58 protein-coding genes and 7 pseudogenes (1 of these 65 running past the window's edge) are annotated in these 57,671 nt (G+C 37.0%); 31 read left to right on the plus strand and 34 right to left on the minus strand.

Annotation, left to right across the window (positions count from 1 at the left end; genetic code table 11):
- A pseudogene (locus tag ACWQ4X_RS07080) lies at positions 1-101 on the minus strand (DUF7151 family protein); the annotation flags it as partial.
- A 615-nt stretch (positions 102-716) separates the two neighbouring features.
- Here ACWQ4X_RS07080 and ACWQ4X_RS07085 point away from each other — a divergent pair.
- Positions 717-1,544, plus strand: a pseudogene (locus ACWQ4X_RS07085) (TonB-dependent receptor domain-containing protein); the annotation flags it as partial.
- A gap of 268 nt (positions 1,545-1,812) precedes the next feature.
- Here the strand turns inward: ACWQ4X_RS07085 and ACWQ4X_RS07090 are convergent.
- Together ACWQ4X_RS07090 and ACWQ4X_RS07095 are read right to left on the minus strand one after the other, a co-directional pair.
- A pseudogene (locus ACWQ4X_RS07090) lies at positions 1,813-1,899 on the minus strand (HNH endonuclease signature motif containing protein); the annotation flags it as partial.
- A gap of 38 nt (positions 1,900-1,937) precedes the next feature.
- A complete protein-coding gene (locus tag ACWQ4X_RS07095) occupies positions 1,938-3,170 on the minus strand; it encodes an ATP-binding protein (protein ID WP_094069408.1) in 1,233 nt (410 codons plus the stop codon).
- A 335-nt stretch (positions 3,171-3,505) separates the two neighbouring features.
- Here ACWQ4X_RS07095 and ACWQ4X_RS07100 point away from each other — a divergent pair.
- Positions 3,506-3,808, plus strand: a pseudogene (locus ACWQ4X_RS07100) (transposase); the annotation flags it as partial.
- Here the strand turns inward: ACWQ4X_RS07100 and ACWQ4X_RS07105 are convergent.
- The gene (locus ACWQ4X_RS07105; RefSeq protein WP_094069407.1) at positions 3,793-4,053 is read right to left on the minus strand and encodes a hypothetical protein; all 261 of its coding nucleotides are present in this window, start codon (positions 4,051-4,053) and stop codon (positions 3,793-3,795) included. The pseudogene ACWQ4X_RS07100 and the gene ACWQ4X_RS07105 overlap by 16 nt on opposite strands.
- A gap of 199 nt (positions 4,054-4,252) precedes the next feature.
- A pseudogene (locus ACWQ4X_RS07110) lies at positions 4,253-4,402 on the minus strand (IS481 family transposase); the annotation flags it as partial.
- Positions 4,403-4,629: 227 nt separating this feature from the next.
- On the opposite strand from ACWQ4X_RS07110, the gene ACWQ4X_RS07115 reads away from it, so the two are divergent.
- Positions 4,630-5,862 (plus strand): tyrosine-type recombinase/integrase, encoded by a 1,233-nt coding sequence (locus ACWQ4X_RS07115; RefSeq protein ID WP_094069405.1) that lies wholly within the window; start codon positions 4,630-4,632, stop codon positions 5,860-5,862.
- Here the strand turns inward: ACWQ4X_RS07115 and ACWQ4X_RS07120 are convergent.
- Positions 5,859-6,185, minus strand: a pseudogene (locus ACWQ4X_RS07120) (integrase core domain-containing protein); the annotation flags it as partial. The gene ACWQ4X_RS07115 and the pseudogene ACWQ4X_RS07120 overlap by 4 nt on opposite strands.
- Positions 6,186-6,348: 163 nt before the next feature.
- On the minus strand, positions 6,349-6,522 hold the full coding sequence (locus ACWQ4X_RS07125) for a hypothetical protein (protein ID WP_171288141.1): 174 nt from the start codon (positions 6,520-6,522) through the stop codon (positions 6,349-6,351).
- A gap of 117 nt (positions 6,523-6,639) precedes the next feature.
- Here ACWQ4X_RS07125 and ACWQ4X_RS07130 point away from each other — a divergent pair.
- Positions 6,640-6,819, plus strand: a pseudogene (locus tag ACWQ4X_RS07130) (IS6 family transposase); the annotation flags it as partial.
- Positions 6,820-7,445: 626 nt separating this feature from the next.
- Complete coding sequence (locus ACWQ4X_RS07135; protein WP_000678311.1) at positions 7,446-8,012, plus strand: recombinase family protein; 567 nt, start codon at positions 7,446-7,448, stop codon at positions 8,010-8,012.
- 225 nt (positions 8,013-8,237) lie between these two features.
- Here the strand turns inward: ACWQ4X_RS07135 and ACWQ4X_RS07140 are convergent, their stop codons facing one another.
- Entirely contained in the window at positions 8,238-8,588 is a 351-nt protein-coding gene (locus tag ACWQ4X_RS07140; RefSeq protein ID WP_004644745.1) for a DUF3147 family protein, read from the minus strand.
- A gap of 190 nt (positions 8,589-8,778) precedes the next feature.
- Here ACWQ4X_RS07140 and ACWQ4X_RS07145 point away from each other — a divergent pair, with 190 nt between their 5' ends.
- The 5 genes from ACWQ4X_RS07145 to ACWQ4X_RS07165 all read left to right on the plus strand — a co-directional run bounded on the left by ACWQ4X_RS07145 (position 8,779) and on the right by ACWQ4X_RS07165 (position 13,907).
- Positions 8,779-9,705, plus strand: coding sequence for a chromate resistance protein ChrB domain-containing protein (locus tag ACWQ4X_RS07145; RefSeq protein ID WP_457903222.1), 927 nt, complete (start codon positions 8,779-8,781; stop codon positions 9,703-9,705).
- A complete protein-coding gene (chrA, locus tag ACWQ4X_RS07150; RefSeq protein WP_004644748.1) occupies positions 9,702-11,051 on the plus strand; it encodes a chromate efflux transporter in 1,350 nt (449 codons plus the stop codon). Before ACWQ4X_RS07145 ends, chrA begins: the two co-directional genes overlap by 4 nt.
- A 196-nt stretch (positions 11,052-11,247) precedes the next feature.
- Positions 11,248-11,493, plus strand: a complete 246-nt coding sequence (locus tag ACWQ4X_RS07155; protein WP_000246756.1) for a type II toxin-antitoxin system RelB/DinJ family antitoxin — start codon at positions 11,248-11,250, stop codon at positions 11,491-11,493.
- A complete protein-coding gene (locus ACWQ4X_RS07160) occupies positions 11,483-11,776 on the plus strand; it encodes a type II toxin-antitoxin system RelE family toxin (protein ID WP_125280690.1) in 294 nt (97 codons plus the stop codon). The genes ACWQ4X_RS07155 and ACWQ4X_RS07160 overlap by 11 nt, the downstream gene beginning before the upstream one ends.
- A 253-nt stretch (positions 11,777-12,029) precedes the next feature.
- Complete coding sequence (locus tag ACWQ4X_RS07165; RefSeq protein WP_151726438.1) at positions 12,030-13,907, plus strand: potassium transporter Kup; 1,878 nt, start codon at positions 12,030-12,032, stop codon at positions 13,905-13,907.
- A gap of 66 nt (positions 13,908-13,973) precedes the next feature.
- Here ACWQ4X_RS07165 and ACWQ4X_RS07170 read toward each other — a convergent pair whose 3' ends face one another.
- A complete protein-coding gene (locus ACWQ4X_RS07170) occupies positions 13,974-14,171 on the minus strand; it encodes a hypothetical protein (protein ID WP_004282105.1) in 198 nt (65 codons plus the stop codon).
- A 389-nt stretch (positions 14,172-14,560) separates the two neighbouring features.
- Here ACWQ4X_RS07170 and ACWQ4X_RS07175 point away from each other — a divergent pair, with 389 nt between their 5' ends.
- Together ACWQ4X_RS07175 and ACWQ4X_RS07180 are read left to right on the plus strand one after the other, a co-directional pair.
- On the plus strand, positions 14,561-14,848 hold the full coding sequence (locus ACWQ4X_RS07175; RefSeq protein WP_279969830.1) for a BrnT family toxin: 288 nt from the start codon (positions 14,561-14,563) through the stop codon (positions 14,846-14,848).
- Positions 14,835-15,149 carry a BrnA antitoxin family protein gene (locus ACWQ4X_RS07180; RefSeq protein ID WP_004282216.1) on the plus strand — a complete coding sequence of 105 codons (315 nt, stop codon included), beginning with the start codon at positions 14,835-14,837 and terminating at the stop codon, positions 15,147-15,149. The genes ACWQ4X_RS07175 and ACWQ4X_RS07180 overlap by 14 nt, the downstream gene beginning before the upstream one ends.
- 92 nt (positions 15,150-15,241) lie before the next feature.
- On the opposite strand, the gene ACWQ4X_RS07185 is transcribed toward ACWQ4X_RS07180, so the two are convergent.
- Entirely contained in the window at positions 15,242-15,577 is a 336-nt protein-coding gene (locus tag ACWQ4X_RS07185) for a hypothetical protein (protein ID WP_005006304.1), read from the minus strand.
- 134 nt (positions 15,578-15,711) lie between these two features.
- Here ACWQ4X_RS07185 and ACWQ4X_RS07190 point away from each other — a divergent pair.
- Positions 15,712-16,877 (plus strand): IS3-like element ISAba22 family transposase gene (locus tag ACWQ4X_RS07190; RefSeq protein WP_340475247.1). Its coding sequence is split into 2 segments (ribosomal slippage): positions 15,712-15,970 and positions 15,970-16,877, totalling 1,167 coding nucleotides; the frame shifts between segments, so codons are not numbered across the junction.
- 116 nt (positions 16,878-16,993) lie between these two features.
- Here the strand turns inward: ACWQ4X_RS07190 and ACWQ4X_RS07195 are convergent.
- Positions 16,994-17,287 carry a hypothetical protein gene (locus ACWQ4X_RS07195; protein ID WP_457903223.1) on the minus strand — a complete coding sequence of 98 codons (294 nt, stop codon included), beginning with the start codon at positions 17,285-17,287 and terminating at the stop codon, positions 16,994-16,996.
- A 220-nt stretch (positions 17,288-17,507) separates the two neighbouring features.
- Between ACWQ4X_RS07195 and ACWQ4X_RS07200 the strand changes: the two genes are divergently transcribed.
- From ACWQ4X_RS07200 to ACWQ4X_RS07220, 5 genes are all read left to right on the plus strand, one after another.
- Positions 17,508-17,915, plus strand: a complete 408-nt coding sequence (locus ACWQ4X_RS07200; protein ID WP_005005986.1) for a hypothetical protein — start codon at positions 17,508-17,510, stop codon at positions 17,913-17,915.
- Positions 17,916-17,980: 65 nt separating this feature from the next.
- Complete coding sequence (locus ACWQ4X_RS07205; protein ID WP_005005983.1) at positions 17,981-18,451, plus strand: hypothetical protein; 471 nt, start codon at positions 17,981-17,983, stop codon at positions 18,449-18,451.
- An 11-nt stretch (positions 18,452-18,462) separates the two neighbouring features.
- Entirely contained in the window at positions 18,463-19,413 is a 951-nt protein-coding gene (locus ACWQ4X_RS07210; RefSeq protein ID WP_457903224.1) for a hypothetical protein, read from the plus strand.
- Between the two features lie 531 nt (positions 19,414-19,944).
- A complete protein-coding gene (locus tag ACWQ4X_RS07215; RefSeq protein ID WP_024160774.1) occupies positions 19,945-20,259 on the plus strand; it encodes a hypothetical protein in 315 nt (104 codons plus the stop codon).
- Between the two features lie 13 nt (positions 20,260-20,272).
- Complete coding sequence (locus ACWQ4X_RS07220; RefSeq protein ID WP_024160775.1) at positions 20,273-20,650, plus strand: hypothetical protein; 378 nt, start codon at positions 20,273-20,275, stop codon at positions 20,648-20,650.
- Positions 20,651-20,705: 55 nt separating this feature from the next.
- Here the strand turns inward: ACWQ4X_RS07220 and ACWQ4X_RS07225 are convergent, their stop codons facing one another.
- The 9 genes from ACWQ4X_RS07225 to ACWQ4X_RS07265 all read right to left on the minus strand — a co-directional run bounded on the left by ACWQ4X_RS07225 (position 20,706) and on the right by ACWQ4X_RS07265 (position 26,274).
- Positions 20,706-21,692: a hypothetical protein gene (locus ACWQ4X_RS07225; RefSeq protein WP_024160941.1), complete on the minus strand. Its 987-nt coding sequence runs from the start codon at positions 21,690-21,692 to the stop codon at positions 20,706-20,708.
- A gap of 138 nt (positions 21,693-21,830) precedes the next feature.
- Complete coding sequence (locus ACWQ4X_RS07230; RefSeq protein WP_005005975.1) at positions 21,831-22,340, minus strand: hypothetical protein; 510 nt, start codon at positions 22,338-22,340, stop codon at positions 21,831-21,833.
- Between the two features lie 276 nt (positions 22,341-22,616).
- On the minus strand, positions 22,617-23,069 hold the full coding sequence (locus ACWQ4X_RS07235) for a hypothetical protein (protein ID WP_005005931.1): 453 nt from the start codon (positions 23,067-23,069) through the stop codon (positions 22,617-22,619).
- Between the two features lie 5 nt (positions 23,070-23,074).
- Positions 23,075-23,494 (minus strand): hypothetical protein, encoded by a 420-nt coding sequence (locus ACWQ4X_RS07240; RefSeq protein ID WP_000145713.1) that lies wholly within the window; start codon positions 23,492-23,494, stop codon positions 23,075-23,077.
- Positions 23,495-23,503: 9 nt separating this feature from the next.
- On the minus strand, positions 23,504-23,875 hold the full coding sequence (locus tag ACWQ4X_RS07245; protein ID WP_005005929.1) for a hypothetical protein: 372 nt from the start codon (positions 23,873-23,875) through the stop codon (positions 23,504-23,506).
- Positions 23,872-24,414, minus strand: coding sequence for a hypothetical protein (locus ACWQ4X_RS07250; protein ID WP_005005928.1), 543 nt, complete (start codon positions 24,412-24,414; stop codon positions 23,872-23,874). Before ACWQ4X_RS07250 ends, ACWQ4X_RS07245 begins: the two co-directional genes overlap by 4 nt.
- Positions 24,407-24,913 carry a hypothetical protein gene (locus tag ACWQ4X_RS07255; protein WP_005005926.1) on the minus strand — a complete coding sequence of 169 codons (507 nt, stop codon included), beginning with the start codon at positions 24,911-24,913 and terminating at the stop codon, positions 24,407-24,409. The genes ACWQ4X_RS07250 and ACWQ4X_RS07255 overlap by 8 nt, the downstream gene beginning before the upstream one ends.
- Before the next feature lie 12 nt (positions 24,914-24,925).
- Positions 24,926-26,014: a DUF6685 family protein gene (locus ACWQ4X_RS07260; protein ID WP_042892355.1), complete on the minus strand. Its 1,089-nt coding sequence runs from the start codon at positions 26,012-26,014 to the stop codon at positions 24,926-24,928.
- Between the two features lie 86 nt (positions 26,015-26,100).
- The gene (locus ACWQ4X_RS07265) at positions 26,101-26,274 is read right to left on the minus strand and encodes a hypothetical protein (protein WP_005005921.1); all 174 of its coding nucleotides are present in this window, start codon (positions 26,272-26,274) and stop codon (positions 26,101-26,103) included.
- Positions 26,275-26,683: 409 nt separating this feature from the next.
- On the opposite strand from ACWQ4X_RS07265, the gene ACWQ4X_RS07270 reads away from it, so the two are divergent.
- The gene (locus tag ACWQ4X_RS07270; protein WP_058952567.1) at positions 26,684-26,869 is read left to right on the plus strand and encodes a hypothetical protein; all 186 of its coding nucleotides are present in this window, start codon (positions 26,684-26,686) and stop codon (positions 26,867-26,869) included.
- A 40-nt stretch (positions 26,870-26,909) separates the two neighbouring features.
- On the opposite strand, the gene ACWQ4X_RS07275 is transcribed toward ACWQ4X_RS07270, so the two are convergent.
- The 12 genes from ACWQ4X_RS07275 to ACWQ4X_RS07330 form a co-directional block, all read right to left on the minus strand.
- Positions 26,910-29,702, minus strand: a complete 2,793-nt coding sequence (locus tag ACWQ4X_RS07275) for a type IV secretion protein DotL (RefSeq protein WP_042892356.1) — start codon at positions 29,700-29,702, stop codon at positions 26,910-26,912.
- A 122-nt stretch (positions 29,703-29,824) separates the two neighbouring features.
- Positions 29,825-33,007: a hypothetical protein gene (locus ACWQ4X_RS07280; RefSeq protein ID WP_457903225.1), complete on the minus strand. Its 3,183-nt coding sequence runs from the start codon at positions 33,005-33,007 to the stop codon at positions 29,825-29,827.
- 61 nt (positions 33,008-33,068) lie between these two features.
- Positions 33,069-34,271 carry a hypothetical protein gene (locus ACWQ4X_RS07285; RefSeq protein WP_125297403.1) on the minus strand — a complete coding sequence of 401 codons (1,203 nt, stop codon included), beginning with the start codon at positions 34,269-34,271 and terminating at the stop codon, positions 33,069-33,071.
- Between the two features lie 10 nt (positions 34,272-34,281).
- Positions 34,282-35,043 carry an HNH endonuclease signature motif containing protein gene (locus tag ACWQ4X_RS07290; RefSeq protein ID WP_228141528.1) on the minus strand — a complete coding sequence of 254 codons (762 nt, stop codon included), beginning with the start codon at positions 35,041-35,043 and terminating at the stop codon, positions 34,282-34,284.
- A gap of 236 nt (positions 35,044-35,279) precedes the next feature.
- Positions 35,280-35,693, minus strand: coding sequence for a hypothetical protein (locus ACWQ4X_RS07295; protein ID WP_024160796.1), 414 nt, complete (start codon positions 35,691-35,693; stop codon positions 35,280-35,282).
- Positions 35,694-35,860: 167 nt separating this feature from the next.
- Complete coding sequence (locus tag ACWQ4X_RS07300; RefSeq protein WP_005005910.1) at positions 35,861-36,436, minus strand: hypothetical protein; 576 nt, start codon at positions 36,434-36,436, stop codon at positions 35,861-35,863.
- A gap of 10 nt (positions 36,437-36,446) precedes the next feature.
- On the minus strand, positions 36,447-37,328 hold the full coding sequence (locus ACWQ4X_RS07305; RefSeq protein WP_044110982.1) for a hypothetical protein: 882 nt from the start codon (positions 37,326-37,328) through the stop codon (positions 36,447-36,449).
- A 5-nt stretch (positions 37,329-37,333) separates the two neighbouring features.
- Positions 37,334-38,845, minus strand: coding sequence for a DotG/IcmE/VirB10 family type IV secretion system protein (locus tag ACWQ4X_RS07310; RefSeq protein ID WP_044110984.1), 1,512 nt, complete (start codon positions 38,843-38,845; stop codon positions 37,334-37,336).
- Between the two features lie 21 nt (positions 38,846-38,866).
- On the minus strand, positions 38,867-39,814 hold the full coding sequence (locus ACWQ4X_RS07315) for a DotH/IcmK family type IV secretion protein (protein WP_005005900.1): 948 nt from the start codon (positions 39,812-39,814) through the stop codon (positions 38,867-38,869).
- A gap of 13 nt (positions 39,815-39,827) precedes the next feature.
- Positions 39,828-40,511, minus strand: coding sequence for a DotI/IcmL family type IV secretion protein (locus ACWQ4X_RS07320; RefSeq protein ID WP_005005897.1), 684 nt, complete (start codon positions 40,509-40,511; stop codon positions 39,828-39,830).
- A 10-nt stretch (positions 40,512-40,521) separates the two neighbouring features.
- Entirely contained in the window at positions 40,522-40,809 is a 288-nt protein-coding gene (locus tag ACWQ4X_RS07325; protein WP_024160792.1) for a hypothetical protein, read from the minus strand.
- Entirely contained in the window at positions 40,810-42,030 is a 1,221-nt protein-coding gene (locus tag ACWQ4X_RS07330) for a hypothetical protein (protein ID WP_227518656.1), read from the minus strand. It lies immediately after the preceding gene.
- 1,086 nt (positions 42,031-43,116) lie between these two features.
- Between ACWQ4X_RS07330 and ACWQ4X_RS07335 the strand changes: the two genes are divergently transcribed.
- The 5 genes from ACWQ4X_RS07335 (at position 43,117) to ACWQ4X_RS07355 (ending at position 47,969) form a co-directional block, all read left to right on the plus strand.
- The gene (locus tag ACWQ4X_RS07335; RefSeq protein WP_044103272.1) at positions 43,117-43,563 is read left to right on the plus strand and encodes a DotD/TraH family lipoprotein; all 447 of its coding nucleotides are present in this window, start codon (positions 43,117-43,119) and stop codon (positions 43,561-43,563) included.
- A gap of 37 nt (positions 43,564-43,600) precedes the next feature.
- The gene (locus ACWQ4X_RS07340) at positions 43,601-44,410 is read left to right on the plus strand and encodes a type IV secretory system conjugative DNA transfer family protein (RefSeq protein ID WP_024160789.1); all 810 of its coding nucleotides are present in this window, start codon (positions 43,601-43,603) and stop codon (positions 44,408-44,410) included.
- Between the two features lie 27 nt (positions 44,411-44,437).
- Positions 44,438-45,733 (plus strand): ATPase, T2SS/T4P/T4SS family, encoded by a 1,296-nt coding sequence (locus tag ACWQ4X_RS07345; RefSeq protein ID WP_024160788.1) that lies wholly within the window; start codon positions 44,438-44,440, stop codon positions 45,731-45,733.
- A gap of 305 nt (positions 45,734-46,038) precedes the next feature.
- Positions 46,039-47,145 carry a ParM/StbA family protein gene (locus ACWQ4X_RS07350; protein WP_024160787.1) on the plus strand — a complete coding sequence of 369 codons (1,107 nt, stop codon included), beginning with the start codon at positions 46,039-46,041 and terminating at the stop codon, positions 47,143-47,145.
- Complete coding sequence (locus ACWQ4X_RS07355; protein WP_044110986.1) at positions 47,142-47,969, plus strand: hypothetical protein; 828 nt, start codon at positions 47,142-47,144, stop codon at positions 47,967-47,969. The genes ACWQ4X_RS07350 and ACWQ4X_RS07355 overlap by 4 nt, the downstream gene beginning before the upstream one ends.
- Positions 47,970-48,014: 45 nt before the next feature.
- On the opposite strand, the gene ACWQ4X_RS07360 is transcribed toward ACWQ4X_RS07355, so the two are convergent.
- Both ACWQ4X_RS07360 and ACWQ4X_RS07365 read right to left on the minus strand, forming a co-directional pair.
- Entirely contained in the window at positions 48,015-49,076 is a 1,062-nt protein-coding gene (locus ACWQ4X_RS07360) for a ParB/RepB/Spo0J family partition protein (protein ID WP_044110989.1), read from the minus strand.
- A gap of 9 nt (positions 49,077-49,085) precedes the next feature.
- Entirely contained in the window at positions 49,086-49,922 is an 837-nt protein-coding gene (locus tag ACWQ4X_RS07365) for a ParA family protein (protein WP_005028640.1), read from the minus strand.
- Between the two features lie 1,169 nt (positions 49,923-51,091).
- On the opposite strand from ACWQ4X_RS07365, the gene ACWQ4X_RS07370 reads away from it, so the two are divergent.
- The 7 genes from ACWQ4X_RS07370 to ACWQ4X_RS07400 form a co-directional block, all read left to right on the plus strand.
- A complete protein-coding gene (locus ACWQ4X_RS07370) occupies positions 51,092-52,621 on the plus strand; it encodes a secretion/conjugation apparatus DotM-related subunit (RefSeq protein ID WP_024160802.1) in 1,530 nt (509 codons plus the stop codon).
- A gap of 122 nt (positions 52,622-52,743) precedes the next feature.
- Complete coding sequence (locus ACWQ4X_RS07375; protein ID WP_044110992.1) at positions 52,744-53,649, plus strand: hypothetical protein; 906 nt, start codon at positions 52,744-52,746, stop codon at positions 53,647-53,649.
- Between the two features lie 12 nt (positions 53,650-53,661).
- Positions 53,662-54,336, plus strand: a complete 675-nt coding sequence (locus tag ACWQ4X_RS07380; RefSeq protein WP_044110994.1) for a hypothetical protein — start codon at positions 53,662-53,664, stop codon at positions 54,334-54,336.
- Between the two features lie 12 nt (positions 54,337-54,348).
- Positions 54,349-54,918: a hypothetical protein gene (locus ACWQ4X_RS07385; protein WP_005028650.1), complete on the plus strand. Its 570-nt coding sequence runs from the start codon at positions 54,349-54,351 to the stop codon at positions 54,916-54,918.
- On the plus strand, positions 54,918-55,475 hold the full coding sequence (locus ACWQ4X_RS07390) for a hypothetical protein (RefSeq protein ID WP_005028652.1): 558 nt from the start codon (positions 54,918-54,920) through the stop codon (positions 55,473-55,475). Before ACWQ4X_RS07385 ends, ACWQ4X_RS07390 begins: the two co-directional genes overlap by 1 nt.
- Before the next feature lie 3 nt (positions 55,476-55,478).
- Entirely contained in the window at positions 55,479-57,035 is a 1,557-nt protein-coding gene (locus tag ACWQ4X_RS07395; RefSeq protein ID WP_005028656.1) for a UvrD-helicase domain-containing protein, read from the plus strand.
- Positions 57,028-57,671: the 5' portion of a hypothetical protein gene (locus tag ACWQ4X_RS07400; protein WP_005028658.1), read on the plus strand. It continues 1 nt past the right edge of the window; only the first 644 of its 645 coding nucleotides appear in the window; its start codon is at positions 57,028-57,030; only part of the stop codon is in view: it crosses the right edge, with 2 bases visible at positions 57,670-57,671. The genes ACWQ4X_RS07395 and ACWQ4X_RS07400 overlap by 8 nt, the downstream gene beginning before the upstream one ends.

Genomic DNA, 57,671 nt, shown 5'->3' on the forward strand with positions numbered 1-57,671 from the left:
TTTGGCCCACACTGCGTTGAGCTTTGTTGGATTTCATTAGTATCCAACTCACCATTTTGATTTTTATCTAAACCGCTTTCAATGCGCGTGCCACCACTCCAACAATCATCATTTCCAAGTACTAACGACTTCTGTTAGATCAAACTGTTCAATCCATTTTGACCATTATCCCCATCATCAGTACATGCGGTTAATAAAATTGTCGAAGCTAATAAAGCTAAGGTTAGTGGTTTTTTTTTCATTTTTTTGAAGCATCATGTTTAAAAAGCTTCATCATAAGAAGCAAAAATGACAATTACATGAATGAAATATGATCAATGTAAAATTTTAGCAAATTAAAAATATCAGTAGTTTGTGGGGGTTATATCTAGGTTTTCTTCATTATTTATCAAATGTGGTTTGAGGTAAAATTAAAATAAAACTTTAAACTGCCACAGTATTCTAGATATAAGCAGCCTTATTATGAAGCTGTCTCATAGGGCAGGGTTATACCAATGCTAAGTTTGAAGTGATTGAATCATCCTACTTACTAACGACACAATGTGACGTGTCGAAATTTATGTTTATTGAAAATTCCCCCAAATAATTTAAATTACTGTAATATTTTCCAATAGTTAAAACATTGCCAGTAGCATCATCAACTTAAATGTACTGTGTTGCAGGTAATAGAATTAAGACATCAGAAATAGCTTCAGCACCATGACTAAACCACAGGCAATGGTGATGACAGTGGTTCAACAGATTATCAAAAGTTACTTCCAACTGTCGCTTTAGGCTGGGATATATTACCTGAGCTTTATACTTATGCTAGCTATGGCAAAGGCTTCGAAACACCAACCTTTACCGAGATGGCCTATCTTACAGTAGGGACTTCAGGCATTAACTTTAATTTAAAACCTGCGACCAGTGATACCGTAGAACTTGGCTTAAAATCGCAGAATACCTTAGGGTTATTTACTTTTGCTGTATTTCATACTGAAACTAAAAATGACATTGTGCCTGACGATGCCAATGGCGGGCGAAGCACATTTCGTAATGCAGAAAAAACCTTACGTGAAGGCTTAGAGTTATCGTGGCAAAAACAGCTCTGGCAAGCACTCAATATTCGAACCAGTTATAGTTATTTAGATGCGACTTTTGATGCTGATATTCCAGCGACCACAACCAAACCGCTGATACAAAAAGGAACATATATTCCAGGTATTGCCAAGAATCAAGCTTTTGTAGGCTTGGCATGGCAACCTGAGCAGGGATTTCAGGCAGGCTTAGAAGCACGTTATATGGACAAGATTTATGTCGATGATATCAACTCTGATACTGCACCAAGTTATACGGTCGTTGCGGCAAATGTTGGCTATTTGTGGGTCAATAAAGACTGGAAAGTAAATACTTATGCACGACTAGATAATTTATTAGATCGAAACTATGTGGGTTCCGTGATTGTCAATGATAGTAATAATCGTTTCTTTGAGCCCGCAGATAGACGAAATTTTAATGTTGGACTATCGATAAAAAAATATTCTAACATAGGCTTTGTTGCATAAATACATAACCAACTGATTTTGTTCATTAATTTTTAGGTTGAAATTCATACAAACCTATTTAAATCAGAAGCTTACAAAATCTTTATGCAACAAAGCCGTGGAACAGCCACAAATAAACTCAGTAATAAATTTTTAAACATATTAATCCCCCGTTAAGTAACGGATTATAACAGCCGTAACTATCTAATCACATGCAAAAAGTAGCCGTTTCGCCTTTTCCTGTCCTCACATGATGCAAGCGGACCATACATCTTAATCAGATAGAAATCGAGTCGAGGTAAATCAATCCATCACAAATGGAGCAGAAATTATGCTTGATCACACTCTTGGTTAATGCTGAAAAGTCTTTGAGTTTTAATTAATAAATAAGTGTATCCATGTCTACCCTCAACTTTACTTATTTTCAGATAGCAACCAATCGAGAGCACTCATTTTTACAATACCATTATAATTCGCTTCAGTCCCTATCGTGTCTAAGGTAAGCAAATACTTGGGATACGAATCAGAAATTTTCTGTAATGGACGTAACTCTCGGCTGAGTGTCTCCTCATTGAGCGTTTCTAATGCCACCTGATAATAAGTTAAATTCTGTAAAGTATCGACAGCAACAAAATCAATTTCATATTCATCAACCCGCCCTACATAGACCGTATAACCTCGTCTGACAAGCTCAAGATAAATCACATTTTCTAAGATATGACCTTGATCAGCATTAGCATCAGGCAACATAATCCGGCGCAATCCGACATCAACTAAATAGTATTTTTCAGAGGATTGTAATAACTCACGCCCGCGTACTTTAAATTGTGCGGCACTATAAAATAACAAACTGTCCTGTAAGCCCTGAATATAGCGTTTTACTGTTTCAAATGAAATTTTAACCCCACTTGAAACAAAGGTATTTTTAATTTTATTGATGGAAATAGGTGAGCCTGTCACGCTTGCCAAATATCTTGCGACACGCTCGAGAGAGTTAATATCGGCAGTATTCAAACGGGGAATAACATCTTTAAACATTACACTGGCATAGACTGCTTGCAAGTAATCATAAGTTTCCTGCTGGCTAGTCATGGCAAGCGTATAAGGGAAACTACTGCGCGTATACATGGCATACAAATCACGATTTGATAATTGTTGGATGATCGGATTATTTTCAATATGCCACTGTTTAAATTCTTGGAATGACAGAGGTAGAACATGTTGCTCGATATAACGTCCTGTAAGTAAAGTCGCAAGTTCTCCACTTAGAAAGAATGCATTTGAGCCTGTAATATATAAATCGATATAATCCCGAACATATAAAGAGTCGACTACTTTCTCAAAATTTGTAACATGTTGTATTTCATCTAAGAAAACATAGTTTTTTTTACTTTTATCAACTTTGGACAATACATAATCATGTAGTTTACGGTAATCGGTGAGTTCTTCAAATTCCATAAATTCGAAGTTGATGGCAATGATGTTTTCGGCTTGTACACCCTGTGCTTTTAGGATTTGTTGAAACATTGCCAATAAGGTGGATTTTCCAGAGCGACGCACACCTGAAAGTACTTTAATGACATCACGGTCTTGCCATGTATTCAGAAATTTTAAGTAGCCATCACGTCGAATATTAGCGCTTCTCATTATTTACACTTGGAATCTAAAGTTTTAATAAATTATATCAAATTTTAGAACGTATATGTAAATATATTTAATTTTAAAAAAAGTTTAAGGTTAAGTGAAACATTCAAAGCTGCTGTTGAAGTATACGGATAGTAAATGTAATAAAAATCCAGATTCTATCTTTTTTGACTCTGTACACGACAAAAAATCTAAATATGCCTAATATCGTATCTGGGTCTACTCCTTAGATGAGCAATGGTGATGCCTTGTTTTCGGATTTGTTGAGACTGTAAATAAAACTATGTAAACGCTTAAACTCCCCCAACGTTGTTGGGGTCAAACAAAAGGTGTTTACCATGAAAGATGAAGCAATGTTGGCACTCGCTAAAGAGTTAGCCAAGAACCTAAAAACCGAACTCGATCTCAATAATTTTAGTCGGGCTTTAAAGAAATTGACTGTTGAAACTGCCCTTAATGCGGAACTCACCGACCATTTAGGTTACGAAAAGAATAGTCCACGAACAGGTAAAAATGCTCGCAATGGTTACACAACGAAGCGTCTACTGACTGATGATGGTGAGTTTGAACTAGATACCCCTAGAGATCGTGAGGGTAAATTTGAGCCACAGCTTATCAAGAAAAATCAGACCCGTATCACAAAGCCAATTTCTGCTTTTGAGTGAGGTAAAGCAATTTGAACCGTTAACATATTAGTAGAAATAGGATCTAATGGTGCAGAGCAGGATAAGGCAATAAATGCAGGTTTATTCGGTGGTGGTGAGCGATCATTCTTTGGTTTACCATCAAATAAGCGAATCCATTTGGATACAAGATTTGTATCCAATCCATGTTGCAAAGCGACCGAAGCAATTGAAACGTCAGGTGCTTTACAAGCCTGAACGATCTGCTGTTTAAATTCAGCACTGTATGAACCGTACCAGGTTTGTCGGAGACGTAATCATTTACATGATCGACTAATCACTCAAGAGATTTCTCAATTAGGTTTTCTAACCGATCTGCAACGTTCGCATCGGGTTGCCGATTGGGCGTATAAGCAGACAATAGAGAATGAGTATTTAGTTTGGTTGGGCGGAAAAGATAAGCAAATTTTTCGATCTGTTGGTTTGATAGAACTCCTGCAAAATCGTCTTGTGGAAACGCTCACATATACCATTTGTTTGCGGGGAAGCTGCTTTTGTCTTCGTGTGATCAATATCATTGACTGCCAGATATAACTCATAGTCATGTTGTTCAGATAAGCAGGTGCTGTCTTTTAAATCTTTGTGCTGCAAAGCCTTTGGGAACTAAAAATAGAAGTGGTACTTCTACTGGTTACTAAAATTAAATTATATTTAATAATAAATATATAAAACAATATCTTATAAATCTATATGATGCGTAGTCTACGCATCATATGAAAGTCCTTCTATTTTGGTATAATTAATTTGATCAGTCCATTGATAGGTTTCATTCAAATCTCATGAGTCTTACTGAAATTAAAGTTCGCCAAGCTCATTGCAAGGAAAAAACTTGTTTTTTATCGGATGAAGATGGACTTAGTCTAAAAATTGAACCAAATGGAAGGAAGTCTTGGAGTTATCGATATACAGATCCAAAAACCAAGAAACGCCGCCGAATTCAGTTAGGGCTTTATCCTGATTTATCCCTGAAAAAGGCACGACAAGTCAGGGATGATTTTAGAGACAATAATTTCTGTTTTGAAAATGAAACTGTTTCTAATTTAATTACTTTTCATCAGGTAGCAGAGGAGTGGCTACAGTTCAAACTTAAAAATGCATTCAATGATTTACCACGCTGTGGTGTTCTCCAGTTAGCAGAAAAATGTTTACAGCATGATATTTATCCAGTTCTTCAGGATATCCCTTTTCAAGATATTAAGCGCTATGACCTAGTTTCAATAATTAGAAAAATAGAGTCACGTCAAGTTAAAGAACCTGTCAAAAAAGCTTGTAGTTATTTGAACCAAATTTTTGACTATGCTGTAGCAATGGGCTATTGTGAATATAATATCGCGCATGGTTTAAATAAAATTGCTGTTAACAATAAAATCAAGAAGAACTATCCTTATTTAAAAGCTGAAGACATCTCAGATTTTATGCATAAATTAAAAAAGTTGGATGCACATCCCATTATTAAAAAAGCACTCATGTTTAAATTATATACTGGCGTGCGAGGGGCAGAGTTGTTAATGGCTGAACCTCATCATTTTGATATAAAAGATAAAATTTGGAGAATTCCAGCCTTACATATTAAACAGTTTCGACGTAAAGTTATCCTAGGACATGAAATTCCAGATTTTTTAGTTCCACTTTCAGATCAGGCATTAGAGATTTTAAAAGATGCGATGCAATGGTCATTGGGTGAAAAATTCATTTTTGCTAGTCCGCGAAAGCAGGATCACCCGATTCATTTTAATACATTAAATATGGCTATACGTAAGATGGGGTATGGAAAACATCAACTTTCCTCCCATGGATTACGTTCTACCTTCAGTACTATTTTGAATGACTCAGGATTGTTCCAAGATAATTGGATTGAGGCTCAACTTTCGCATATTGATAAGAATCGTACACGTGCTAGCTATAATCATGCGGATTATTTAATTCAACGAACTGAAATGATGCAGTGGTGGGGAGATTATTTAAGTGCTGCTCTGAACCGTACCGGGTTTGTCGGAGACTTTTTTATTTAAGTTAGGCCCTGACCTAACGGGTTAATCTTATCATAGTACATTGCTTCAAACTCAAAAGGCGATACATAACCCAGTGCACTGTGTACACGCTTTTTATTGAACCAATCTACCCAGTTTAGTGTCGCAAGTTGTACATCTGCTAAACCTTGCCAATCTGCTTTTAAATATTCAATCACCTCTGTTTTGTATAAGCCATTCACCGTTTCAGCCAAAGCATTATCGTATGAATCACCAGTCGTACCGACTGATGCTCGTAAATTTGCAGCTTCTAAACGATTGGTATAGCGAATAGAAGGATATTGAACACCTCTATCAGCGTTATGAAACTTGGCAATAGTCTCGCTATTCCCTACGTTTCATGCCTGATCTGTTCAGTTTTAGCCTACAGCGCAAGCCATTTATGAAATGTCAACAGACCCTAATAAAGACAACAATAATTTTTTAAGCATACAACCTCCTCATCCATCATATACTTGTTGTAAAGCACTACAGGTCTTCAGCTTGATCAACGATGTCTTTTAACTTATTACGCTCTTGAATATTAGCTTTTGTAGGCTCAACCAGAGCTTTATCTACAGCTTCAGAATGAACTATTTTAGATACATCTTTAACCAACTCAGCAAGAGCTTCTAAAGCCACATCATAATCCTTATTAGTCATCTAGTTACCCTCAAATATATGGAACAAATATAACAGCCGTAAACATCTAATCACATGCAGAAAGTAGCCGTTTCCGCTTCTTTGCGACTTCAGATGACGCACAAAATTCCTAGTGTCAACGGCAAGCTAAAGAGGATCATCAGGGCCACGTTAGGATTCAAGTCTATGAAAACGGCTTATGCCACAATTAAATGTATTGAAGTCATGCGTACACTACGTAAAGGACAAGCTTCATCATTCTATTATGGTCAGCCTCAGGGTGAAATATATCTAGTGAATAGAGTTTTCGGTCTCTAAGCACTTTTTAAAGGGGAACATTATCAGCTCAAATCTCTATTTGCAACAGTGCCAACAAAAGTTAGTTCACCCATATCAAAGGCCTCATTTTGTATGACTAATGTTAGGTAATAAAATATAACCACAATTAAAACTGAAGGTATTTGCAAAATTAGCCATATATTTACTTATTGATGGGCTATTGGGAGAAGGAATGGGTGATAGACTATGAACGAGAGTGCGTAGTCATTATTCAGTATTTTTAAATTTAACTAAATGAAATTTAGTGAATTTTAATTATTAATTAGAAAATTAAAACGCCAAATTTAAAAAAACTGGGCGCTTCACTAATGGTAATAATTATTACCATCAACCACTAGAGAACACAAACCATGTTTCAGTTTTGTGTTTTATAAACATACTTTGTGTATTTGAGTTTGTAAATGATTTTTTGCTCAGATATTTAAAAATCAAATTACCTTCTTGTTGTTTTGTAACTTTAGACTATACCCTAAAGTTACAATCTGAAAATTCATGAAATTATGTATCATTTAAATTATTTTTAATCATAAGTAACATGTAACTTTAGTGTTAAAGGTTTATAATTTACGAAATTGTTCATTTTTATCCAATTGGGGCGTGAAAAAGTGAAAGGCCAAAAAGTAGGGTATGTCCGGGTAAGTTCTGTCGAGCAAAACACTGGACGTCAACTTGAAGGAATTGAGGTCGACCGGATTTTTGTTGACCGTGCTTCAGGTAAAAATACTGACCGACCTAAATTTCAGGAAATGTTGAACTATGTCCGGGAAGGGGACAGGGTGATTGTACATTCAATGGATCGTTTTGCGCGAAGCCTAAAAGATTTGGTCACTGAAGTAGATAAACTGGTCAAACGAGGGATCGCCATCCAGTTTGTAAAAGAAAATATTACTTTTACAGCCGAATCCACCCCGATGGATAATTTGATGCTTCAAATGATGGGTGCTTTTGCACAGTTCGAACGTGAGATCATTTTAGAGCGGCAAAAGGAAGGAATAAAACTCGCCTCTGCTCAGGGGAAGTACAAAGGTCGGGTGCATAAACTAAAGCCTGACCAAGCTGAAGCTTTACGACAAGCATGGAAGGAGGGGAAGTATCCATCGAAAATGGCATTAGGGAAAGCTTTTGGGATTAGTCGTCAGGCGGTATACCGATATTTACAAGTTAGTGAATAGCTTATTGGGATTAGCAACTAAATTTAGTTTAACTTATAAAAAACATGAAACACTGTTCGAATTTTAAGCGTGGAACATGAATAATCAATAAAAAGCCGCTCTGGTGCCTTACTTCCTAGAGCGGCTTAATCTAATATACTGAAATTTAATGATAAATATAAAGTGTTTCGTATAAGGTGTATTATGTTAATTTTAGAAAAACTAACATTCATGCCCCTAGTTCATTTATAGCAAATCAATACCGAAATGGTGCAATATAGCTGCCCATGCAAGAAAAAGAAGAATGGTCATTACGTAGCAAATGGCTAGAGATAGCCAAAATCCATAACGCTGATAAAGTATTGGGAATGCTAAAAACATAGGTAATGTCGGTACTACATACCAAAAGGTATACCAAGCATGATTTGAAATTTTCTGCGGGTCTTGATTCTCAAGTTTCATCCATATCAGCACAAGTATCGTTACGATAGGCAAGGCTGCAATCAATCCGCCTAGACGGTCACTACGTTTAGCAACTTCTGAAATAAGTATGACCATTCCAGCAGTTAGAGCGTACTTAGCAATAAGCCAGACCATGTGCATTTCCTAGATGAATAGATTTATAAAGTTCTATTTTACAAACTGCTAAGTTATAAGCATCTGTTGAATTTACTATTAAAGGATAGAAAAATCTTTTATGACTTTTACATATATTCTTATTAAAGGAAAACTATTTTTAATCCTTTAAAATTGTTATAAGATAAACAAAATTTGTTGATTTTATAACATGAAAATATCATTACTGATCTCATCACTTCCCAGTCAAAGCACAACCGCAAGAATGCGAATTTGGCGTTCATTAAAGTCAAATGGTGCAGCAACTTTAAGAGATGGTGTTTACCTCTTACCCGAAGCACATTCTGAAAAATTCGAGTCTGTTGTTCATGATCATCTTAATGAACATGGGCATGCCTATATCTTTCAGACTGAACCTCCTGCACATTTAGACCTTGCTCAACTTTTCGACAGAACTGGAGAATATGAAGAACTGAGAACTGAAATTTCACAAATACAAAATACGCTTGAGGAAAATAAGAAAAAAGAACATCTCAAACAGATTCGAAAATTAAGAAAAAACCTCAATTCACTGATAGAAATAGATTTTTTCCCAAATACTCATCAAAGCAAAACACTGAATGAACTCACCCGATTAGAACAAGTTATTGCCCGGTTAGGTGAATACGATGAACCCAATAATTTTGAACAGCAATTAAAAGTCCTATGCAAGCAAGATTTTCAAAATAAAATCTGGGCAACCAGAAAGCGTCCTTGGGTTGACCGTTTGGCATCGGCATGGATCATTCAGAAATTTGTAGACCCTCAGTCAAAATTTATTTGGTTAGAGCATCCCAATGATTGCCCCAAAGATACCTTAGGTTTTGATTTTGATGATGCCCAATTTACCCATATCAATCATCTAGTCACTTTTGAAGTGTTAATGCATAGCTTTGAATTACAAAACCCTGCTTTAAATAAAATCGCTGAAATTGTTCATTTTTTAGATGTTGGGGGAAATGAGCCTGCCGAAGCCTTAGGCATTGAAAAAATCTTGCAAGGCTTAAGAAGCACGATCACAGATGATGATCAATTACTCCATCTTTCAAACCATATTTTTGATGGCTTATATGCAGACTTTCAAAGGAATTTAACATGAATAATAAGCCATCTTTAATAGATGAAACAGAAATTGAATCTATCAGCTTTTGGCAAGCATTCAAATTTTGGTTAAAACTGGGATTCATTAGCTTTGGTGGCCCTGCCGGGCAAATCGCTGTTATGCACCAAGAGTTAGTTGAAGAAAAAAAATGGATTTCAGAACAGCGTTTTATGCACGCATTGAATTATTGCATGCTCTTACCCGGCCCCGAAGCTCAACAACTTGCAACTTATATTGGCTGGTTAATGCATAAAACCAAAGGTGGCATCGTTGCAGGGGTTTTATTTGTTCTACCTTCTCTTTTTATCCTCATTGGGCTGTCTTGGGTCTATGTGAAATATGGCGACGTCCCGATCATTGCCGGTTTGTTTTATGGCATTAAGCCCGCAGTTGCCGCAATTGTATTTCATGCCACGTATCGTATTGGCAGTCGTTCATTAAAGAATAAATTTCTATGGGCGATTGCAGTTATCGCTTTTCTTGCAATATTTATTTTTAATATTCCTTTCCCTTTAATCGTTTTATGTGCAGCGATATCGGGTTATTTGGTCGGTAAAAAGTATCCTGATTTATTTAAGCTAAATGCACATCAGTCCAGTCAAAAATCCTATGGACGTGCAATTATTGATGATGATACCCCTACACCTGAACATGCTGTTTTTAAATGGTCTCATCTGATCAAAATAACTGTAATTTCAGCACTTTTATGGGCAATTCCACTCATCTCTTTAACAGCAGTTTTGGGATGGAGTCATTCTTATACTCAACTGGCTTGGTTCTTTACTAAAGCTGCACTTCTGACATTTGGTGGTGCTTATGCTGTTCTGCCTTACGTTTATCAAGGCGCTGTCGGTTTTTATCACTGGCTCACCCCAACTCAAATGATCGATGGTTTAGCCCTAGGTGAAAGTACTCCCGGCCCATTGATCATGGTGGTGGCTTTTGTCGGCTTCTTAGCAGCTTATAACCATTCGCTGTTGGGTGCTGAACATCAATTTATTGCAGGTGCATTAGGTGCAATCATCGTCACGTGGTTTACTTTTATTTTCTCATTTTTCTTTATCTTAGCCGGAGCACCTGTTATAGAGTCCACACACAATCAAATTAAATTTACTGCCCCTTTAACCGCCATTACCGCTGCCGTGGTGGGCGTAATTTTAAATTTGGCACTCTTTTTATGTTACCACGTGCTTTGGCCACAGGGTTTTGAAGGGAATTTTGATTATATCTCTGCCATTATTGCAATTTTAGCTGTAGTCGCATTATTTAAATTTAATCAAAGTGTGCTCAGAGTCATCATCGGTTCTGCTTTAGTGGGTTTAACGATTAAAATTTTACTATAAAGAATGAACACTAGAGGTATGGATAAAAAATCTATGCTTCTTTTGACACGATTCAAGGTATCTTCTTTCATATAAAAAATTAAAGAATATTCCACTAAATCACTCCCCATTTAACATAATGGCTGTTATGCGAAATTGACTTGTAATGCAATTTGCATTACACTATTCCTAGTACATTAAATACTTGGGAAATATGATGGCTACTGTTAACTTCAGGGTCGATGAAGCCCTTAAAGAAAAATCTTATTCAATCCTTAAAGAGCAAGGTATTGCACCTACGGATTTCTTCACTAGTATTCTTGAGTATGTTGCTACGACTGGGAAACTGCCTGTCAAAAAAGCTTTGCTTTCGGAAGAAGATGAAGAATTATTAGCTCTTGTCCGTAAGCGCATTAATGATCCTAAAGAGATGTTTGAGGAAGTCACATTAGATGACTTATAAGCTTTTACGTCACAAGGACTTTATAGCAGAATGGGAAAAACTCCCTGTTGCTATACGAGATCAATTTAAAAAGAAACTAGCCAAAGTCATAGAGCAGCCACATATTCCAAAGAATATGCTTAGAGGCGATCTTGCAGGTTGCTATAAAATCAAATTATTAAAAGCTGGTGTCCGACTTGTCTATCAAGTTAAAGATGATCAGGTAGTTATCCTGCTCATTACCGTCGGAAAACGAGCTGATAGCATAGTTTATGACGAAGCGAAAAAGCGAATTAAAGACTAAAAATGGGAGCTTATAGCTCCCATTTTTGCCTTCGTATAAGGTGTATTATGTTAATTTTAGAAAAAACTTAAAATTATCTATTAGAGAATCATATATTTTTGGATTACTTATAAGTGAAATAGCACCTATATAGTGCAGGCTTAGCTAGAAAAACTATAACACTCTAAGAAAGTATGGGTTTTTATGTACAAGGCAATTTCATGAGAAGCCAGATGATAAAATTCGAGGCTCCCCAATTTTGTAAATCAAATATATGCAAAATAATGTGAGTAAGTCGGCAGTACCAGCATTAACACTGGCTGCACTAGGAGTAGTATTCGGCGATATAGGAACGAGTCCATTATATGCATTAAAAGAAAGCTTTCATGCGACACGCGGGCTACCTATTAATGAACTTAATATCTTGGGAATTCTCTCTTTAATCTTTTGGACCATTACCTTAATTGTTTCGCTTAAATATGTTTTGGTGATCATGAGAGCTGATAACAATGGTGAAGGGGGTATCATGGCATTACTCGCCTTAAACCTTAGGCAAAAAGGATTGTCCCGTGGAAAAAGACTGGCAATCATTATCTTAGGTTTCATTGGAGCATCCTTATTCTTCGGTGACGGTATCATCACCCCTGCTATTTCTGTTTTATCTGCAGTTGAGGGACTTTCTGTTGCTGCCCCGTCATTTGATCGCTTCATTATTCCAATCAGTATTGGAATTCTTATAGCTCTCTTTGCCGTTCAAAAACATGGGACTGCAATGATGGGGAAGTTTTTTGGTCCTATTACGCTGTTATGGTTCCTATCTATTGGTGCCATTGGCATTATGAGTATTATTCAAAGTCCATTTGTTCTTGCATTATTCAGCCCACACTGGGCTTTTTTATTCGTTATTAACAATCCTCTTATTTCATTTTTTGTGATGGGAGCTGTGGTTTTAACAGTAACAGGTGGTGAAGCCTTATATGCGGATATGGGACATTTTGGTATTTTACCGATCAAGTTAGGCTGGTTTTTAATTGTACTGCCATGTCTGATGCTGAATTATGCTGGACAAGGAGCATTACTGTTAAGAGATCCTTCGGCTATCACCAATCCTTTTTACCTGCTTCTGCCTTCAGCCCTTCTATATCCTATGATTATTCTGGCTACTGCAGCTGCAGTGATTGCCTCACAGGCTTTAATCAGTGGGGTATTCTCTATGGCTAAACAGGCAATACAGTTGGGATATCTACCTAGGCTTACAGTTTTACATACCTCCGCTTCGGAAATTGGACAAATTTATATTCCATTACTGAACTGGCTCCTGTTTATCTCTATCACCATCTTGATCTTAATATTTGAAAGTAGCAGCAAGTTGGCAGGTGCTTATGGTCTGGCCGTCACTGTGACCATGTTCTGTGACACACTGTTAGTAGCTTTTCTGGCTTATAGTTACTGGAAATGGAAAACATGGAAAGTCTTACTGTTCATTATTCCATTCGCCTTTATTGATCTGGTTTTGCTGAGTTCAAACCTATTAAAAGTCCTGATTGGAGGCTGGGTACCAGTCGTTATTGCGGTTATTGTTTTTACCCTCATGATGACCTGGAAAAAAGGCAGAGAGATTCTTCAGGACAAACTGCAGAAGGACACGCTTCCACTGAATGTGTTTCTTGAGCACCTTGAACAGACAGGTCAGAAAGTGAGTGGAAATGCCGTATTTTTAACTGGAACGCCTCAAGTCGTACCCCATGCGCTTTTACATAATCTAAAGCATAATAAAGTTCTGCATGAACGTAATTTTTTGGTGACAATCAAGACTTCTGAAATCCCGTATGTTGATGAAGCTAAGCGAATCGTTACTGAAGTACTAGAGAATGGTTTTTTCAGAATAACGATCCATTATGGATTTAAAGAAGAGCCTAATGTGCCTCATTCATTGAAACAAGCTTTTTCAGTACTGGATCTTGAGTATGACTTAATGAATATCAGCTTCTTTGTTTCTAGAGAAAGATTAATTCCAAGTCTGTCCAGCAAGATGTCTACATGGCGTGAAAAGTTATTTGTCGCAATGCAAAAAAATACCAGCCCTGTCAGTGATTTTTATAAAATCCCTTCTAACCGGGTGGTAGAGCTAGGTAGTCAGATTGAAATTTAAGAATTTCTAAAATGAATAGGCACCTTTAAATAAGGGTGCCTATCTGATCAGAATAAATCTTTTACTTTAATTTTCCAATAGTTGACCAATCTCTAAAGCTGAATAACCACGTTCTTTAAAGATCAAAATAATTGCTTTTTTATAATCTTCAGAAGTAGAGGTCTTATATTTTGTTATAAGTTGAATTTCAGAATTAAGCTGAAGGTCATTTTTTATCGTCAACACTTCCGTAGAGACTTTATTAAAAATCTTGAAATTAAACATACAGGCGCTCTTTATCAATATTATAGCGGCCCGACTACAACAAATACCTGCCTTAGCTCAGCTAGACACCCTTGGCTGCAAGGATTACAAATTAGACAAGATTCTGCAAGTTTTGCTCCATTGAAAGTATGAATATTCAACTAAAGAAGGTTCCATTTAACATAATGGGCGTTATACGAAATGCCTTTTTAAATAGTTCTATTTATCAAACACTTAATTCAATAAAACCAAAACCAAAAAGATCAAAAAACACACGCTTTAACAACTCGTGTGTTTTTTGATCAACTTTGTCATATTTTGCCACTAATTTTGACCAAAAATTACGCTTTTCAGCTTGAGTGATACAATTTTGTGATACATTATTGTATATACAAATTTGAATGTTTTTTATGGAACAGTATTTCGAATGGGATGAGGCAAAGAATCGAAAAAATCAAAAAAAACACGATGTCTCTTTCGAAACGGTAAGCCTTGTTTTTGAAGATCCATTGAGGATCTCAATCCAAGACAGACATACCGATGGCGAAGAACGTTGGCAAACCATTGGAAAAGTAAAAGGCGTACTAATGCTCTTAGTAGCTCATACCATCTTTGATGAAGATGACTGTGAAATCATACGAATCATTAGTGCAAGACAGGTAACCAAAACGGAGCGAGATAAATATGAGCATGGTTAGATACTCACGCAAAGAGCTGAATGAAAAATTCAGCGACAAGCAAGATGCTGAAATTGAACGCTTGCTTGCTAAAGGTACAGTTCCTGATGATCAGCTAGATCTATCAGATATTCCTGAAATTACTGATTGGAGTAATGCTGTACGCCATAATCAATTTTATCGCCCAGTGAAGCAACAAACTTCAATTCGGTTAGATGCTGATGTACTTGCTTGGTTCAAAGCACAAGGTAAAGGTTATCAAACACGAATGAATGAAATTTTGCGGGATGCCATGCTAAAAGAATTAAAAAATCATCAATAAAAAAGGGAGCCTAAGCTTCCTTTTTTGACTTCGCATAACGTGTATTATGTTAGTTTGAGGTAAATTAAATTATTCAGCTCTAATTACTAATTCTATTTTTCTTTATTACGATTGTATCTACTAGTAGGACATAGAATACTATTTTCTTTAGTATGAACAACATTAATTAGCTTAGCTAGTTCGTCTGCTTTTTTTTCAAAAGTTTCTTTCCTTTCGAATTTTTGTCTTAATGTTAATGGAAATAGTCCCATTTTTATTAACCGTATTTCATTCTCTAAAGCCCCCCAACTTGAGGAAACACTCCACGGATCATTAATATCAATAAATATTTTTTTTCCTTCAATATCATCAATTGCATACAGTTCATGACCATATTTTTCTGAATACTCTTCCTGTAGACGATCAAAGTACTGTTTATCACTATTCATTTCTTATTCCCCAATGCTAAGAATTTCATAAGTAACTAAAGATTACACCAGTAGTTTGAGTTATATAATGATGTGTGCTGAAAAAACAGGAGGTTTTAACTTGGTAAACTAAACACACTCATCAGGAGTTTACCATGAGCAAGAAACACAAGACTTACACCACAGAATTTAAAGCTGAAGCCATCAAATTAATTGAAGCCAATCAAGGCAATATCTCGGAAACAGCTAGACAACTTAGCATTTCAATGCAAACTCTTTCAAATTGGAATACCAAAGCAAAGGCTGGAACTTTAGCAGGTACAAAACAGTATTCACCTGATCTAAACGCTCTACTCGAAGAAAATAAAAAACTCAAACAACAGCTCAAAATAGCTGAAATGGAACGTGAATTTTTAAAAAAGGCAGCAGCGTACTTTGCCAAAGAAAGTCAGTAAGGTACGCCTATATGAAACAAAAAAGATATTCTTTTCCAATTACCTTAATGGCTCGATTACTTCATGTTTCAGTTTCATGTTTTTATGATTGGCTCAAGAGAGGCGTGAGCAAAAGAACGATTCAACGAAATCAACAGACGATATTGGTGAAAATAGCCCATGAGGAGACAAGGCAGAGCTATGGTTATATTCGATTAACCAAATACTTACAAGCTCAGGGCATAAAAATGAGTATGTACGCTGTACGTCAGATAAAAGCGCTGAACCACCTGTATTGTAAGCGACACAAGCGTTTTAAAAGGACTACGAATAGTGACCATAATCGAGCGATCTATGAAAACCTGCTGGAGCAACAATTCTCAATGACTAGACCAAATCAAGCATGGTCAAGTGATATTACGTACATATGGACTGTTGAAGGATGGCTGTACTTAGCAGCGGTAAAAGACCTTTACACGAAACAAGTGGTTGGCTATAGCTTAAATGAGCGCATGACAGCACAGCTTGTTTGTAATGCGCTAAATATGGCTATTCACAATCAAAAACCAACCAAAGAACTGATTGTGCATTCAGACAGAGGAAGTCAATATTGCAGCCATGAATATCGAAATATACTTGAGCAATATGGTTTTCAAGGTTCAATGAGCAAGCGCGGAGACTGTTACGATAATGCACCGATTGAAAGCTTTTGGGGAATACTGAAAAATGAGTTAGTGCATCATTACAACTATCAAACCAGAGAAGAAGCCAAAGCAGATATTATAAAATACATTGAATTATTTTATAATCATCGAAGAATTCAAAAGGGTTTGGGTTTTAAGACACCAAATCAAATGGCCGAAGACTTTTATAAGTTGGCTGCCTAGAATCTCCCAAGGGAAAGTCTCCTGATAATTCAGCGTATATCAATCATATCCCTTAAAGGCAGATTTAAATTTAGACTCCATTTTTCGGAGCTGCATTCTCTTATCACGAGATGGCTCTAATTCAATATCCCCAATGAATTGAGAATTGCAATAAGATCTTGTTCAGGTGTATCAGCAAGCACCGTCACGTTATAGCCACCTCTAAACTGGTGTAATTCAGCACAGTACTCAACATCAGACGCCGTGAGTACCAATTCAACATCAAAATATTGAATCACTTTAAGCACCTGGTACTTTGCTTTAAAGAATCCGTTGTTTTCAGCTAACTTCATCGCTTCAGCAATGGTGATGTTTTCAAGCACAAGACGGTCTTGAGCTGGTTCATCTTCATATGTTTTAAAACTTAACAATTTAATTAAACTTAATTAATTAACTAATTGCTCGTTAAATTATTCTTAATGCATTACGGCGATACGGCTAATAGAAAAATCATATTAGTACGCAAGCGATGTTTTTTAATTGATTAAAAAAGATTGAAAATCTTATTTTTCGAGAAAAGTTTGCCAGGTTGTGTTTTCCCATAAAATGAAACTATCAAAAGCAGAAAGCTTAAAACTTGGAGTGAACAGCATGTCAAATTTAAACGCTCAATCAGTACAGTTACAAGGCACTTTATACATCGGTTTCCCTAAAACTTTTAGCGGTGCTCACATGGAAACATTGTTTGATGAAATCTCAGATTACATCGACAACAACTGTGATTTAACCCTTGCGGATCTTCAAGCGGATAGTGACTATGCTCAACTTCAATTTCAACAGCACATGCCGACATTGGCTGATAAAACAAATTTCTTCTTCATGGACGTTGAAATCTACGTTGCAACATTAAAAGAAAACTTTGGTCATACATCAGTACTCGACCAAGTTACCTCAGTAAATATCTTTGGCAAAAACCTTGAAGACATTTGCACGTTAATGGCTCAAAACGGCTACGCATACGACCGTATAGAAGATTGTTGGTCACGCGAACTTTCTTAATTCAATTCACCCATACGCACGGATAACGTGCGTATGCCACTGAATCACATTTGAGGATATAAACCATGCAAAACCTAATTACAGCGCATTGCGAGCTAACCATCAAACATGATGAAAAACAGCAAAAAAATGTCGGGCCTGTTGTTGTGACGTTTGGGGCGATCTTTACTGCTGAGTCGGTGAATGAACTGTTTTGCGCTATATGCCAAGACGGAATCAGATTTAAAGCAATCTATAACCCCGACAATATGTATTTTTTACGCCATGAGCTAAGCCCAATTGCTGATTTGTCAGTTAAGACAGACCAAGACGGCAACATTATTGTCAGTGTGATTGCATCCACTAGCCCATATTTTGAGATCAAAGTACTAAAAAATGGTTTTACCAACTCAGACACCTTAAATAGTTCTGCGATTCGCACGTTGGTTCGCAACCATCAAAGCCCATTCCAAGAGCAAATTTCTGACTACTTTGAAACAGACCAAATTTTTAAAACCATGCAAGCAATTTTTGCACACACGTATTTAAGCCGATAAGGAACTTCACCATGACGACCGCTACTGCTACCGCTGAAAAGACCGTGTTCAAACGTGAAACGTTGGAGCTGAAGAACATCCATGTTTACACCCAAAACGACCGCATTAACCAAAAGAGTCGCGTTGGCGACCGTGCATACGACAATGGATTAGTGAAAGACATCCTGTTCAGCCCTATGCTTTGGGCTACCCCTGAATTTTCATCTAGCTATGTTACTCAGATTCAAATTAAAGGCACACGCATTTATGATTCACTTTGCAGTTATACTGGCGTTCGCACCTATTTTTATAAGTTGTCAGACAGTGAGTTTGGGTGCATGTATCAAAAACGTCCGTACCCACAAAACGACTTTCTCTTAATTTTTGCAAACTTAACGCAAATGTTTAACGATGCAGTTTGTTACTTTGGAAACAACAGTAATAAAAACGCTTTTAAAAGTCTAGATTTTGACATCGAATGCGGTGTTTCACAGTTCAATTTACAGCAACGCTTATTAGAGTTTTATAAGAAGTCTAAACGCCAATTGACCATCAGTGAAACAACAAGCGGGATGCTTGGTGACTCGAATCTTCGCTATAACATCTTTGTTCGCAACCAACCAAAATTGGACAAACACGGCAAGCCGTTAAAATGCACCAAAAAACTCATTAAGCTGTACAAAGAGCGTGGCACAGTTGCGATCTATGGCGGTGACTGCATTTCACCACTCAAGCTCGTTAAACACCAACAAATCAAGCTAGAGAGCGAAAATGGCAAGTTTTCATATACGACTGACTTCATCACGTTGTACTCAGTAGAACAAGACATGTACACCTTATATATTCCCTATTCAGTACTTAATGAAAGCTACGGAACAACTAATAAATTTTATGGTTTGCATCTCACCCAAGAAGAAGCAGAAAAAACCATCCCGAAATTATTAGAACGTACTCAAAAGTATTTAAACCATAAAAAAGGTTAATACCCTTGCGTTGATCAGCTAATTGATCAACTGCTGGCTTTATAAACGCAAACGATGTTTTTTTAATTGATTAAAATAATCCAAAACTTAATTTTGATAATTCAGCACCCATAATTCTACTAATGCATTTCCATCAAGCCTTAATTCAAACCATATTCAATTAACAATGAATTAACACCACTACGGCGTTATTTCTTAAATGTGGTATATGGCTTTACCCACCCCCTACTCGTCTATGGCTAATTGTTCCAGTGTCAGTCAAAAAATGAAATATAATTCATTCTCAAAAATGAGAATCTGTTCACAAATGGGAACGCGAAGCAGCCTTAATTTTAAAAATACCAGTTCATCTAGACTAAATTTGAGTAAGTCTGATTAATATTGAATAAAAAACCTAAGTTTTTCGCCGTATGTTTTAATCTTCAAGGGTTTAACTTTAATGAAATTTTTTTAAATAAACTAATTTAGTGGATTTTGACCGTTATAATGGTTTTATCTCGAGGCATATTGCCTTAAACTTGGAGCCGTGTGATGTTAAAACTATCTAGTATCTTTTCTCATGAAGCTAGGATTGAATCCCTTGTTATTCAATTTGAAGCCGATTATCAAACTGCACTAAAGCAAGGTTTAGATATTTACTTTGGCGTTGGCTATGCAACTAATGAGGATAGTCAATCTATACAGGCGTATCTTGTGAAAGATAAGGAGATTTATAAAAAGCATTACTGGAGTTGGGAATACCCAAGAACACCACACAAAATTGAAAAAACTAAAGCTGAGCACCGCCATTGGTTAAACCTAGCTGATGTACGAAACGCTGCGCTCGAGGCGAATATTACAAAATAAAAAGGTAATCTAAATGATAAAAAAAAGTGTGGGTTTTGAACGTGCTTCTGATGTTCAAGCCATCGTTTACTCAGTAAAAGATGGATCTGCAGTTTTTGTCGTACCAAATGGCTTTGTGGTGCTGGAGGTTCCATTGTCACAAACTCAAGCCGAGTACTTCAAGATGTATGAGAAGTCACCTAATGTATTTGTGTTGTACGGTAAGGCAAAATTCCATTACGTGTGTGATTGTGAAGTTGAACTGGTTGGCTTTAGTATAGAAAAATCTAAGCTAACAAATCAATTGGTCAATCCAAGCTTATTTAGCCACATTGATAAACCTGCAGTCAGTATAGATTGCATCTATGATGATATGTCTGCACCAACTATAAGCCCTGGCTTTTATTGTTAATTAGCTGGTATAAAAGATGCCCGAAATTCGGGCTTTTAATTTGTCTGAAGACAAGTTATTTCAACTCGCACGGCGCTTTAATTCTGATGTTATTTGCCCAAGAATAAACATCCGAACCTTTTTGTGGGAAAGGCTGACTCTTAGAATACTGCAACCAACACACCGAATTATGGGTTGGATCTTGTGCCTTACGTTTTTCACGTAATTTAATCAGGCTTTCTCTTAACGCTGCAGTATCGTATTTTGGATCAAGTGACATAAAACCTACCGCAAACAGATCCGCATAAGATTCTCGCCATAGTTGCGTTTTACCGCTACTTTCAGCCGTTACAAAGGTAGATACATCATCCATCTTTACTTTGGACCGATCAGACGGCGCAATTGAATTTAATGCTTTAAGTGGCTGGCCAAGTTCACCAGGCACATCGGTCGCACGATCTAAACAGTGAGATAACTCGTGCGCTAATATCAGCATTTCCCAATCGTTGTAGCTTACATCGGTTTTTGCTTCTTTATACATGGTGTTCATGCTGGTTTTAGACATATTCACCAGGCAATATCCTGTACTAGATCTTAATGAAGCTGGAGAAGCTTGCGGTATATCTAAGGAAGTTAAAGCCCAACTTTCGTTAAAGTCACCTAACACAAGTGGCGCGTTGTAGTTTTCCTTGGCAAACTTTTGTAGTTGATTGAAGTTACTACCCGGTACCATCGCAGCAATATGGTCATGGTTGAACTGTTTCTTTTCTAGCGTTTTGAAACACCATATAAAACCATATGACAGTAGAAACATTAGGAGTGGAACAACAGCAACAGAGAGCATAAGTAGCTTAAAGTTTTCGTCTAGTCGCTTGGTTCGGTCTTTGGTCTTAATATAAGGTGTTGCCAAGCACCAGCTGAGCACTACTGTCATCAATATTAAAATAACAAGAAAAGTCATGGTGTAGCCAACTGGTTCAATAAACGTAAAGGCAATCCACGCATAACAAGTTAGGACGGTTAAGGTCCACAAAATGATGTTTAAAATGATTTTTGTTTTCACGCAGTTAGCATCCCTAATCTATAAAAATAAATGTGGCCCATTAAACGGGCCATATTGAGTCTGTTCTCTTCATCATCGCCAATGTGGTCGATATAAATAATTAACAAATCATCAAAGCTAAAAACTTTTCTTAAAAATTTAAGTTGGCTGCACACCAGGATAATCGTTGTAGTTGCCATCAATAAATTGATTGGTCGATTTACTGACATCATACCAAATCGGCATGCATTTCGACTTGTCACTTTGATCGATGGCCATGTATGGAAGTCCTAATTCGTTTTGAATCAATTCAGCACCCATAAATGGCTCAAGAACCTTCATAGGAATGGAAAACAAACACTCAACATACCCATTATCATGAATGACCTTCCGACTGGCTTTAGAAGCACTGTCAAAGCGCAATGCATTCCACAAGTGAGAAGCTTCATTGATGGTATGTGGTTGTTTTAGGTAATTAGGATTTTCAGACGCATAGATCGACAGTGTATTCACATCAATCATCAGCTTAAGTACACCTGAACCGACCATATGTTCAATCGGTATATACAGCATGATAGCGCCGTATCCTAAGCTTCGTTTTTTAGCATCTGGATGTTCACCAATACCACCAATAACGCTATGAATAAGAATAGGTAGAGTTGTGTTCATTTTATAAACCTTTCAATAGTTTTGTAGCTCTTTATACATTTGATACCGCGTATAGCAGATATATAACACGGCGATGTTAATAGAGATTGCATGAAGAATGATGATCAGGTTGGCACCCGATAATTCATCATATAAGGGCGAATAAAACGCATAAACGACTGAGAGTTCAGACATTAAAATCCAAAAAAAGCGGATAGAGGGGATATATTTAAAAGCTTCACTTTTTGCTTAATTTGTTTTTGCTGACTCATATTTCTCACCATTAGATTACAGCCATTAATATTGATTAATGATTTCATCCATCACATAAATTGAGTAGTTGTACTGGTCTAAGCGATATTTGCTTTCTTCAGTATGTTCACTGGCCAATGCTTGTAGTTGAGTTTCGTTCATGGAAGAAGCATAGCGGTTACGGATTGATTTAAGCTGGCTCAATTCTAAACGTCCAGTACTCTTGGTCAGATTGCTGACAGTTGTGAATAGATCCTGGTCATATTCTTGCAATTCACCATACAGCCAAGCAAGGTGTTCTGCATTGATGTATGGGTTATTTTTTTCATAGTAGTTTTTCAGTTTGAATAAACTCAAACCACATATGAACACAGCAACCATAAGGCTAATGACAAGCCCCTCACCGAGTTTAAGTAGGTATAGGAATATAAAGATACTAATCACGCCAATGGCAATAGAGATATATCGCATGGTTTGATTTTGGAACATTTCTAACATGGGCATTACTCACTTTTTGTAATGTTGTTTTGATAAAGATGGTCTATTTGAGCGATGGCAAGTTTCATGCGTTCCGTGGTGCAAGTCAGGTCGTCATCAAAACGATGGTTGAATTCAACAATCCCCTGTTCTTCCATGTCTTGCATTTCACGCTTAGCATTACTTAAGCCTTTTTCTATACCAACCAGATTCAAGTTAAAGAAGTCTTCTAGTAGCTTTTCACTCTCAATGATTTGTTTGAGCTCAGTAACATAGACTTCAGTTTTCTTTTTGCTGATTTCCGCAGCCATCGCATAACGAAAGTTGCCGTTTACAACAACAGTTTTGAGATCTGGTGAATATTCGTTGTATTCACTTGGAATTCGACTAACGGACTGGACGGCGTGACTCCAGCCATACTTCTGAAAATATTCAATTCCCGTCATGGTATATACCTACGATTGTTCTTTTTTAAGTTCAATAACAGCCAATAACGCTTTGTTTTGGCGTTCCAATTCATATTGTTTTTGACGGTCTACATTTTGGCGATCGAAAAGTTCTCTAATCTGCTGTTTGTAGTGGTTGTCATAGTACGAATAGGCTTTACGTTCTGCTTTTCTACGTGCAATGCGAACTTTGGGATGCCAGTTGAATTCTTTGTCGTCTGCATAACCCCTCATGAACTCAACCAGTTTGCTATCACCACGCATTTTACAAACCTTAATGAAGCCCATTTCTAAAACTGTAATTGGCGCACGGCGCGGATCTCCAAACTCCCAACGCCGTTTAATCCCAAAGCCACACATCTCTATTTGAACCGTAATCATGGTTTAACCTTTATCAAATGTTTGAGCTTCTGGATCTTCGACATTAAATCTGGACCATCACTTTCATGGTAAACAAGGTGTTCATTAACGAATGTGATAAAAGCATCCAATTCAGTTTGAATCGTTGCCAATTGATTGCGTAACCACTGGCATGTGGCTTCATCTTGTTTTATCGCCGTTTCAAGCAATCCTCTCGCATGTTCATAGGCATTTGCCTCACCTTGCGCCACCATATCTGCAGATGATTTCCAATCGCCCCATTTCTTATTCCAAAAGTCATCGAGCAACTGCAGTAATTTTTCCACTTCCAATTGGTCATCGCTGATGGCTGGTGTTTGCATTTGATAGATAGATTTTTTAGTTTCTACTTCACTTTGCATCCAACCATCACGAAAAGCTTCCCATTTCGCCTGATGCACCCAAGAAGAATAATTGCCACTGGCCAACAGACTACCGACCACGCCGTATCTATTTTCAAAAGCGCTACGAGCTTCAATTTCTGAAGCAATGTTTTCATTAGTATTTTGCGTATCAATCATGCTGACTATCCCCATGAAGCAAAGGCACTTGTAATGAGATTTTTGTTTCCTTCATCTCATGAAGTTTTTGAATCGCACGTTCTGGATCTATCACCCATGCATCAAAGAGAAGTTGAGTGACAAAAGAAAACTTCTCACCAACTTTGCGGAACGGTGCGCCGTGGCTATTCAGGAATTGTTCAAACACAAGATATTGCTGTTCGATGGCCTGGTTAAGTTCAAACAGGTCAATACAGCCCTCTAGCAAGTTGTACTCACCTGAAGCATTCGGCATAAACATCCATTTACGCTCATGGGTTAAGCCATCTACATGTAGGTAGGCATGTTTGTTGAGACTAGTCCACTCAGGTTTCATCATGACGTAGGTGTTGTACTCGTCATCTTCAAGATAGTTGTAGTGGGTAGCATCAACGGGTTTCTTTGCTAAAACAGAAATGGCCTGTTCAAGTGTCAGACCGAGAATGAGTGCATGTGGTGTAGTTGATGATTGGTGATCCATATTCCCTACCCCTTAGATTGTCGGGCTAGTCGGTTTAGGACCACTCAAACAAACTTCGTTTTGAACGTGATTGTAGATCTCAGCCAAGTGAGGGCGTGTGCTAAAAAATTGATCTTTTGATGTATCAGAGAGGTTAGCACTCATGATGGTGAGTAGTGCTTCATTTTTGAATTGCGCTTGAACCGCCGTCTTTAATGCACCATTCAATGAAGCATGCAGATTGTTGAATAGCGAAATAACACGGGCATTCTGATCATTCTTTTTGAAGAAGATAAAATTAACTTCACGTTCACGGAAAAACACCAGCTGATATTCAAGCCCTGATTCTGATAAATCATTCCCCATATCAATCAATGCATCATCTGGTACGGCGAACGCAGCGTATTTTGAATCAAAGTTTTGAAGTGCTTTATTTGAGATTAGATTCAAACTTACTTTGCCTTGAATCGGCACACATTGGCTCAGTTTCTTAGCCAAGTAATGTGCAGCAGCCATGTGATGTGATCCACCAGCATTTTGAACAAAAATCTTAGGACTCCAGCCATAGATAAAAAATTGATCAGTGGTTGTATCTGGAGAGTTCAATAAACGGATTTCTGGCCATAACAACATTCGATCTAAATTTTCCATACTCACATCACTAATGTAATCAGGGCATGCGTTTTTTACAAAATCATCAATGCTACGGTACTGGCTTAAATCCGACTTGGAATTTGAGAAGCCCCCAATTTCAGATAGGTCAAGTAAGCATGGTGTTTCAAGATGAATGATTTCTGCAAAAATCGGGTTAAATACTTCAGCCAATTCTTCAGCAAAGGTAGAGATGTAGAACGGCTTATGATTTTGCGTATCTTGACCAAGGTAGCTGATGGAATCGTTATCTTTGGCATGTGGATTCAAAACAATGTTTTTGCCTGGTACAAAATTAGTAGGAGATATACCAGTCATACAAAGAGAATCTTTGATTTGATGAAAAGGGAAAACATCGGTCATGGCGATGCTGTCAGAATTGACTAAACGGGTATCAATAAAGGGTTTTAACTTGAGATTCTTATAAAGCTTATGTTTTGCTGAAAATACCGAAAGTAAAGTGTCTAACATTTTAAGCACTCCATTGATTAATGCTTTATTAAAACTAATAAAGATATATTAATACAGAAAGTGCTTATAAGTATTTTTTTGGAAAATTAATTTAAGAATTGCGGTTGAGTGGTATTAGTTGCAAGTGGTTGTACGGCGTTGTTATCGACAGACTTTGAGTACTGTTGCACTTCAACAATTCGCACACCTTTAACGTGTAAACGTGTTTTATAGTCAGTCATTCCAAGTGTTTGTAAGTTTTCTAGCTGTTCTTTAGTCATTGCCTATATCCTGTATATTGGATGTGATTTAAGGGCAATTTAATTGATGTATTAAGGATTGTAAAGGGTAAAACACAGTTCATTAAACTTTTTATGAAATGGTATATACCGATTAAGCCTAAAACAAAACAAGGTTTTAAGAAGTGGTTTAGTTATGTTTAAGAATATGCACGTTAAAACTAAGTTATTATATTAAAATGCATCTAAACTAGGGTTAAAACCAAACTGGATGCCAATATGTGTTCAAACATTGAATCTTACGCCGTGAACCTATCCAATGTACCTAAAGCTATCTCTTGCTTGAATATGTATGACTTTCAAACGTTAGCACTAGGACCAACCTATTTACCCCGATTTATCACTTGCAGATCGCCACATTCCATATACGGCGCTATTGGTTGCATTTGATGTGAATGCGTCTGAAAAGTTTCGCTTAATCGAAATGATGGTGCCTGAAGCCATTCCGCTGTCGCAGTTGTTGTTATTGGCCATATTCAATGAAACGCCGTATAAGAGCGAATATGAAATAGCCCAATACATGCCGAGTGATGAATTAAGGCGTATTAAGTACAAACAGCTCACCCAAAAAAACTAAAGGCTGGATAACCAGCCTTATGTCTTCTACATGGATGCGTTTAGTCATCCTTTTTTTTGATTGTAATGCCTGATCGTAATGAAGCTGAAGAACCTTTTGAACCAAGTATCACCAACAATTTTTCAAAAGTAACGCATTCGTGCGAGAACGGGTTTTTCATCAAAGCTTTTTCAAACTTAGCTGCATACTGTTGTTCTACGAATTCCATTTCATTTTTAGTGCTATGTGAGATGGCTTGATCAAGACTGGCTTTGTTTTCCGCAATGTATTGTGTCTGATCTTCAGGTTTTACATGGCGTGGTATCTGAACAAGCTGATATTCAGTAATTGGCGCAACGGTTAAGTCATATCCTGTTAGGATCTCTTTCAATTCATCATAGTAGCTGTCTAGGTTCATTGGTGTGATAACGGCGCGAGTCACAGTTTCAACATCACTTTCCTGTTGAGCCTGTTCAGGTTCGCTTATACGTTCACCATAGATATTAAATTCAGCATCAAGATCCGCATTGTTGTAAGCACCAGCTTGTACTTGAGGTGAAATGTCAGAATCTTTACCGAAGTACTGGAACTGTTTTCGCTTCTCAATAATCTGGTCTTTAATGTTTGCTTCTTTTTGTGCTGAAACAATACTTTCACGGTGTTTTTGTTCTTTGGAGATTTCACCTTTCGCCGTGGACGAAGACATTACTGTTCTTTGACCAGGTGCCATCCCTTCAGGTGTGATGGATTCAAGACGTCTTGCTTCAAGAATCTGATGTACAAAATCTTGAGTAAAGTCTTTTACCGTGTTGTTGTTTTCGTACAAGGTGTTATTGAGCTTTCTGCAGATCTCAAAATCACCAAGCGCCGTGACATTGGCAGATGAATTGTTGTCTGTCAGTAGCGTGTGTTTTTCCTCAATCTCATGAATGAAGTCTTCAATTTTTAAAGTAGGATCGTAGATTTCAGATTTTTGGATATTGAAGATTGGGCAAAGGTCATTTAAGCGTAAGTACTTGGGTTGATCACCAGCCACATAGAACGCCAACATTGATACGATTTTAACGTCTGAAGTTTTACCACCTTCCCCTTTAGTTGATATGAGCAAAGTAAATTCGCCGTTGTGCTGTCCGGCAATTTGTTCAATTGTCACACGTTTTTCTTTGGCGAACTGGACTTCTGTTTGTGGTACCGAACGGTTGAATACTAGACCTTGATACATATTGATTGAGTTAACTTTACCTTGCCACTCTTCACCAGCAAAACCATCAACCAATTTGTATGTTGTACTTTCAGCACCCGAAGTAGTACGTCCAATGGCTTTAACGGTCGTGTTACCCCATGTAGCAGCTGCTTCCTCTTTAGATCCACGTTCAATATCTTCAAATGTTTGAGCACCGAACGTAATAGAGAAGTTAAGCGAACGTGCCTGAGCTGGTAAAACCGAAGCACCGACAATAACGATGTAGCCCCATTCGTCCAAAAATAGCTTAAATGAAGTAGTGGCGTTGGTTGGTCGTGCGTCAATAATGGCACGGCGTAAACCTTCCATTTTGTTACCAAGGGAACCAGCCATCATTTGTTTAATTGAGCCAATGATTAATTTTCCGAGCATTTTGAGTGAGTCTGGTGAACGCTCAAGAGCTGGTAATGGCACAGTTAAGATACGGCGGTTAAGTACAACGTCAAAAATATCAATATCACCGCCATGCTCTACACCAAAGATGTGACCATAGTTAAACGTCAAGTCGTTAATCGCCTTGGTTAACTGCATGGTGATATAACCGTGTTGCTCACGGGTTTTGGTTTCTTGTTTCTTTAACTTTTTAGGGTTGCTTGAATAACCAGGTAATGAAACGAGGTAGCCTTGAAGCTGTTCAGCCACACGTTCAAAGTCAATCCCGTATTTATCGTTATGACAAAATACCAATTCTTCAAGTGCTTCAAGTTCCATGTATTGCGTGAATACTTTTGGTGAAAGCTGAATGAAGCCATTGTCACGTAGATAGACCAAAACTCGTGTAAGTGCAGCGATAAAGGCCATCGCACGACCTTTCCACATGTCACCACCGCCACCGCCTGAGTCATCAAGCAAGTTGATCAAGAATTCAATCAACATCCCTGAGCTGGTGTTGCTCATTTGGTTCATTGAGTTGGTCATCTTGTCGGTTTGTGCACGTAGCATGTTACGACCTGAGGTAATGAAGTTGATCGTTAATAGATCCTCATTACGCCCAAAGCGGTTACATAAACGATAGTGGTCTTGTTGAGCCTTGGTATCACCTTTTGCGTCTACAAAGATATAACCTGAGTTTTGTACGTACTGGTTGGCACAGTTACCTAGCATGTATTCTGTTTTACCCGAACCCGTAGTACCTAACACAATTTGATGTGTACGGTCATCGGAGTTGGATGCATAAACAGGTAGACCAGTTTCACGGCAACGACCAAGGTAAGTCACACCCTCACCTTGTAGCTTATCGCGATTGGTACGTGCGTATTCCAAAAAGGCTTTTGGATTGTCCAGTACGTCATCTTTTACGCGTGATGTAATGTCAGTTGACGCATCCAGTGAGTTTGAATGCAACGGCGCACGGAATGGCCACTCAAAAAAGTAATCATTCGGATGTGTGTAGCGTTTTAATAGGTAATACGCGATCCCTATAAATATCTCACCGCCAAACGGAACAACAAACAAAATAACTGCAATAGCACCAAGAACGCCAACCAAATAATTAGCGCCGTCTGGCGCTGTAAGTTTTAAATGGATTTTCTCTAAGCCTGATCGTGTATCACGCTTAAGCGAACTAGGTCTGAACTTTGTTTGTGTGCCGTATTTTTGTGTAGAAGCCATACTTTGCGACCTACTCTTTTATCTTCAGGATAATAGGCAAAGTCGTTGTTTAACGACCTTACCCATATCCAAGCACTTCAATGTATATACCAATTAACGCAAATCTATATAGCTGATTGGAGTTAAGAAGAAACAGCTTCAGACTTACGTTGGTTCAGTAATTTTTTCTTCATGTTTTGCTCAAGTTCATAGCGTTGATATTCAACAACCATCTCTTGTGCCATGGTAGAAATCACTGAAGCAGTTGCTTTGTTTTCGTCAAAGTCCGTGCCTTTATTTTTGGCATTTTTCTCAATCATGGTACGCCGTGTCTTAATCTGGTTCTTCGCACCTTTTGGATAGAATTGTGCAAGGACCTTCAACGCCTTACCACGTTCACCGATAAGGTCATACGTGTAGTTACGGAGCGCACGTTCATCGGGATGTGTACTGAGTGACCATAAAAGGATTGGACCAAGTGAAACGGTATATAAGCCCGAACATTCCATTTTTTCGAGTTTAATTTTACTGAAGTACGTTAAGCCTTGATCTGAGAAACCTACGTTACCTGAACCAAGCGCATCCATTTCTAGTTGAGTTAGACCGATGCTGTCACGAATAGCTTCACGAGATTCGCGTGTACCAGGATCGACAATCACATACGCCGTAGCAAAGCCCACCAAGTCTTTAAAGTCTTCTACTTTGTGAGATGCCAAGTTAAGACGAGCACCCCATTTACGCAATGTACGTGCGTCTTCAGCCAATTCTTCTAATAGGATTGGATCGCCTTTCGCAACGTGCAATTCGTCATAAGACATAATTTTGCGGTCTTCAAGAAGCTCATTAATCAGTTGGGTTGCATATTCACGATAAGCTTGTGGGAATTTTGGAATATCGTCACGGCTCACGGCGAACTTACGTTTAATGAACATCCGTACAATCTGGAAGAATAGCGATGTAGTTTTAGGATCTGATGATGTCGCAACTTCGTTTAAGTCGATAGAAGCTACACGAGCGTTACCAATGTCAAAGTTGGTGTGATAGAAGAATGCTGGATAGGTATTTTGTGCAGCCATAATCTGATGCGCCAAAAAGTCCAGTGCTCGTTCATTATCAATATGAACATCACTCCAAACATCTAAAATTGATGAATCAGAAAGTGTTTCAATCATATCGCCAATAGTCGGCATTGCGTAACGGTGAGCCAACGTGCGTCCACGGATCTCATTCATTGAATGGAAAAGATCACGTAGAGCGTAATAAGAAATATCCTTACCTTGTTCAGAATGTGGCTCAATCAGTCCGTGTTTTTCCATGATGCGATCTAGTTCTGGATCTGCAAAGCGCATGTACTTACGTGCTTTATGATCAGCATTCGTATCATCAGCAAAATAGAATGTACGGCGTAGGACCGCACCAATAACGTCAGAAGTGTTTTTGGCTGGTTGCCCTTTCAATTCAGGCGGTGTTACCAATGAACTTAAAAACGCTGTCATTTGACGCATTTCGTAGTTCAACGGGTAGCGTAAGCCCATACTGAATTCAAGCGGATTAATCGCTTCTTCTTTTGAGTTTTTAATACGCTTATAGATGGCATAGTGACGTAGCTCTTCAGGCAATGAATCTTGCACTGTTTCTACTAACCCACGGCTTGACTCACCCACATCGACAATATAGGTCAACGGGATACGTTCGTTACCAGGCATCATGATGTCCTCAAGCATGCCTTTGTTCATTGTGACCGATTTACCCGTACCCGGTTTACCAATGTTAATAGTCGTCCATACAGTCACTTCATTTGAGAACGAATCAAGAATAATCAGTTTACCGTCTAAGGTTTTGTTGAGCTGATGCCCTTTATGGAATGGTGAGTTAATACGTGTCAGCGGTAACATGTAGAACACATCAAACAACGGTGCTGGTGAAATAGGTGCGTGATTACGTACCATCAAGCCCGGTATATGTGATGCCCAAGTCAAAATAGGATCGCCAGCCTGTTCCATGACTTTTGCACCGCCCCACGCTTCAAAACTCTTCCAAAGCTTTTGGCGCCGTCCTACAAGAATGTTTACACCATCTTCGGTATTCGGTGCCCATGTCATCATGGTCATTTGCAGACCAGCAACAGTGTCTACTTGATCTAGGTCATTTTTAGTGGCCATCAAAATGTTACCAGCATTACGAATGGCTTTGTTTTGTGCCGTCATAAAGTGAATAACGCTTGATAACGTGCGTTTCATCATGGTTCCAGCCATACCATCACCAGTAATACAGTAACTCACCGCATATGGGATAGAACGGATGTTACCGTTAGTGTCGTGCGTTTTGGCCTGGTGTAGTAAGCGGAATAGCGTTTCAAACGTATTCGTCTTAGCTGGATATATATCTACCATCAATGGCGCATATACTACGCCGTCAGTGATAACACTTCCCACTGGATAGAATGAACCTTGACTTGTACCAGGTAAGATCGCATTCGTCATGAGTTGTTCTGAGATCGGTTGATACAAAACGTGTGACGCATCATGTTCTGATGGTATTTCTTTCCAACGCATCGGTAAGCGTGTATTCAACATCGGCACAGACAAGGTGAAGTCATCTGAAGTTGAATGTGAGGCAATTTGTTTTTTAATCGTTAGACCAGCTTCAACAACATTCAATACTTCATAGATTGCTGGAAATTCTTCAGTTGAGAGTGAGTTTAAGAATTGTGAGACAAAAGACTCATGGTGTACGTATAAGCTGTCCGATGATTTAAGCATGTCTTGAGCATTGACCGTACTTGGCATTGTAATTTGCGACAGTAGCTTTTTACGGTTTTTTGAGTCTTGAGCTTTATCGATTGGCGATAGTAAGGTTGGCTCAGAGATTAAAGCGATATAACAGCTTTCGTTAAATACACCGCCTGAAATGGTTTCTGTCATTTCATCAATGATGATGTCTAGATTCATCGCACAACGCGCCGTGGTCGCCTTTTGCATGGGGTTCAAGTCATGAATCGCGTATGGCGTCTCATGGTCTACTTTGAACGCTAGATGAATCGTATGTCCACGGTCTTTGAAGTAGTTACGCATGTTGCTCGTCATCAAACCAATTTGACGGCTGAATGCATCACCACTAATTAAACTCTTAATCCCCTTATATTCGATGATCGTAATCATTGCACCAGTTTTTGTGACAAACGTATGTTCGTCCGATACTGTTTCTAAATCGCAATAATCCTCTACGTCAGCTTTCATGCTTTGTAGGAATAACATCAATATAATTTCAATCTTGGAGTAACCAGTCTTTTTATAACCAGACTTCTCAGCTTTCTTCTTACTCATTTAAACACCTTTATTAATTCACCTTTCTACGTCTATCTTTGATTAGACATGCCTTTAAGCATTAAGCACTAAAAAATGGTAATTCTCTTAAAACGTTAATCGCACTGTCGAAATCCTTATTTTGAATTGCGACCTCAAGACTTTTAACAGAGGGTTTTAAGCTTGTATCTAAAACCAACCTTAATAAAAGCTCATAGAAGGTACTGTTAAAAGGGATATTATCATTTTTTGAATTAGTAAATACATCAGTTTTAACGGTTTCGTCCTCTTTTAATTCGACATACTTCTTAAAACTATTTAGATCAAACACTAAACCCTTATTAAGCAGTTGCCAAAACGCCATTTCTAAAACCTCTTGGTTTTCCCCTAAAGTACCCACCTTGAAGTTTAAGGAACCTGTATTTTTAAGTTGGAAGTGAACCTTATCAAGCTCTATGTAGATCTCTTTGTTCTGGTATAAGCCCTGTTCGTGGAAAACTTTAGACACCGATAGCTTTAAGTTTTGGTATATACAAAAAGATTGCAGCGAACACATTTTTAAGTTGCCCGTATCTATCTGGTTTGTCGCATCTTCTACGGACGTTGGTAGGTGTATCATCGGAAAGTAGCGTGTCAGTTCTTCAGACAGTTTCTTTTGTTCCAAAACGCTTATAATTGATAATGGATTGTCAAATCCAAAGTTGGTGCTCAGTAATTTCTTATGCCTCACACTCACACTTTGCTTAACCTGTATTTCAACGTCTAAGCCACTCAGCGCCGTTATTTTGTTTAGGTGTACCAAAGTGTCATCCAACAGCAAACAATCGCTGTTAACGGGGATATTCATCAACAGTAGCGCTTTAATTAGTGGATCTTGAAAATGCCCCGTTGTGTCTTCACCAGTTGTTGTCTGATTCCCTATCGCTATATGTACAACATGGAGTAGCATTAGCGTGTTAGATGTATGGCCAGTGTCGCGTGTCGTTGGTATATACAAATCGTTCAGGAAGTTGAAAGCCTCAGTACCTATAACGCATAAGCGAAATATCGATAGCTGATCGTGCGTTTCCTTTGGTAGTGCATCTATCCCAAGTTCCCAATATTTGTAGATGTATGGACCAATAAATGAGTATTCATCATCATTCAAAATGTCCGTCTCAAATACGCTATCCAATACCGCTATATCATTCACTATGTCAGGCTTAAATGGCTGTAACACTATGCCCGATATAACGTCTTCTAAGCTCATATCTATGTATTCGGTATCTGTTAAGCATTCTGTCATTTATGTGAACTCACTTATCACCCAAACCCTTAAATACATCTAGTGTTTGGTAGTACTCATACTGCTCGTCAGTAAAGATATTCGGGGAAAATACTATGTAGTGGTTTGGCAGATTAAAGCTCTCGTATGCTTCGTCTGATACCTTTTCCAAAGCTTTTGCGAGTTGATACAAAGAAAAGTTTTTGTTCTCTTTGATGGCATTCAAATACCACTCTTTGTACTTGCGGAGCTGGTCTACGTAATCAACGTTCGCTACCAACATATCTTCTTGCTTGGCTTCTTCATATTCAGCCATTGTGTTGAACTTAATGTCCGTGAAGTACAGTTGGGTATCAATTGTTTGGGTTCGTGTCTTAATCGCATTAAACGCCTGTATATCCTCAAACATATTACGTGCGTATTCTGCTTCAGACATCTTTGTAGGATTAGGGCGTTGATGGCGCTTTAACGGCTCTACAAGCAAGCTTTGGCGATGTCGCCGTGCGAACTTAGCAAGCTCAGGATCTTGGTTGTCAGACTTATGCGATAACACCAGTAATGCACGTTGATATTGATTAAAGATCTCTTGAGGTATGTTCGTACTCAATACGCATATTTCAGCTTTCTTTTCCAGTGATAGTGCAAAGATGTGGTTTTGTGCATGGCATAGCGTACAGACCGCTACAATGTTCTCAGCCGTATGGTTGCTATGATCGCCGTCTAAGTGATGTGGCTCTAAAAAGTATTCGTCATAGAAATCACAAAAATAGCATTTAGCTGGTTGTGAAGACATTATTTGCTTTATTGTCTCATTGGTTTTAAAACCATCATGGATAGTTTTATCTTGACGTATCTCTTGCTTGTCGTTTACGCCGTTAATAGGTCTTAAAATACCAAACTTACGGTTTATATGTTTCACTTAAACCCCTTAATACTATTAAGTAAGGTCTAATTAAAACATGTATATACTATTTTTAAAATAAAAAAAGCGCAGCCTAAGCCACGCTTTTAAACTTATTTATTATTGTATTACGCTTTACCAGTAATAGTGTTCGCAGCAGAGAACATGATGAAGCCTACGATTGATAACGCACCACCCACACCAATACAGATCCAAGCAGTTTTCTTTTTCTTTTGTTGATCTTCTTCTGATGTATACATCATATACAAACCAGTACCAACTAAGCCTAAACCAAGCACCATGAACACTACGATTAAGAATTTATAAACGTTTTGACCTAATGTTTCACCACGGCCTAAGATTTCATTCGCATCAGAACCAGCAGCGTGTTTTCCGTAAGCTGTACCACCTGGGTTCCATGTGCCAGTGTTTGCATATGCAACTTGACCCATTAATGCAGAAACAAAAGCTAAAAACATTACTTTTGCGCGGAATGCAGTCGCTTTTACAGTGCGAACTGAGTGTTTTACTAATGATACCATTGTCATTTTCCTTTTATTTAATATACGGGAGCTAATCTCCGCACTGTAATTAAACATTCTTAAAACCCTATTGCTTTAAGTTGCTTAATTTTAAACTTCTCGTTAAATATCTTCAATATCTTATACAAGGTTTTTAAGAAACTCTCACCCTATTTTAAGAAGATTGTTTAAAATATTGTAAAAAAGGTTCCTCCTATTTGTGTTCCAAAGGTATTAACAAAGACATCGTGTACGTCCTGAACGTATACGCATAATACACCTGTTATAATTAAAACCCATGCTTTGCGGTATGTCGCATTGCCTTGAGCATCAATTTTCTCTACAAAACCATATAAGCCACGAGCTACGGCTATAATCCCTACCAGTTGCGTAAAACCTACAACCGCCGTAACGATATATGCACCTAAATCATTAGCACCAGCATCAGGCAAGTAACTTTGTACCGTTACAAGTTCTATGCCATTACCACCAAACAATGAAGAACCTAGTGCACCAATGATATATCCGTCATATCCAAGTGATGCAAAAGCACCACCGATAAGAATCTTCAACAATGCCCCACCAGTGGTAGGCTCTTTCATTCCATGACCAAAGAACTTTTGTTGAGGTGATGATGCTTGCACTAAGTCAAAAAGCGCCGTGCCAGTAATCACCAACCCCGTTACAACAAAGCAAATGCGTATAAAGCTTAGTAGTGGACCGTATATGTTTAATATCGCTTTAACTATATCTAATGCATCCACGCTATTTTCCTTATTTCACCCAAATGGCTTGTTCGTTTTCGTCAACAGCATAGACCGTGCGATTGTCTGGCATCTTCTGACCTACATAGACTGTATATGTATGGTTTTGAGAATCTGTCATCCAAGCGCGATCGCCTACAACCGCAAAAGCATCCAAGCGTTTTGCACCTTTTGGAATTGATAAGGTTTTAGATCCCGATGTACTTAAAGCCTTTTGCTTAGTCTGGTCTTTAGCTATTTTGATTAAACTAGTCTTTAATTCCTTAATTGCCTGTTCTTGCAATTCAACAAGGTTTTTAAGATCGTCATTTTCAGCTTTCAGTTGTTCATTTTTGATTATGGTTTCTGATTGAGCAACTGCAGTTTGTTCGCCGTTTTGTACTTGCCCATGCGCTTGCTCTTTTTCTTTCAAACGTTGTAATAAAATAAGTGCATTCGTACCCTGACTTTGATAGAAGTTAATTGCCTCTATTCCTAGATCAGAATCAATCGGATACGACATGGATTTGTACATAATCATGTATTGACCAGTGGTAGGATCTTTAAACACAATATTTTCATCAACAATGAACGCCGTATCATCAGCAATACTATTGTCCTTTAAAGGTTGTTGATTTTGATTGTATGTTGCTTGTGTTTGTTGAATGCCTTGACCAACAGTATCAATGGATTCTGGTGTTTGTTCTGGAGCAACTGCCGTGCTGACGTCTTTTGGTTTACTCATTTGTATCCAAAAGAAAGTACCAATCATAATTAAGGCAATAACACCAATAACAATAAGAAGTTTTGGAGGAATACCACCCTTCGCACGACCTTCGCCTTTTTGGGGTTTGCCTTCAGCATCTTTTAGATTTTTCTTTGCCTGTTCAGCAGTCATTTGATTATCAGACATTTCGCTTACCCCTTACTTTTCGGTGTTGTTACGTCAGCATCAAAAAAGACTTCAAATACTTTTCCGCTGTTAACGATATACGTAGTTGGTCGAACTGTTGATGTACGTGCCATGTTCGCCATTTCCGTACCAACGTTACCAATGATGTTCCCGGCAATTTCTTTATCGTTTGGCTCTTCCTTCGTGCTTACAACATTGCCAGTATTTGTGATTTGGGTTGTACCAATGTTTTGATAGGCTTGTCCGTAACCCTCAAAGATTCCAGCAGTAACCATACCGCCAAGCTTTTGCAAAGTGTGTTTTTGGACTTTATCAGCCATGCCCGATTGTTTTGTTCCAAGAGTTAAAGCTCGTACTTGGATTGCATACTCTTCGCCCTTAAACAACATACGGGTAAAGTTAAATTCAATATCCGCAGTATTCAGACCAACAGTACCAATAAGTTTTGCGCCGTTAAATTTACCGCCAATAACAGTAGCAAATAGGTTTTTACCTTTATCAGTATTCACACCTGTATCTAAACGCGCTTTCATTGTTGTACCAGCTTTAATGATTGCTAGTCCTTTAGTAGATTCGCTAGTCGTATTCGCAACGTTCAAGCTTCCAAGGTTTTGTTGCCCTTCCGATGCTTTAGTGTTGTGTGAATATTTATATGTTGAATATCCGTTGACCTTGTTCTTTGTATTAGAAAACGCAGCAAGTTGATCAACAAAAGCAGTTTGACTTAATTCACGCGTTGCAGCATTACGTTCTGCATAAGCAGCTGCTTGTTGGCTATATACATTAGCAACATCATTAGCAGCAGATGAAGCATGTTCATATTGTTGCGCGTAGTTAGTTTGATAAATCGGTGCGTTTTGATTAGCACCGTTTTGTGTTTGTGGTTGTTGTGGTAGACCACCGCTAGTTGGTTGAGGTAATGCACCACCTTGATTTGCCATATTAGCTCTGGCCATCTGGTCAAGTTCAAGCGTAATATTTGGTGTACCACCTGTTGCAGAACCGTTTACAGGTTGCCCATTTGGACCTGTAATAAAATTCTGATCGTTCAGATCGCCGTTTGGATCTTGTGTTGCAACTGTTTTAAATTCGGGCAAATAGCTTTCACCATTTTTGCCAGCTCGAGCAGCTTCTTCAGCTTGTTTTTGACGTTCATATTCTACGTATTCAGGAGGGATAACATTTGTACCCTGTCCTTGGATTTCTGGTGTAGCAATAGCAACCTGATTATCTAAAGCTAGTTGGTCACTTTTCCCCATTGGGTTAAACATAAAAAAGCCTAATCCACCAACTACTACCAAACCAATAATTGCAACAACGCGAAAGCGCGTATCTGCAAAAACACGTTTTTTGTTAGCAGTTTTAATACTTGTATTTTTCAGTTTTTTAGGTTGGTCTTCTTCTGAATGAACTTGGTTTGCAGAAATAATAGTTTCATCGGTAGTACCTACTTCAGTGCTACGACTAGAATTCTCTTCAATGTCATTCGGGTTATTTTGTTGGTTCGTTGAATCCATTTTTAATTCTCACTTAATGACTTAAAATGCGTCTTCGAGGTAAACAGTTTTAGGTGTACCGCCAGTCGTTGAAAATGTGATGTACTTCAGATCTTCAGAATCTTCATAACGGAAGATCTTCATACCGTTGTTAGCGCGGAAAGAACTCAAAAAGGCTGGTTGAATAACACCAAAGTTACTACGCACATATATATAGCCACCAAACTTCCAAGCACGGACATTAGGACTATCAGTTCGCATTTCAACAGCACCCTCAGGCGCTAAGCCATCCATAAATTGCAAACTCACACCATCTGGAATAATCGATGTTTGATTGCCTGTTGAATACATAGCTTTGGCTGTTGGGCTTCGACCAGGTATACGTGCGTCTACACGAACATCTAAATCACGTTGGCCAGTAGCTAACATCAAAATTACTGGAGCACCCAATCCCTTTAATGTGACCGTTACGTTTCCGAAAGCAGCTGGATCTAATGGTTCGATTGAAAGGATGTTAGTTTCAGGGATTTCGTCTGGCTCTTTTTCGTTTTGCTCACCTAAGCCATCTGAGAAACGTCCACGGTCCAAAGAAATCTTTTCAATGTTCCATGGATTTCCTGAAGAATCGGTAAAGACAATAGTAGATAGCATGCCAGCGCTTAAACGAATTACTGGCGGTTCCTCACCAGGGTTTAATGAAATACCCAAACTACGGGTTTTCGCTTGTGGCGTATTTACATAAGGACTAGAAAGGCTTCGTTTTTGTTGCAACAAAAGTCCTTTAACTATTTTTGTTTGCTCAGGTGTGAACTGCAAACCAACAAGATTGTGAACCTGTCTGTCAATTTCCGATGCTGTATCAACTACCTCAGGTGCAACCAAAGGAGATTGAGCATCCGCAAAAGTATTCGGAGGCATATCAGCAGCATTAACTATTGTAGTTAATGCAGTAGAAGCAAAAAGAGCCAAAGATAATTTTTTCAATTTCATAAGTATCATCCAATTAACGCGCTGGAGTTAACGTAATTGTCTTAACAGCAATACCGTTGTAGTTCAGATAAGAACGTGGATGCTCAACAATAGTAACTGTCGCAATGAAGCGGTGAGTCTCTTTAGGTTGTTTGTCACCTAAGAAGAATTGAGTAGTGATAGGAACACGAACAGTCCAACTAGGTTCTGCAGCATGTAAATCACGGTTTTCGATTTGTGGAACATCAGTAGCAGTAGTTCGCATCGTTAGGTTGTTTTGTACGATTGTGCCAACTGTTTGTGATTGAGCGATTTGCTTCATCAATGAATCTTTACCGCCCTCAGTGAAATACATTGAACCAGCATTGTTAATAACGTCACGCCAGTTCAAGAAATCAAAGTTGTAGACAGAAAGAATTGCACTCTTACCGAATTCAGAAATAACAACGTCAGTAACGCGAGGGTTTTTTGATGCTTCGATTGGACAGATAACCGAGTTATCTACTGTTTGAACAGCTTTGACTTTTGGGTATGCATTAAAGGCAGCAAAAATAATCATCGCAAGAACAGCACTCACGATAAAAGCGAAAAACACGAAAACAAGCCATCGTCTTAACTTTGCAATCTCCTTATCTTTTTCATCCACCTGTTTTCTGAGCCAAAGACTAGGATCACAAGAACCTATTTCAGCGTTTTCATTAGATTTGTCTTTAGACACAACAGCACTCCTATTTCGCTGGCTGATATATAACAGATGGAATTGGACGATCTGATTTAGAGCTAAGCACACACTTAACTGGTGTGCCGTCATCAAAAACCAAAGATTCAAAATCTGTTGTGGTGAGTTTAAAAGCTACAAAACTAAGCGTTGTTAAAACGGTTAAAATGCACAATGAGGCAAACGTACTAACCAACACTCTTAAAAGCCTTGCGTATTTTCTTTTACCTATTATTGATACTTCAGCGTAGGGAGAACCCCATGTTGAAGTAGTCAAATTAGTTTTAGAGTTATCCATTTAGTCAATCACTAAACCCGACTTTAATTCGTCCTTATAATAGTCGGTATTAAACTCATTTGCTATATTAAGATCAAAATAATAAAAGGTATCTAGGTTATTAGCTAAAAGTGTTTTAACAAATTCATGGCTACCATTAACGTTTTCAATAGAATCTAAAGTAGGCTTTATACTAAAACCACTATGGCCTCTCCACTTTCGCCCATAAAAGTTAGAAGCAGTATCTTTACCAGCATGTCCAAAAGCACCGGCTATCACAAACTTATCAATACCCTTTACCTTAGCATTTGCAATACATTGATGCCTTGTACTGTATAAAGTAGGTCGTTGATCTTCATTAGTTAAAACCTTGCCTCTAAGCTTAAAGTAATTGATATAACTTAAACGTAAACGCTCTTGCAGTATTTTAATAAAAGTCTGTTTTTCATCCCATCCAAAGGTATAGCCACTACTTTTATTTAAACTAGATACCTTTCTCACATACCTATTTAGCAAGTTCCAATAAAGGTATATCTTTTCTTGATCTTCATGTTTAAGGTCATCAAGTATTAAATACCTTTTAAGTCCATTAGCCCGACCATGTGTAGCCTTGCCATTTTCCACAATCATGATCAGTTTTGGTCCTTTTACTGCACAACAGAATGAAACGGAAAACCACTCAACAGGACGCAATCCAACAACAAGATTGGCATCAACAAAAGCAACCATCATCCGATCAAACTCACTAACCCTGGTGTTACTCTCGTTCTTATGCTCGAATTCTCTTACCAAGTAGTTGTAAAACGTGCGTTCAAAGTACTTTGTTTTCAGCTCAGAAGTACGCTTAGGTTTGTCCTTATTAGCTGTATATTTTGTGTTAATGATTCTTAAATATAATTCTTCTAAAAAATATTCATCAAAACCAGCATCTATATCTTCATCATTAATAGAGCCATTATTTAACTCATTAAGCTTTAGACCGATTCCATACACTAAATATGCACGATATGTTCTAAATGTAGATTCCGCGTAATAACCATTTTCAGATTTAGTTTTAAATTCAGAATATATGTTTTCATATAACATTTTTAAATCTAGCTCTGAACTATCTAAATGTTTATCAATCTTTTGCTTAAGCTCAATATCATATTTAGTCTTAGTAGAATACGGAAAATCTTCTATACGACTTGTGTATTCTTTTAATGTCTTTGGATAGCTATTAGGATTCTCAAAACTGCTCACCACTACCACCCTTAATCCACATGCAAAACATGAGCACATACTACAACGTTAAACACCTTTCTAAAAGTACTCGTTAAAACGTTTTTCACTTTAAGCAAAATGTTTTTCACTTTTAAGCCCAATAAATGCAAATGTCTTTTTTGACTCCTCTCTTGTTAGTACAGTGGAAAAATCAAAAAAATGAAGTTGAGAAATCATAAAAACACAGTGGACCTTTTTTACAGTGAAGTGCTTGATATGCATAGTTTCAATAGTCTTTTGCCAGTTGTGATGCCTTAAATTTTTAGGGAAAAATACGATCTAAGCCTATCATTATTGCAGTTTAATTGGTGTTTAAGGTGTCAAATCTTTATATTTAAGATGTACAGCACTAAACCATAAGGTAGGTTTTTATAAGTAGCAGTTTTAATGTCTTTAAACTTTCAAATTAGGAATGGTATATACCAAGATGCATTTTTTTTTCAAACAGTTTTTATCAATTTATTTAATATTAAAGAAGCTGGCTTATAAATAAATTGTATTATCACCAATAATATTTTTAATATTAATTAAAAAAAGCATATATACATCTTTATTAATATACTTCTATACTGTAAAATATAAATTACAGTATTAACATTATTTTAATTAAAAAAAGAATAAATGTACTTTGTTATTTTCTGTATAAATTATATTCTAAAAAAAGAACAAAAAAGAATAGAAAAGATAATAAAAAGAAAGAATAAGACTATAAAGGAATATAAAAGACGTCTAGCAAACTATAAGAGCTCATTTACTCTCTATAATTGATTGAAAAAAGTACGTTGTATTTCCATTTCAGATAAGTACTACTAAAAAAAAGCATTGTTTTGGACAGACAATGCACTTAAAAAGAGTATTTTTTACAGATTTGTCTTGTTTAGGCCAGGTACGACTGCCTGAAGAACGCCCTTAGATATACGTTAAAGCTTATAAATTAGGTTTAAGCGAGTGCCTAAAAGTCGGCTTTATACCTTTTAAGGGATTTTTTATAATTAATAAAGTGCATTTTAATAGTTTTTAGACTAAAATCATTTTGTCTTTATACCCACTTAATCTGGAGTAAAAATGAAGCACAATAAAAAGCTTTTAAGCGTTCTTGCAATTGGTTTAATGATGTCTGGGTGTGCTAGTCGTGATGTAACTCAATTAAACGTAGCAAGCCCTTTATCTATTATATCTGAAGCATCTCAAGAGGCTTTAATTGCACAACAGAACTTAAAGAACTCTTCTGCAATTCAAATGCAAACTGTTCAGAAGAAACAAGGTAGCATCAACCATGACCTTTTAAATATCGACTACATAGGCGATCCAATACCTTTAATTAAAAGTATTTCTAGCCAATACGGATACCGTTTTGTAGAAGCTGGTCCTACTCATGAGCTTCCAATTGTTAATTTTAATAAAAAGCGTCTTACTGGTGTAGAAGCTTTACGCGATGTTTCTGCATATTTAAATACTGCTTCGATAACTCTAGATCATCAAAATAAAAGTATTTTATTGACTTATAACTAATACCCTTTAAATCCTTTTATACATATCTGGAGTTTTTATGGACTACTCAAATAATGCTTCATTACAAGAGCTACTAAACCCATCTAACCAGTCTTCTTTAGAAGTTCATGTTAGTAATGTTGAACAGCAAGCTCGTTATGAAGCCATGCTTGAATTAGTTAAGCAAAAAGGTATTAAGTTAGGGATCAATACTTATTTAAGCAACGCTCGTGAGGTCATCAAAAGCCAAGAGCGTAACCTTGATACAATCTTTAACTTTAAACCTTACATGATCAAAGATGTTGTTGTTCCCCCGGTTATTATTGAATCAAAAGATGTAACTGAGACACCTAATGCCATGTCGTACAAGACGACTAAGCAGACTTATAAAATCTTGAAACAAGCTCGTTTCAGTACTCGTGCACCTGATTGGCGTCAGTACCTTGTTTTCCCTACACTTGATAGCAATGTTGATTACGTGACTTTCATTCCGAAAGAAATGTTACCAGCTAACGAACAAGAACGAAAAATATGGAAAGAGACTGCTGCTAAGTCTTATGAAATGGGTTTAGTTGAGGGCCGAAATATTGTTGAAGATGCAGTAGATCGTCTTAAACGAGATTATTTGGGGATGGTTACTTTCCATAAGTTTGTTTTAGAGGGCAAGTTATCAATGCCAGCAATTAGCAGTCAATCACTGGCTGTTTCTTCTACACAAGACACTATTGCTCTTGATATGAAATTGCTTCAAATCCAACAATTACCGCAGTTCAATTCAAATATTGAAACTTGGAAACCAATTCTCCAACCTGAACAAATTGCACCTAGCTATCAAATTCCAAAAATTAACCTTGTTAGCGAACCTTAAGTTCGCTAACTCAATTGGAAGTTTTAAATGCAAATGAAGGTTTCGACATTAAAAGCAAAATCTGCATTATTTGATGTTAACAAGATTAAAGGATCTGAAAATAAGATTCTGACAGCTACCAAAGACATTCGCAAAGACTACGATTCTAGCCGTGGTTTTGGTTTGGCTACATTAACAGCCATAACGACATACAAAGATCCGAAACAAGGGTTTAAAAGTCGCGATGAATTTGAAAGTCTTCTATATGAAGCATTAGCTCATGGTGCTTCAGATATTTTCATTAGTCCAGATCGCCCCATCACAATGATGAAAGACTTGGAGTTATATTCGTTAACACACCGTATTATCAATCGTGATGAAGCTCTACACATCCTAAGAACGATTGCTGATGAAAATGCCTACTTAGTCCTTATTAATAATAAGTTTATTAATAAGGCATATCGTATTCTGCAGAAAGACGCTTCAGGTAAGGAAACTCGTTATAACTTTCGTGTGAACGTATCTCGAACTTCGTATCGTGGATCTGGAGATTCTTTTCAGATAACGTTACGTACAATTTCTGGCATTCCCCCTCACTTTTCAAAAGTGGGTTTAGATGAAGATTTCATTAAAAGATCGCTACCTCACAATGGTTGCTACATCATTGGCGGTATCACTGGTTCTGGTAAAAGTACAACACTAGCTTCAAATATTCGCTATGTGTTGGAAAATAATACTCATATTCGTGGAAATATTTTGACTCACAACGAGCCTATCGAATACGAGTATGACGCAATTGAAAGCACACACAGTATTGTTAGTCAAAGCGAAATCCCCAATAACTTCGAGACTTTTGCGGATGCAAATAGAGAGGCGATGCGTAGACGTCCTGCTGCAGTTGAAATCGGTGAATTGCGAGATAAAGAAACAATTTCTGCAGCTCTAGAACTTTCTTTAACTGGCCACCCTGTTTTTGCAACGGTTCACGCAACCACCGTAGACAAAATTATTCCACGTATGTTGAAGCGCTTTAAGCATGAAGAACATCTTCAGGCTGCAGCTGACATTATTGGTTCAGTTTATACATTGATTGCTCAACGTCTTGTTAAAGATGTGAACGGCAAGGTATTTGCTGTAAGGGAACACTTAATTTTATCACCTCAACTGAAAGAAGAATTGCTTTTAATTGATGATATTCATGCTCAACAGAAGTTTATTCGAGAGTTAATGATTAATTCTGATGGTTCAGATCCAAACATCAGTAAGAGTTTCAGGAAACAAGCTGACGATCTACTCAAAGCTGGTCGTTTGCATGAAGACTACTATTACAAACTGATTTATTAAGAGGCGAATATGGATGATCAATATGCACACTGGTCGCAATTTAGATTAAATCTAATCCTATGGGGCGGTTTAAACGGATATTTGTTTATACCTTTTCTAGCTGTTGTTATTAAGTTTTCCTTGTTCAAACTTATGCTTTTCATCGGCTTGATAGTAGCAACATTGGTTATTGAAAAAGTATTTAAATACAAATACAGCTATATCCCCTCTGCTCTTAGACGCTTAGTTTTTGGGGGCAATAAATACACTAGACGCGGTAGAAGACGTTACTCGTTGTAAATCTTGAAAAATTGAAAGGTAAACTTATGAAAAATACTCAAAATGAAAAACCAGCGATTGAAGAACGTTATATTGTTCTAGGTATTGATGATGGACATGGCGGTACAAAGCTTTATGCTGGTCTAGATCAAGATGGAAATGAAATCAAACTGACTATTCCTAGTATTGCTTATTCAGGAAAAGTCCTCACTGGCGAAGAGGATTCTACTGACTATTATGTGGTTAAAGTTAATGAAAACTTTTATACAGTTGGTAAGAAGATCAATAGTAGTGTTCCTCTGGATACCAGAACAGACGAATACCCGACATCTGAATATAACAAGGCACTAATACACCAGGCAATTAAGGCCTATATTGACCATATCGGAACATATGATGGTAGAGCGTTTGCAATCGCTACTTCACTTCCTGTTAGTCGCTATTACACACCTGAAAAAACCAAAAACATGCCACTTATTGATATGAAAACTAATTTTCTACTCAATGGTGATGTTTGCTTCAACTTAAAAGATCATAAAGCTGGTAAACCGCTTAATATCATTAAAAGACATATTGTTAAATGTGAAGCTCAAACAGCTTATTTTAATGAGATTATTGATGTACACGGAAACGGTTCAGAAGATAGTGATCTTTTAATAAGTTCTGAATGTGCTGTAATCGATATTGGCGGTAAAACCACTGATATTGTAGTCACATTAGATGGAGGAAACATGCTTGATGGCCATCGTTCTACATCACGTAACCTTGGTATTCTTACCATCTATGAACGAATCACTAGCTTAATTCTTGAATCTGGCTATAAAACAGTTAACGCTAACTGGCTAGATTTCGCACTAAAATCTGGAACTTATGGTATAGGATCTCAAGCCAAAGATATTACAGGTTTAATTCAGCAAGCTAAAAACGAATTCATGATCGAATTAAATAACTTTATCTCTAAACAGATCGGTGGAGGCGATGATTTAGCATTAGTATTATTTTGTGGAGGCGGTGCAGCTTTTCTTGAAAAAGAGATTAAAGAAAAGTACGACTTACCGAACGTAAGAATCGCTGAATCACCAGAGTACGCCAATGCTAAAGGTTTATATAAGTTAGCTAAATACATGTATAAAATGTACGCAGAAATCAAATGACAGATTCAAACTACATACAACTATCCTATCAATTAATTCACTTAACAAGAGAAGATCTTGATGTGATTAGTAGTGTTAATAGAAATCTACCAGGTCTAGACTTAAACGCTTTTAGTTTAAGTCTGCTGTATTTAGGATTTATCTTTTGTACTGACAAGCAGAAGATTTTTCTAAATGCGCCAGTGCAAAATGAAATAGACGAGACGTTTGCACAGCCTGTACGAATGAAAATAGATAAAAATGCAAATCAAAAACTATTTAATTCAATTAAAAAACATCCTCAAGGAAAGCTTCGTAGAAATTACATAACTGCTGTTTTACATGCTGGTATAGCGGTTCTAATTGAGCTTTCATACCTTTATAAGTTGTATGAAGTTAATGAGGATATGGCAAGCCTATATTCTGTCAATTCTTTCCTATTAAGGTTTGGCTTAAGTACTTGTGTTGAAACATACACCAAGTTTAATACTGCTTACTATGTGTACGATATTGAATATCTTGAAAAAAAGTATCTTGATCATATATCCATACAAATACCAGAAAGTAGTAAGGAGCAAATTGAACAATCACCTAAAAAGCCCGTAACTAATTCTATCAAGAGCAAGGAGGTTCCTGTTCAAAAAGCAGTTAAGATAAAGGAAGCTAAACATACTGAACATAAAAACATTCAGGACCACTCCCCTACCGTTGAAACATCTCAAAATACCGAAACGTCCGAAATTAATAATGCTAAACCAAGTCAAAACGTATCTGAATCAAAACCAGTAACCAATCCAAGTAGTTCGGATTGGCTTAACCAGACTTTTAATCCAGATCTATTATAAAAAAAACCGGCAATGCCGGTTTTTTTCATTCAAAGTTTTGAAACTTCAATCATTCAAGCTCTTAAAAAACTCTTCAATTTTTCTAGCTTTCTCTTCTGTAATATCTGCATCCAAGGCTACTCGCAACTTAAGTACACTCTTACCTTTGGTACCACATTCAGAACTCATAGAACCAAATTTAACGCCCTTATCTGTCTTAAAATCGAATTTAATCTTACTCGGTTGTTCTTCAGTAGTAGCTTCTTCAGTTTTTTCAGGCTTAGTCGCCTTATTCGCTTTTTCTTCTTCACTCAAAATAGCTATAAATCCTTTATGACGCTTGCCCGTGGATTTAAATTCTTCAACGTATTTATCCCATTCTGGTCTTAACAAGTCGAAAATTGCTTTTTCGGTTTTAGTTTCTAAAGCTTTATTTATTGCGGTATTCACTTCTTGAGCAATATATCCAGAAATTAGCTCAGGATCTTCGTTCAAAGAGTCCAAAATGAACTCAGGTAAGTCTAGAATATATTTGAGACGGAAATACTTCGACTTATCAATCGCAAATTTTTCAGTAACAAATTCATAACTTTCAAAAGGATAACCAAACTCTTCACATAATTGCTTGATTTTTAATATGCTTTCAAAATCTGAAAGATTTTGTCTAGCAGTATTATCCAATAAAGCTGTTATAGCAGCTTTATCATCATTCATAGATGTTTTAACTAAAGCAGTAATTCTCTTGAGCTTTAAAATCTCTTTAATTGCTCTAAAACGTCTCTCACCAGCAATTAACTCGTAACGATTACCCTTCTGTCGAACTGTAATCGGGTTAATTTGTCCATTAGTTTCTATATCAGCAGCCAAAATTGGCAACTTCTCATATACACGTTTATTCATGATACGTGGTTGATAAGGTGATGGATCAATTAAATCAATGTCGATTGATTCTAAATGAGATCCGCTAACAATATTTTTTGTTTCTCGCTTAGCTAGTGGGTTAAGACTCCCCTCTTCTATAGTTGGAGTCACTGTATTTTCTTTTACATCAGTAACTTGAGCATCACTCCCTGTTGCATTAGCAACAGATGTTTTTTTCATGCTTTTTACTTTATCTTTAAAGTTCATATCAGCACCTTATAATTTTTTGTATTCAGAAACCATTAGATCTACAAGTTGATTAATTGCTTGTTTTGCTGGTGTTTCTTTTCCAGCATCCAGATCAAATACGGAACACTTAACATATGATGCTTGACTAAAAACCGTAGCATTTGGAATACAGATTAATTCCTTATTTACCAGTTTTTCTTGCAATTTTGGTTGAGCATATTCATTGCGAATATCTTCAGCCAAGGTAAGATCCACTGTATTACGCTTGTTATAAAAGTTTAGTACTGGCGATAGAATTTTTAAATCTGGATTGCTTGTCTCTAAGTCATCCATAGAGTTAAGTATATCTTCCAAACCCTGAATACTGTATTCACCCTGTAATGGAATTAATAAACTGTTTGATGCTAACAAAGCATTAAAAGTTAGAGTTTCCATTCGCGGTGGACAATCTAACAAAATAAAGTCGAAATCCCCTTTTATCTTTCTTAATACACTTCTAATAATTTCATTAGGAACTGGACTAGAACGCTGAATATTGATTTCAACATCACGAATGTTATTAGCACAAGCAATCAAAGACACATTTTCAAAGTTGGTTTTATCTGGACCTTGTATAACATCGTGAATGTTAATTGTTTTATAGTTTTCAAAAATATCTTTTAGAGTGCCATCTATATCGTTAATATCTGGAACATTTGAAATATGTTTTGTTGCATTACGTTGGCTATCTAAGTCGATTACTAAAACCGTATAACCTAATTTTCCAAGCTTAGCAGCACAATTCACCGTAGATGTTGTTTTGCCCACACCACCTTTAAAGTGGATGCTTGTACAAATATAAGTTTTTCCTGAGTTCTTTTCCATTTTTCAATCACCTTTCAAGTAAAGTCAAACAATACAATATTTGAAAAATATTTAAAATACTTTTTCACTTTATTTTTAATATATTTCAACTTTTTCAATCTATATGCCTAACATGTGTCCATATCTTATGTGTTTTTCATTATCAGACTGATAACAGCTTTAGATTCCTTGTCGTGGATTTTTTCATTATCAGACTGATAACAGCTTTAGATTCCTTGGCGTGGATTTTTTCATTATCAGACTGATAACAGCTTTAGATTCCTTGGCGTGGTTTTTTCATTATCAGACTGATAACAGCTTTAGATTCCTTGGCGTGGTTTTTTCATTATCAGACTGATAACAGCTTTAGATTCCTTGGCGTGGTTTTTTTCATTATCAGACTGATAACAGCTTTAGATTCCTTGGCGTGGATTTTTTCATTATCAGACTGATAGCAGCTTTAGATTCCTTGGCGTGGTTTTTTCATTATCAGACTGATAACAGCTTTAGATCCCTTGGCGTGGTTTTTTCATTATCAGACTGATAACAGCTTTAGATTCCTTGTCGTGGATTTTTCATTATCAGACTGATAACAGCTTTAGATTCCTTGTCGTGGATTTTTTCATTATCAGACTGATAACAGCTTTAGATTCCTTGGCGTGGTTTTTTCATTATCAGACTGATAACTGCTTTAGATCCCTTGGCGTGGTTTTTTCATTATCAGGCTGATAACGGTTTTTCGATTCTAAATCGTTGATTTATTCATTATCAGACTGATAAAAAGGGAGTTGCCAAGAAGAGGGGAGGGCTTACTACTACTTACAGTTAAATAAATGGGTAGACGTTGTGAAATGCACAACTGAAAATGATCTATATTAGCTGAGTAGGGGAGTGCCCTATTCAATAAAAAGACTACCAACAATATTTATAGAGAAATTTATTATATAGGCGGTTAATCCACTTAAATGTCTAGTAGGGGAGGGCTTCTTATTCATTCTTTTTAGTATTTGACCAAGAATACTGGCTTAGTGTTGAGATTGACCTGATTTAAGCTTTAAAAGGTATTAAGTGCCACTTTAGTCAAGAGCTTAAAACCAGACTTAAAATCCTTAAAAGGTTTAAGGGGAATTAGATTAAAACCAATATTAACTATATAATACCCAACAATACACATATTAATAGGCTATAAAATGGCAGATCCAAAAGATAAGCTTGTACATGAGAATCATATTTATATATTTACTGTTGTTATGGTTTTAGTGGCTTTTTTGGCTGTATGGTTTGCTTATAAACCTCAAATTGTAGGGTTTTTAGTATACACAAAAGGCATTTTAATTATTCCTCTATGGTGGATACATAGCATATTCAAAGCTATCGGGCTTAACTACGTGCCTTTACTAAGTGAGTTGGTGTATTCAACAGAACACCTATGTAAACCAACAAACAATTGGCTTCCATTATTTTGTCAAAATAAGTTTAGCGAAGTCACTATTTTTCAAATTTCAAAAGCCAGTCAAGCATGGAATTTATTAATATTTTTGCTGGCAACACCTTGGATAAAGAAAGCTTATGACCGCTTCAACAGCGAGCATCCAGCACGGGGCTTTATCAAAAGCATGAACCTAGAAGAGTTCATAGAGGAACAAATTCCAAACCAAAGACACTTACAGGTTTTTGGTCCATTAGACTTGTCAAAATATGATACGAACAATGGTCATTTTAAAGCGCTAGATTCAACTTATGAGTTTGCAAATAGGCATGAATTAATTACAGGAACTAAAGAGCGCCTTGTGAACATTACAATCAACGGAGTAACGAAAGAATATAATGATAAAAGTGAAACAGTACCTATCATAGATGAAGAGAAGTTTTTAAATGTCTTACGTGAACAACTAGGGGATCTTTGGATAACCCTTGATAATTCAAAAGAAACATCACCCGATGAATTATCGTATTTATCCGATGTTGATACAATTTTGCTAGCTTTGTATTTACCAGTAGCATGTGCGACCGATGAATCTATGGATGATGAAGAGTTCCGTAAAATCAAAAAAGATTCAACAACATTAATTAATTACTATTGGGATATTTGCACAAAAAATATACCTAACAACCCATTGTTTGCAATTGAAAATCAGTATGTTGAGGGCGATCGTAAGCTTGTAGGGTTTAATTTTGATTTCCTTAGAAAAAGAATTCACAAATACATTAAACATCCCGTTGCTACTAAGATTTTTAAAAACCATGCATATGTAAGAACTATTTTGTGTGAGGTTGTATTAACAGCAAGACAACTAGGTGTAATGCCACCAACAGATATACGCTGGTTAAAACTATACAATCGAACTGCATACGCATTCATACAGAATATTGGTAGACCGTCTTTGTTTAGTGAGGGTTTAGGTCCAATCTCGCATTATCTAATTGAGGTGAAATTAGGGAAGCCATTAGAAGAGCCAGACTTTAACATTGGCCTTGTTGGTTTTGAATACGAATTATTGAGTTTTGCCATGACTGAAGCTAGACAAAAAGCTGCTGAAGATGTGAACAGTATTATTCGAGTAGTAGAGTTTACGGACAAGGAATTAAACAACGGATCTTATAACTCTAAAAACAATGATAAAGATGATTTTAAGTATAGTGACGATCATGTTTTTGATATGGTGAGCGTAGAAATACCACAGGATGAAATACAAAAAAATAAGCAAAAAGGGTTTTAGTCTTAAACTTATAAGTTATAATTGACCGGTATTAAAACACCGGTCTTTTTTATTTAACTATTTTTTTAAAACCATATTTTAACTATACTGCTAAAACATGGCTTAAAAGGTAATACTCTAAAATGCTTTTAAATAATTTCACTAAAATAGTAGCAAGTTGCGCTATTAGTATTATTACAATCTCTACTTACGCTGCACCATCTCAGGACCTTACTTCTAAGATGCAAAAAATGGGCAAAGTAAAAGAAGTTAAACCCTTTAGTGGAGGTTTAACTTCTTGGATTCTTGAGGCACCTAATGGGAAAAATGCGGTGTTTTTTACAACATCCGATGAAAAAGTCATCTTACATGGTACAGCTTGGGATTCTGCTACTAAAAAAAATATATCTGAGCCTCTTAAATTAACTGCAAAAAAAATGAATACACCAGCACAACAACCAACAGCTTCCGTTGGGAATTTGGCCAGTGCATACAATCATCCAGTCTTTAAAGCTGTAAAAACGCTTTCAGGGTTTAAAGAGGGGAAAGCGAATGATAACAACACTGTATACATCATTTACGATCCACGCTGTAAATATTGTCACGAAACATTCAACCTTTCTCGCTCATACGTTAAAAGCGGTGCAACTATTAAATGGATTCCAGCTTTAGTTCTAAACCAAAGTGAAAACGGAAAACAATTAGCAGCTGGAATTCTTCGTAAACCATCTGAAGATACTATTAATAAAACCTTTAATGGAACAGATGAAGAAATTAACTCAATTAAAGTGATTCCTACACCACAGGAACTTGCTGAGTTGGATAAACACTTAGGCGCTCTTCAATCTATCTTCTTCTATCACGAAGATATTGTTGCAATGCCAAAAGAAGATCGTGAACAGCGAGAAGCAATTCGTAGCGCTGGACAAAAGCCACAGCCACTAACTGCTGGTGTACCAGTTGCTATCTTTGTAAATAAAAAGACTGGAAAAGTTGAAGCTCGTAGAGGAACTTCAGAAACAGCCACTCTTGACTATATTTTCAAATAAGAGGGAATTGAGATGAACAAAACTCAATTGAAAGCTTTCCAATCGATTGTCGGAAACTTTTCACCTTATTTCTCTAAGATAAACAATGAGTCTATGTTTTTAGATTCTGACCTTTCTGGAGATACGGATAGAAATCGCCAGGTGAGCATCTTCAATATAGATGCAAAGGCCACGGATTTACTATTAACGATCAAAGGATTTGATCAGGTCGAGAATAATTTGTTTAGAGGACAAGTTTTCTTAAAGTCTGACGAAAACACAGAAATTCTTATTAGTGAGCCATGCTATTACTTAAACAAAAGCAAGGTTCGTTTCAGTACATATGAACTTCAGAGCTACATAAAGGAAGTTTGGCATCAAGCTCTAAATGAATATAAGGCTGATGTTACAGACAGCCCTATACGTTCTAATGAAGAAAAATACAGCTTATCTTTAGCAGATAGATTCTCTAGTTTTAAAACGTCTTGGCCAGCTATGGGCATTGTAGCTGCAGTAGTTGTTTTTGCTGGAGGCGGTTACTTTTTAGGTTCAGGTACTAATGCGAAAAATGCATCTTCAGAAACAAGTTCGCAACAACTAAGCACATCTGATAACCCTGAACTTGACGGTAAAGCCTTGGCTCTTAAAAACATGGGGTTAGATCCTAACTCAATGGCTTTTGATAACTCATGCTTTCAAGAAAAATAAGGTGAATTATCTATGAGAGCTAGACGAATAGAAAACCTTGAAGCATTACAGCTAAAGGCCTCAGAAATAGCACAAATAACCGTTAAAGAGTTGGAAGCACGACACTATTTAGTTTGGTGGTTGAGCTCATATGACCGAAACATGAAACGTGGCTATAACAATGAAACCATTTGCTTAAGCACCTATCAGGTGAATGAGTTTTGTTTTTCATATGCAATCACAAGCGAAGTTGAAAAGTTTTATTTACTAATACAACCCGAAAATTGGTTTTTAAATGATTTAACTTTCGAGTCTGCTTCTATAGATGAAAAAGGCTTAGTTTTAAATTTAGCTGAAGTAAATGATCAGTTATTCAAGCTGTATATATCGCGAATGCAAATCAGATTTAATCTTGATGAAATTCATGCTGAACGTTTAACACACGCAAAGAAATATGCAAAAGAACTGGTCTTTATTCAATACAACCCACAGAAAAATCAGGTCATGAATGTAGGTGTTTCTATCAATTTAGAAAACAACACAATCACTCGAAAATCATCAAATCAAACGGCAAAAAATAAGCGCTTGAAAGGGGCATTCTAATGAAGAAATCAAACTATTTTAAGGTAATTGGTGCAATAGCAGTTTCAACAGTTGTTTCACTTGCTTATGCTGGCTTTACTGAAATTAATAGTTCTGGAGACATTGTATCTAAAGACAGTGCAAATGCTTTACGCACCAGTTTTTCAACACCAAATCAAAATATACCAGCGCCATTACGCACATATTCACTATGGGATAAGATCTCAGAGACAACCAAATATAATGGCACAGTACAACCAAAGCCAACACCTGTTGCAATTGAGAGTACATCTTCTCAAGCACAAAATATTCAAAGCAAAAGCAATATTAATGTGGCTAACATAGAGAGCCAACAGGAAATCAAAAGATTACAGGCAGCACTAAAAGAGAAAGAAACTGAGAATAACAAGCTCAAATATTCAAACCTTGAGATGCAAGTGCAAGTAGTTGAACTAAAAAGCGATATAAACGAACTGAAGCAACAAGTTAACTTTTTAGCAAGCCAGATGCAAATTGTTGAAAGCGATGTGCTTGTAATGAAAAACAAAAAACCAAGTTCTTTTTTAGCACGAAATTAAGCAATGGTTGTGAAGAAAATTACTCAAAAACCTACCAGTGAACAGCAACGAGCAATTGATAAAGCAACACGACTAAAAACCAGTTTTAAATTGATTGCTTTTGCTGGTACTGGTAAGACTACGACATTGATCCATTGTAGTAGTGCTTTGCAACAACTAGGTAAGCTTGGACTATATCTATCATTTAATAAAAAGATGGCAGATGAAGCTAATCAAAAATTCGCTGAATATGGGCTGAATTCAGTCACATGTTCTACATTCCATTCTCTAGCTTACAGAAATATACCTGGTTGGCTGAAAAATAAGATTAACAAGCCTACGTTACTTCCTAAAGATATTGTTCAAAAGTTTAAGCTTGAAAACATTCGATTTCAGTACAACGGGAAAAACCGACAACTCACCGATCTAACATTAGCGCTGATTATCCTTAATACATTACGTTATTTTTGTATGACAGTGGATCAGACTGTTACCAATGATCATGCTTACATAGCTTTAAAAGAACAAACATCAATTAAGCGCAATGACGTTCTTGAAGATAAAATCACTTCAATTGCGAAAATGATCTGGAATGATGTAGTTGATCCAAACGGTGATTATGGTATTACACACGATTACTATCTCAAGTGGTGGGTACTGCAAAAACCACAACTTGATTTTGATTACGTGATGGTAGATGAAAGCCAAGATAGTGACCAATTAATACTAGACGTACTCAAACGTCAAAAAGCAAAAGTTATTTTTGTTGGAGATCCATACCAAAGCATATATGGCTTTAGGGGTGCGAAAGATATTTTACAGAACCTAGATCTTGAAGCATTGTACTTAGAACAGTCGTTTCGGTTTGGTAATGCAGTTGCAGATATAGCTAATCTACTTCTCAATAAACTTTTTGGTGAAACCAGACAGTTAAAAGGTTTACCAAGTAAAACGTCAAAAGTTACCACTTTCAGTACATCAAGTTATGCACCATCTTCATTGAACGCGATTATTTGTAGAACAAATGCTACGGCTTTTGAATACTTTTTTAAGTTTCATGGCTACCTTAATGGCGAAAAGAAAATACGTCTTGAGGTTGATGGAAAGCGCAGTAAAGATATTTTCAGTGGGATTTTTCAACTGAGAGCAAATAAACGGCCAACGTGTAAAGAGCTTCAAAACTTTTCTTCCTACCAAGAGCTTGTGGACCATATACAAGTGTTTGGAGAAGTGGAGGGGGCAACTACAGAATTAAAAACCTTTCTGGATCTAACAAACCAATACTCATGGCAAGTGATTGAGTGGGCGTTAGAAAATAGTATGGCTGATGATGAAACTGACCCAAAAAACACTTTGGTCATTAGCACATCACACAAGAGTAAAGGTTTAGAGTGGGATAATGTCCTAATCGCAAAAGGCTTTAACTATAAAATTCTCGATAAAAAGCTAATGATTTCTGCAGATGAAAAACGGCTGTTGTATGTGACCGTAACACGAGCCAAAAACATATTATTTACAGATGGCATTAATGATTTATTGGAACACTTAAATTCAAAAAATACGGAGATTTCAAATGCCTAATCAAGTTGAAGTTCTGCAAAATAGAGTGTTTCAGGCATGTCACAATGCTAGTTATATTCGCGGAGAGTTTCATCACGAACCGTATATCATGGAGCTTGTTAAGAAAAAGGGCTCACAGGTCGCAGATATAATCACACCACTTCTTGAAATGTTTCATCTAATTGAAAAGGAAACAAAGTCAATCTTTAGTTTCACGGAAGATTTTAATTTCAAGCAACGCCATTTTGAACCAGGTGTTTATCTCAAAACTAAAGAGATATTAAATGGTGTAGAAACGTTCGATGGCCTGGCTATCGTTGATATTCCTTCAGGATCTTTTAGAAGCATTGTCATAGATTCAGGCGGTGGAATTGCTTCAAGTAAACATACAATTGAGCAGTTTAAGGAATTAAAGGGGAGATATTTAATTCCATTTTATTTTGATGGAATATATGTGCACCCTCACTGTTATACATATTTTTTCATCGAAAATGATATTAAGAGGGTGATGCCCCTTGAGGCTTATGATTCAAGCAAAGTAGGAAATGAGCAAAACATGGGCTTGCATTGGGTAGAAGAAGCAATTGAATACGGTAATCTTCACTTTGGGTTTGAAGTTGAAACACCAGATACCGAAACAATTATAGAAAAAGTCTA

The sequence above is a fragment of the Acinetobacter sp. NigerLNRRAM0016 genome (assembly GCF_054112845.1).

Coding starts and splice junctions, on each gene's coding strand:
- ACWQ4X_RS07095 (WP_094069408.1), bottom strand. CDS start 3,170: ATGAGAAGCGCTAATATTCGACGTGATGGCTACTTAAAATTTCTGAAT.
- ACWQ4X_RS07115 (WP_094069405.1), top strand. CDS start 4,630: ATGAGTCTTACTGAAATTAAAGTTCGCCAAGCTCATTGCAAGGAAAAA.
- ACWQ4X_RS07125 (WP_171288141.1), bottom strand. CDS start 6,522: ATGACTAATAAGGATTATGATGTGGCTTTAGAAGCTCTTGCTGAGTTG.
- ACWQ4X_RS07140 (WP_004644745.1), bottom strand. CDS start 8,588: ATGGTCTGGCTTATTGCTAAGTACGCTCTAACTGCTGGAATGGTCATA.
- ACWQ4X_RS07145 (WP_457903222.1), top strand. CDS start 8,779: ATGAAAATATCATTACTGATCTCATCACTTCCCAGTCAAAGCACAACC.
- chrA (WP_004644748.1), top strand. CDS start 9,702: ATGAATAATAAGCCATCTTTAATAGATGAAACAGAAATTGAATCTATC.
- ACWQ4X_RS07155 (WP_000246756.1), top strand. CDS start 11,248: ATGGCTACTGTTAACTTCAGGGTCGATGAAGCCCTTAAAGAAAAATCT.
- ACWQ4X_RS07160 (WP_125280690.1), top strand. CDS start 11,483: ATGACTTATAAGCTTTTACGTCACAAGGACTTTATAGCAGAATGGGAA.
- ACWQ4X_RS07165 (WP_151726438.1), top strand. CDS start 12,030: ATGCAAAATAATGTGAGTAAGTCGGCAGTACCAGCATTAACACTGGCT.
- ACWQ4X_RS07170 (WP_004282105.1), bottom strand. CDS start 14,171: ATGTTTAATTTCAAGATTTTTAATAAAGTCTCTACGGAAGTGTTGACG.
- ACWQ4X_RS07175 (WP_279969830.1), top strand. CDS start 14,561: ATGGAACAGTATTTCGAATGGGATGAGGCAAAGAATCGAAAAAATCAA.
- ACWQ4X_RS07180 (WP_004282216.1), top strand. CDS start 14,835: ATGAGCATGGTTAGATACTCACGCAAAGAGCTGAATGAAAAATTCAGC.
- ACWQ4X_RS07185 (WP_005006304.1), bottom strand. CDS start 15,577: ATGAATAGTGATAAACAGTACTTTGATCGTCTACAGGAAGAGTATTCA.
- ACWQ4X_RS07200 (WP_005005986.1), top strand. CDS start 17,508: ATGTCAAATTTAAACGCTCAATCAGTACAGTTACAAGGCACTTTATAC.
- ACWQ4X_RS07205 (WP_005005983.1), top strand. CDS start 17,981: ATGCAAAACCTAATTACAGCGCATTGCGAGCTAACCATCAAACATGAT.
- ACWQ4X_RS07210 (WP_457903224.1), top strand. CDS start 18,463: ATGACGACCGCTACTGCTACCGCTGAAAAGACCGTGTTCAAACGTGAA.
- ACWQ4X_RS07215 (WP_024160774.1), top strand. CDS start 19,945: ATGTTAAAACTATCTAGTATCTTTTCTCATGAAGCTAGGATTGAATCC.
- ACWQ4X_RS07220 (WP_024160775.1), top strand. CDS start 20,273: ATGATAAAAAAAAGTGTGGGTTTTGAACGTGCTTCTGATGTTCAAGCC.
- ACWQ4X_RS07230 (WP_005005975.1), bottom strand. CDS start 22,340: ATGAACACAACTCTACCTATTCTTATTCATAGCGTTATTGGTGGTATT.
- ACWQ4X_RS07235 (WP_005005931.1), bottom strand. CDS start 23,069: ATGTTAGAAATGTTCCAAAATCAAACCATGCGATATATCTCTATTGCC.
- ACWQ4X_RS07240 (WP_000145713.1), bottom strand. CDS start 23,494: ATGACGGGAATTGAATATTTTCAGAAGTATGGCTGGAGTCACGCCGTC.
- ACWQ4X_RS07245 (WP_005005929.1), bottom strand. CDS start 23,875: ATGATTACGGTTCAAATAGAGATGTGTGGCTTTGGGATTAAACGGCGT.
- ACWQ4X_RS07250 (WP_005005928.1), bottom strand. CDS start 24,414: ATGATTGATACGCAAAATACTAATGAAAACATTGCTTCAGAAATTGAA.
- ACWQ4X_RS07255 (WP_005005926.1), bottom strand. CDS start 24,913: ATGGATCACCAATCATCAACTACACCACATGCACTCATTCTCGGTCTG.
- ACWQ4X_RS07260 (WP_042892355.1), bottom strand. CDS start 26,014: ATGTTAGACACTTTACTTTCGGTATTTTCAGCAAAACATAAGCTTTAT.
- ACWQ4X_RS07265 (WP_005005921.1), bottom strand. CDS start 26,274: ATGACTAAAGAACAGCTAGAAAACTTACAAACACTTGGAATGACTGAC.
- ACWQ4X_RS07275 (WP_042892356.1), bottom strand. CDS start 29,702: ATGGCTTCTACACAAAAATACGGCACACAAACAAAGTTCAGACCTAGT.
- ACWQ4X_RS07280 (WP_457903225.1), bottom strand. CDS start 33,007: ATGAGTAAGAAGAAAGCTGAGAAGTCTGGTTATAAAAAGACTGGTTAC.
- ACWQ4X_RS07285 (WP_125297403.1), bottom strand. CDS start 34,271: ATGACAGAATGCTTAACAGATACCGAATACATAGATATGAGCTTAGAA.
- ACWQ4X_RS07290 (WP_228141528.1), bottom strand. CDS start 35,043: ATGTCTTCACAACCAGCTAAATGCTATTTTTGTGATTTCTATGACGAA.
- ACWQ4X_RS07295 (WP_024160796.1), bottom strand. CDS start 35,693: ATGGTATCATTAGTAAAACACTCAGTTCGCACTGTAAAAGCGACTGCA.
- ACWQ4X_RS07305 (WP_044110982.1), bottom strand. CDS start 37,328: ATGTCTGATAATCAAATGACTGCTGAACAGGCAAAGAAAAATCTAAAA.
- ACWQ4X_RS07310 (WP_044110984.1), bottom strand. CDS start 38,845: ATGGATTCAACGAACCAACAAAATAACCCGAATGACATTGAAGAGAAT.
- ACWQ4X_RS07315 (WP_005005900.1), bottom strand. CDS start 39,814: ATGAAATTGAAAAAATTATCTTTGGCTCTTTTTGCTTCTACTGCATTA.
- ACWQ4X_RS07325 (WP_024160792.1), bottom strand. CDS start 40,809: ATGGATAACTCTAAAACTAATTTGACTACTTCAACATGGGGTTCTCCC.
- ACWQ4X_RS07335 (WP_044103272.1), top strand. CDS start 43,117: ATGAAGCACAATAAAAAGCTTTTAAGCGTTCTTGCAATTGGTTTAATG.
- ACWQ4X_RS07340 (WP_024160789.1), top strand. CDS start 43,601: ATGGACTACTCAAATAATGCTTCATTACAAGAGCTACTAAACCCATCT.
- ACWQ4X_RS07345 (WP_024160788.1), top strand. CDS start 44,438: ATGCAAATGAAGGTTTCGACATTAAAAGCAAAATCTGCATTATTTGAT.
- ACWQ4X_RS07350 (WP_024160787.1), top strand. CDS start 46,039: ATGAAAAATACTCAAAATGAAAAACCAGCGATTGAAGAACGTTATATT.
- ACWQ4X_RS07355 (WP_044110986.1), top strand. CDS start 47,142: ATGACAGATTCAAACTACATACAACTATCCTATCAATTAATTCACTTA.
- ACWQ4X_RS07360 (WP_044110989.1), bottom strand. CDS start 49,076: ATGAACTTTAAAGATAAAGTAAAAAGCATGAAAAAAACATCTGTTGCT.
- ACWQ4X_RS07365 (WP_005028640.1), bottom strand. CDS start 49,922: ATGGAAAAGAACTCAGGAAAAACTTATATTTGTACAAGCATCCACTTT.
- ACWQ4X_RS07370 (WP_024160802.1), top strand. CDS start 51,092: ATGGCAGATCCAAAAGATAAGCTTGTACATGAGAATCATATTTATATA.
- ACWQ4X_RS07375 (WP_044110992.1), top strand. CDS start 52,744: ATGCTTTTAAATAATTTCACTAAAATAGTAGCAAGTTGCGCTATTAGT.
- ACWQ4X_RS07380 (WP_044110994.1), top strand. CDS start 53,662: ATGAACAAAACTCAATTGAAAGCTTTCCAATCGATTGTCGGAAACTTT.
- ACWQ4X_RS07385 (WP_005028650.1), top strand. CDS start 54,349: ATGAGAGCTAGACGAATAGAAAACCTTGAAGCATTACAGCTAAAGGCC.
- ACWQ4X_RS07390 (WP_005028652.1), top strand. CDS start 54,918: ATGAAGAAATCAAACTATTTTAAGGTAATTGGTGCAATAGCAGTTTCA.
- ACWQ4X_RS07395 (WP_005028656.1), top strand. CDS start 55,479: ATGGTTGTGAAGAAAATTACTCAAAAACCTACCAGTGAACAGCAACGA.